This window comes from Ereboglobus sp. PH5-5 (assembly GCF_029504805.1).
Classification (GTDB): Bacteria; Verrucomicrobiota; Verrucomicrobiia; order Opitutales; family Opitutaceae; genus Ereboglobus.
The window spans coordinates 115,344-173,014 of record NZ_JAQFIT010000005.1 but is presented as its reverse complement, the minus strand read 5'-3'; the positions used below and the strand labels follow the sequence as shown (position 1 = coordinate 173,014).

At 62.1% G+C, this 57,671-nt stretch carries 29 protein-coding genes (2 of these 29 cut by a window edge); 3 read left to right on the top strand and 26 right to left on the bottom strand.

Going from position 1 to position 57,671, the window contains the following annotated elements; genetic code table 11:
* The 14 genes from tssF to M2103_RS04650 all read right to left on the bottom strand — a co-directional run.
* Positions 1-1,082, bottom strand: the 5' portion of a protein-coding gene (tssF, locus tag M2103_RS04715) for a type VI secretion system baseplate subunit TssF (protein WP_277509076.1). 799 nt of this gene lie to the left of the window's left edge; 1,082 of the gene's 1,881 nt are visible here — the first part of the coding sequence; the start codon lies at positions 1,080-1,082; its stop codon lies off the left edge, out of view.
* Between the two features lie 65 nt (positions 1,083-1,147).
* Positions 1,148-1,663 carry a GPW/gp25 family protein gene (locus M2103_RS04710; RefSeq protein ID WP_277509075.1) on the bottom strand — a complete coding sequence of 172 codons (516 nt, stop codon included), beginning with the start codon at positions 1,661-1,663 and terminating at the stop codon, positions 1,148-1,150.
* Positions 1,664-1,788: 125 nt separating this feature from the next.
* Positions 1,789-2,598: a type VI secretion system accessory protein TagJ gene (locus tag M2103_RS04705; protein ID WP_277509074.1), complete on the bottom strand. Its 810-nt coding sequence runs from the start codon at positions 2,596-2,598 to the stop codon at positions 1,789-1,791.
* A 128-nt stretch (positions 2,599-2,726) separates the two neighbouring features.
* The gene (locus tag M2103_RS04700) at positions 2,727-3,269 is read right to left on the bottom strand and encodes a type VI secretion system tube protein Hcp (protein ID WP_277509073.1); all 543 of its coding nucleotides are present in this window, start codon (positions 3,267-3,269) and stop codon (positions 2,727-2,729) included.
* A gap of 48 nt (positions 3,270-3,317) precedes the next feature.
* Positions 3,318-3,884, bottom strand: coding sequence for a type VI secretion system tube protein Hcp (locus M2103_RS04695; RefSeq protein ID WP_277509072.1), 567 nt, complete (start codon positions 3,882-3,884; stop codon positions 3,318-3,320).
* Between the two features lie 116 nt (positions 3,885-4,000).
* Positions 4,001-4,675: a type VI secretion system tube protein Hcp gene (locus M2103_RS04690; RefSeq protein WP_277509070.1), complete on the bottom strand. Its 675-nt coding sequence runs from the start codon at positions 4,673-4,675 to the stop codon at positions 4,001-4,003.
* A 41-nt stretch (positions 4,676-4,716) separates the two neighbouring features.
* Positions 4,717-5,283: a hypothetical protein gene (locus tag M2103_RS04685; RefSeq protein WP_277509068.1), complete on the bottom strand. Its 567-nt coding sequence runs from the start codon at positions 5,281-5,283 to the stop codon at positions 4,717-4,719.
* A 227-nt stretch (positions 5,284-5,510) separates the two neighbouring features.
* Positions 5,511-6,998 carry a type VI secretion system contractile sheath large subunit gene (gene tssC / locus M2103_RS04680; protein ID WP_277509065.1) on the bottom strand — a complete coding sequence of 496 codons (1,488 nt, stop codon included), beginning with the start codon at positions 6,996-6,998 and terminating at the stop codon, positions 5,511-5,513.
* Positions 6,999-7,038: 40 nt separating this feature from the next.
* A complete protein-coding gene (gene tssB / locus M2103_RS04675; protein ID WP_277509064.1) occupies positions 7,039-7,548 on the bottom strand; it encodes a type VI secretion system contractile sheath small subunit in 510 nt (169 codons plus the stop codon).
* 107 nt (positions 7,549-7,655) lie between these two features.
* A complete protein-coding gene (gene tssA, locus M2103_RS04670) occupies positions 7,656-8,699 on the bottom strand; it encodes a type VI secretion system protein TssA (protein WP_277509062.1) in 1,044 nt (347 codons plus the stop codon).
* Positions 8,700-8,933: 234 nt separating this feature from the next.
* The gene (locus tag M2103_RS04665) at positions 8,934-24,458 is read right to left on the bottom strand and encodes a filamentous hemagglutinin N-terminal domain-containing protein (protein ID WP_277509060.1); all 15,525 of its coding nucleotides are present in this window, start codon (positions 24,456-24,458) and stop codon (positions 8,934-8,936) included.
* Positions 24,459-24,664: 206 nt separating this feature from the next.
* A complete protein-coding gene (locus M2103_RS04660) occupies positions 24,665-31,099 on the bottom strand; it encodes a filamentous hemagglutinin N-terminal domain-containing protein (RefSeq protein ID WP_277509059.1) in 6,435 nt (2,144 codons plus the stop codon).
* Between the two features lie 35 nt (positions 31,100-31,134).
* Positions 31,135-33,096 carry a ShlB/FhaC/HecB family hemolysin secretion/activation protein gene (locus M2103_RS04655; RefSeq protein WP_277509057.1) on the bottom strand — a complete coding sequence of 654 codons (1,962 nt, stop codon included), beginning with the start codon at positions 33,094-33,096 and terminating at the stop codon, positions 31,135-31,137.
* A gap of 915 nt (positions 33,097-34,011) precedes the next feature.
* On the bottom strand, positions 34,012-34,794 hold the full coding sequence (locus tag M2103_RS04650; RefSeq protein ID WP_277509055.1) for a hypothetical protein: 783 nt from the start codon (positions 34,792-34,794) through the stop codon (positions 34,012-34,014).
* A gap of 341 nt (positions 34,795-35,135) precedes the next feature.
* On the opposite strand from M2103_RS04650, the gene M2103_RS04645 reads away from it, so the two are divergent.
* From M2103_RS04645 to M2103_RS04635, 3 genes are all read left to right on the top strand, one after another.
* Positions 35,136-36,887, top strand: a complete 1,752-nt coding sequence (locus M2103_RS04645) for a hypothetical protein (protein ID WP_277509053.1) — start codon at positions 35,136-35,138, stop codon at positions 36,885-36,887.
* Positions 36,888-37,010: 123 nt separating this feature from the next.
* A complete protein-coding gene (locus tag M2103_RS04640; RefSeq protein WP_277509052.1) occupies positions 37,011-38,159 on the top strand; it encodes a hypothetical protein in 1,149 nt (382 codons plus the stop codon).
* 99 nt (positions 38,160-38,258) lie between these two features.
* On the top strand, positions 38,259-39,101 hold the full coding sequence (locus M2103_RS04635) for a hypothetical protein (protein WP_277509051.1): 843 nt from the start codon (positions 38,259-38,261) through the stop codon (positions 39,099-39,101).
* 231 nt (positions 39,102-39,332) lie between these two features.
* Here M2103_RS04635 and M2103_RS04630 read toward each other — a convergent pair whose 3' ends face one another.
* The 12 genes from M2103_RS04630 to M2103_RS04575 all read right to left on the bottom strand — a co-directional run.
* Entirely contained in the window at positions 39,333-40,493 is a 1,161-nt protein-coding gene (locus M2103_RS04630) for a hypothetical protein (RefSeq protein ID WP_277509050.1), read from the bottom strand.
* Between the two features lie 77 nt (positions 40,494-40,570).
* A complete protein-coding gene (locus tag M2103_RS04625; protein ID WP_277509049.1) occupies positions 40,571-44,209 on the bottom strand; it encodes a type VI secretion protein IcmF/TssM N-terminal domain-containing protein in 3,639 nt (1,212 codons plus the stop codon).
* A gap of 245 nt (positions 44,210-44,454) precedes the next feature.
* Positions 44,455-45,225, bottom strand: a complete 771-nt coding sequence (locus tag M2103_RS04620) for a DotU family type IV/VI secretion system protein (protein ID WP_277509047.1) — start codon at positions 45,223-45,225, stop codon at positions 44,455-44,457.
* A gap of 148 nt (positions 45,226-45,373) precedes the next feature.
* Entirely contained in the window at positions 45,374-46,741 is a 1,368-nt protein-coding gene (gene tssK / locus M2103_RS04615; protein WP_277509046.1) for a type VI secretion system baseplate subunit TssK, read from the bottom strand.
* Positions 46,742-46,918: 177 nt separating this feature from the next.
* Positions 46,919-47,866: a hypothetical protein gene (locus tag M2103_RS04610; RefSeq protein ID WP_277509045.1), complete on the bottom strand. Its 948-nt coding sequence runs from the start codon at positions 47,864-47,866 to the stop codon at positions 46,919-46,921.
* Positions 47,867-47,924: 58 nt separating this feature from the next.
* Positions 47,925-52,256, bottom strand: a complete 4,332-nt coding sequence (locus M2103_RS04605; protein WP_277509042.1) for a hypothetical protein — start codon at positions 52,254-52,256, stop codon at positions 47,925-47,927.
* 114 nt (positions 52,257-52,370) lie between these two features.
* The gene (locus M2103_RS04600; RefSeq protein WP_277509040.1) at positions 52,371-52,910 is read right to left on the bottom strand and encodes a hypothetical protein; all 540 of its coding nucleotides are present in this window, start codon (positions 52,908-52,910) and stop codon (positions 52,371-52,373) included.
* Positions 52,911-52,967: 57 nt separating this feature from the next.
* Complete coding sequence (locus M2103_RS04595; RefSeq protein WP_277509039.1) at positions 52,968-54,935, bottom strand: hypothetical protein; 1,968 nt, start codon at positions 54,933-54,935, stop codon at positions 52,968-52,970.
* Between the two features lie 68 nt (positions 54,936-55,003).
* Positions 55,004-55,303 carry a PAAR domain-containing protein gene (locus M2103_RS04590; RefSeq protein WP_277509036.1) on the bottom strand — a complete coding sequence of 100 codons (300 nt, stop codon included), beginning with the start codon at positions 55,301-55,303 and terminating at the stop codon, positions 55,004-55,006.
* Between the two features lie 100 nt (positions 55,304-55,403).
* The gene (locus M2103_RS04585) at positions 55,404-56,237 is read right to left on the bottom strand and encodes an ion transporter (RefSeq protein WP_277509035.1); all 834 of its coding nucleotides are present in this window, start codon (positions 56,235-56,237) and stop codon (positions 55,404-55,406) included.
* A gap of 145 nt (positions 56,238-56,382) precedes the next feature.
* Entirely contained in the window at positions 56,383-57,528 is a 1,146-nt protein-coding gene (locus M2103_RS04580; RefSeq protein ID WP_277509034.1) for a hypothetical protein, read from the bottom strand.
* Between the two features lie 105 nt (positions 57,529-57,633).
* Positions 57,634-57,671, bottom strand: the 3' portion of a protein-coding gene (locus M2103_RS04575; protein ID WP_277509032.1) for a type VI secretion system contractile sheath large subunit. It continues 1,945 nt past the right edge of the window; only the last 38 of its 1,983 coding nucleotides appear in the window; its start codon lies off the right edge, out of view; the stop codon is at positions 57,634-57,636.

Below are 57,671 nucleotides of genomic sequence, written 5' to 3'. Positions count from 1 at the left end.
GAGTCGATTTGAAAGATTTCAAAATCGAGGGGGCGGTTGCGGTCGGGGACGACGTGGAACTCGGAGAGCCATTCGGAGAGTTGGATGCGGTCGAGCGACTTGGGGAAGAGGTTGATGACGGGGGCGCAGTGGAGGGCGAAGTTGGAGGCGTCGATGCGGTTTTCGAGGCGGGGTTCCTGTTGCGCGAGGGGGATGACGATGTCGAGTTGCGTGTCGATGGCGCACTCGGCGGCGAGGTTTTCGGAGAGGTTGCCAACTTTGAAAAAGAGGAAGCGCTGGGGGAACGCGAAGTATTCGCGGAGGAGGCGGTAGCCCTCGAAGGAGCGCGGGCTGGGGGGCAGGAGCGCCTCGTTTTCCTCGAGGCCGACGCGGGTGACGTGCTCGGGGCCGGAGATGGAGACGATTTTGCCGCGTCGGGCGGGGGACTGGACAACGACGCCGAGCTGGTGGGCGATGATTTGCTCGAAGATGGAGGCGGGGAGGTCGCTCGCGCCGGTGAGGTGGAGGACGAGTTCGTTGAGCGCGATTTTGTTAAAGGTGAGTCCGGCGGTGGCCTTGATGCGGATGCGGATGGCGGCCTTGGCGCCGAGGTTGCGGGGGAGGTTGAGGGCGGCGACGTCGCGGGTGTAGTAACGGACTTCCTCGATGCGGACGGGGAGGAGGTTGACGTCGTGCGCGGTGCGGAAGGTGCAGGGGGTGCGGTCGCCTTTGCCGAGGATGCTTTTCAGGATGGAGCCGCGTGGGATGACGGCGCCCTTGGCGAGGTTGGCCTCCTTTTCGTCGGCGGCGAAGCGGACGATGGCCATCGAGGGGATGGGGGTGAGGAAGTGCGGGTAGATTGTTTCGAGGAGCGACTGGGTGAAGCGGGGGAACTCGGCGTCGAGCTTGAGGTGGACGCGGGCGGCGAGGTAGGCGAAGCCTTCGAGGAGGCGTTCGACGTAGGGGTCGGGGCAGGTGTCGGCGCCGGCGGTGTCGAGCGCGAGGCGTCCGGCGATTTTGGGGAACTCCTGCGCAAACTCGGCCGCCGACACGCGGAGGTGGCGGAGTTCGTTGTTATAATAATCGAGGAAGCGTTTGTCCATGTGGCGACGTAAGTCGATTTAAGTCGACGCGAGTCGATATAAGTCGAGGTGGTGTTGAGTGTTGTTTATTTTGCGCTAAAGCTGCTGATGGCCTGGCCGGCGCCGGCTTCGATGTCGACCTGGGTTTTGATGAAGAGTTTTTCGGGGATGGGGTTGGCCCAGAGGTCGCCGCGGATTTCGAAGCTGACGAGCTGGTTCAGCATGGTGGCGCGGACGGAGAGGGTGCTTTTTATGATGCGCGGCTCGAAGACGCAGATGGCGTCGTAGAGGGAATCCTCAAGCGCGCCCATGTCGGGGGCGGTCAGGCCGAAGAGGTGGCGGATGCCGAAATTAAAAACGGAGCGCTCGACTTCGGGGAAATCGCCGATGCGAAACTCGGTTCCGGGGCGCGATCCCTCGACGGGGAGGTGCGCGCTGGTGCTGAAGAGCCAGGTGAGGTCGCGCAGGACGCCCTCGCGGTAGGCTTGCGAGGAAATGACACGCGCGTTGCGTCCCTCGACCTTGCTTGCGGAATTGTCGTCAAGCAGGCGGTCAAGGAGGCACGGGTGGATGCGTTTGAAGTGTTGGTCGTCGGGCGGCACGGAGGAAATTTAATTTTCGATTTTTGATTCTCGATTTTCGATTGGGAGCTTCCGCTCCATTTCCGACCTCGAGATCGCGCGGTAGCGCGCAATCGAAAATCGAGAATCGAAAATCGAAAATGTTTTTATGTTTCCAGGTCGATGATGCGGAGGTCGAGGATGGGGTGCTCGGTTTCGTCGGTGGCGAACATGCGCTGGCCGGAACCGACGGTGAAGTTGCCCGGGAGCTCGGTCCATTGTGTGAGACGGGAGAGCGCGCACTTGGAGTCGGGCGCGGAGTCGGGGGCGCCGACGGGAGCGTAGCGCACGGGGATGAAGCCGGCGCCTTCGCCGCCGTTGCTCCAGACGAATTGCGCGGGCGCGAAGACGAGGTCGATGAGGTTGCCCGGCGCTTCGAACGCGATGCGTTTGATGCGGCTCATGGGCACCCAGTAGTATTTGCCCTCCATGTGGAGCTCGATGACGGGGCCGAGGCGGGTGTCGGCGTCGGCGATCCACTCGAAGGGTTTGCCGTCGATTTTGCCCGAGGTGGCGGGTGCGGCGTCGAATGCCTGGTCGCGGAGCGCGGCGGCGGCCTCGGGCTTGCCTTGTGCGAGGAGCTGGTTGGCCTGCATGAGGGGCGCGAGCCATTGGTCGGGTTCGCCGAGGATGAGCGGGGTGCGTTTGCCGGCGAAAACTTCGGCGCGGAAAACCTCGCACTGGATTGCCATTTGGTGGAGGCGCGTGGTGACGCGCGCGTCGGGGTCGTCGGGGATGAGGCCGGCGTAGATGGCGAGCTGGTCGAGCGCCTTTTCCCAGCGGCCGAGCACGCAGTTGAGCTGGTAGAGGAATGCGCGGGCCTTCGGGTCGGCGGGGTTGGCGCGGACGGCGGCGTTGGCGGCCGCGAGCGTGGCGTCGAGGTCGGCTTGCTTGAGGTGGTCGGCGGGATCGGACATGATGGAAAAGCGGAGGGTGGAGGGAAATTACGGCAAACGGATATGAAACCCGCGTCGTGCAAAGCCCGCAAGGCAGCGCAGGGCGGGCTCCTGCGCTGCGCTGTGCGATATGCTGGCTATCACAACGATCAACCGGCTTTCGTGCCGGAGTTTTCGACACGATCCCAGAAGAAGTTGGCAAGCTGACCTGTGGCCGCGCCAGTTCTGGCGTCGGTCTTATAATAGGTATAGGCAACCTTGCCGTAGTTGAACTTCAACGTTTCCGAGGGCATTTCATCGCCGCTTCCGGTAATATTGACTTCGGTGATCACGATATTGCTGTATGTGATTTTCAGGTAACGCGTGGGTTTGCCTTGGTCGCCTTCGCCAGCGGCGCGATAAACCATGACAACCGCCCTGTTTATATGCTTTCCGGAGAGGCAATAAAAAAGAAGGGTGCCCGAGGAGATATCCAGCGACTTTCCAGTTTCGAAATCCTCGAAATTGGCGCGTCCCACTGTGACAGCCCCGGTTCCCGAGCGGTTTTCAACGAGGGGCATGTTGAGGTCGAGTGAAAACGAGTTTATTTCGATGGGGCCCGCGCCCGCCGGGATCTCCGAGGCGCTCTTGCCCACCTCGCTAGTGGAGTCGCCCTGAACGCCCTCAATGTATAGATATGCTTCTAATGCCATGATGTTATAGAGTTGGTTTTAATTGTATATTGGTTGATATTATTGATCTCAGGCCTTGCTTCCCGAGTTTTTGATGGTGCTCCAACTGAACACGCTTTTTTTGCCGCCCGGAGTGATGGCCCCGGTTTCCTCATCCACGCTAAAACCATTGTATTTGTATTCAATGGAACCGTAGGTGATCGATATCTCCTCCTCGGGAAGGTCATCGCCCGCCGAGCCGGAAAACTTGTAGGCGCTGATGACCGCGCCTTGCAAGACGACAGTGAGGAATTGGTGGGGCTTGTGCTTTGCGCCGCCCTCGTCGAGCGTGGCAAAAAGATTAACCACGATTCGCTTGAAGATGGTGCCCGCGGCGGCGTGAAACGCCAGGCTCATGCTGGTGGCGTCCGCTCTTTTCTTGCAGGTGAAAGGCTCGAGTTTGCCTTTTCCCGTGGTGGCGGCGCCTGTGCCGCCCGAGCGGGCCGGGGTCACCGCCATGGTGGCGGAAAAACCGTAGTCGGATATGTCTATCCACCCGGAATTGCCGTCGGCGCTGTCCGTTTGATAATTCGCACTAAGTTTGGCCTCTCCTTCCACTTTGGGTTCGAGAAACCGCATGTATGCATCGAATGCCATGATGTTTTATATATTTTCTAAGGTTGTGAGTTTGGTTGCCCTTACGCGCGTGAGGCGGTTTTTTGTGTCAGGAGACTGGCGGCGCGGCGCCAGAAAATCATGTGAAGACAGGGTTGTTACGGGGTTGAGAGTTTACTGGCGGAATCCGTGTCCTCGGAGAGAAAATTCCATTTCAAGTTTTGCCACAAGTTCTGCTTGGGCTGCCTTATGCAGGAGGTCACCATTTCAAATTTTATGGTGAACGTCTCCACCATGTTGGAACTTGTGGAGGCGGTGACGGAGAGACTGGATATTCGGCAGTTCTCCAATACATATCCCAAATAGGCTTCGCGGCTCGCCTTGTCTCCTTCTTCGGATTGGATTTGGCGGCAAATATGAACCTCCACCATGCCTTTAATATATTGGTCTGTGGCAAATTTTGAGCATTCTTGGCAAAGGTTGTGCAGTTTGGGGCTGGTGGCATCGAGCCACTTGTCGACAGTTATTTCTCCGTCCGCCTCGGCGGCACTCTCCCTCATCGCCGGTGATCTTTCCCCGCGAGCCCACCTTTCCAGGCGGTTTTTGATATGATTGAACCTCTTCTTTGAATCGCTGGTTTGGCGCGGCACGCCCGCGCCTGTCTCACTCGGGGCATCGTCTTCCCCGCTCTGCCTGTTCGTGGTTTCATCTTCGACACTGGCCTCGGTCTTGAATTTGAATGAGCGGATCGGTATCCATTCCTTCCCATATTTTTCGTCCGTGGACTCGGAGTTTTGGATTCCGGGAATTTTTATATAGGCGTAGATTGGCATGTCGGTTGCAGGTTGGGCGCGGGCGTGGTTGAATAGGGGTTTTATTGGATTTCCGCTTGCGTGCCGAAATCCCAGCCGAACTCCGTGGATTCCTCCGGGTGGAAATGTCTCATTTTCATTTTCTTGAATGTAATGGAGATTTTTTCCTCGGGAATATCGTCAGCCTCGAAGTCGATGTCGGTGTCGTAACTTGTGATGGAGCATTCGTAGAAAACGTATTCAAGAAACGTCTGGAATGTGTCGATAACACCATCTTCATCCGTGTCGACCCAGCGGCACATGTGCAGGGTTATTTCCTGAAATATGTGGGCGGACGCATTTTTCCCTCCTTGGTTTTGCAAGGAGTTCTTTTTCATGCAGCGGATGAACAATTCATTGGATGCCGCATCGATGGGTTTTGTGATTTCAATTTCGGGATGCTCTTTGGCCAGTGAATAGTTGAATCCATATACTTCCGACCAGCCCTCGTGCGGCTCTTTCTGTTTGGCAAAGCTGGTGATGAGATCGAGCAGGCCGCCATTTTCGTCGTGGGTTTTGTCGACACAGTAGCTGCCTTCGATATCGTCACACTTCATATAAGCGTCGATGAGGGTTTCTTTTGAGGACATGGGCAGGGAGCAGTGGTTTTAGTTTTAATATTAAATTGAAGGTGGGGGGCGGTGCGGGGGAATAAATGATTTTGTGATTACAATGAGACGGTTTGTTTGTAATGACCGCGGCGCGGGTTTGCAGTTTACTGTTTACAGTTAGGGCGCTGCCGTGCCGAAAAAAGGTGGAGAGTAGGCGGGCTGGCGCGCGGCGTGTATGGCCGCCGCGCGCCGAATCCGGTTGAGGGTTATTTCTTGGCGGAGGGGAGCTTGGAGACGAGGCGGAGGGAGACCGTCAGGCCTTCAAGTTGATAGTGCGGGCGCAGGTAGAACTTCGCCGAGTAGTAACCGGGGTTGCCGGCGACGTCGTCCACCACGACTTCGGCGGCCGCCAGGGGGAAACGGGCCTTGGCGTCCTCGGAGGCGGTCGGATCGGTGGTGACGTATTGGTTTACCCACTTGGAGAGCCAGTTTTTCATGTCCTCCCTTTCCTTGAAGGAGCCGATCTTGTCGCGGACGATGCACTTGAGGTAGTGCGCGAAGCGGCAGGTGGCGAAGAGGTAGGGGAAGCGCGCGGCGAGGTTGGCGTTCGCGGTGGCATCCGGGTCCTCGTATTGCTGCGGTTTGTTGAGCGATTGCGCGCCCACGAACACGGCGTAGTCGGTGTTTTTCCAGTGCGAGAGCGGGAGGAAGCCGTTGGCGCCGAGCTCGGCTTCGCGGCGGTCGGTGATGGCGATTTCCGTGGGGCATTTCATGTCCACGCCGCCGTCATCGGTCGGGAAGCTGTGCACGGGGAGGCCTTCGACCATGCCGCCGGACTCGGCGCCGCGGATGCGCGAGCACCAGCCGTAGGTCTTGAACGAGCGGGTGATGTTCGTGCCCATGGCGTAGGCGGCGTTGGACCAGACGTATTTGTTGTGGTCGTTGCCGGTGATGTCCTCCTCGAAGGCGAACTCCTCGACGGGGTTTGTCTTCGCGCCGTAGGGGATGCGGGCGAGGAAGCGCGGGAGGGTGAGGCCGAGATACATGGCGTCGTCGGATTCGCGGAGCGAGCGCCACGAGGCGTATTCCGGTGTCTGGAATATCTTCGTGAGGTCGCGCGGGTCGCTGAGTTCGCGCCAGGACTCCATGTTCAGGAGCGTGGGCGCGGCGGCGGCGAAGAAGGGCGCGTGCGCGGCGGCGGCGATCTGCGCCATGCCTTGGAGCATTTCGATGTCCGGGGGCGAGTGGTCGAAGTAGTAGTCGCCGATGAGCGCGCCGTAGGGCTGGCCGCCGGGCATGCCGAATTCCTCCTCGTAGATTTTCTTGAAGAGGGGGCTCTGGTCCCAGGCGGTGCCTTTGAACTTCTTGAGCGTCTTGGCGATGTCCTTTTTCGAGATGTTGAGGACGCGGATTTTCAGGGACTCGTCGGTTTCGGTGTTGTTGACGAGGTGCGAGAGGCCGCGCCAGGCGCCTTCGAGCTTGGTAAAGTCCTCATGGTGGAGGATGAGGTTGATTTGTTCGGTGAGCTTTTTGTCGATCTCGGCGATGATGGCCTCGATGGTGTTGATGGCGTTGTCCGAGATGAGGGTGGTGGCGGAGAGGGCCTGCTGCGCGAGGGTTTGCACGGCGGCCTCGACCGCGGTCTTGGCCTCGTCGGTCTTGGGTTTGAACTGCTTGTTGAGCAGTGATTGGAATTCGCTGTATTCGGCGGTCGCTCCGCCGCCAGCGGCTTGTTGTTGGGCTTCGTCGGCCATGGTTTTGTTTAGTTTAGAGTTTAGGGTTTAATGTTTGGAGTTATTTGGCTTCGTCGGCGGGTTTGGCGGCGGCGGAGACGGATTGGAGGAGGGCGGGGTCGTTGAGGAGCTTGGTGATGAGGTCCTCGGCGCCGGTCTTGCCGTCCATGTAGGTGAGGAGGTTCGAGAGTTGCTCGCGGGTGGTGAGGAGCTTGTTGAGGGCGTCCACTTTGCGGGCGATGGCGGCGGGCGAGAAGTCGTCCATCGACTCGAAGTTGAGCTCGACGTTGAGGTTGCCTTCGCCTGTGAGGGTGTTGGGCACCTGGAGCGTGACTCGGGGTTTGGCCGATTTCATGCGCTCGTCGAAATTATCGACGTCGATCTCGAGGAATTTGCGGTCCGCGACGGGGTCGAGGGGCTCGGCTGGATTGCCCGAGAGGTCGGCCATGACGCCCATGACGAACGGGAGCTGGACTTTTTTCTCGGAGCCGTAGAGTTCCACATCGTATTCGATCTGGACTCGGGGGGCGCGATTGCGCGCGATGAACTTCTGACTGCTTGCTTTTGCCATGTTGTTTTAGGGGGGTTGGTTGTTGTTGTGGTTGGTTAGTTGTTTGTTGGTTTCCTAACGAGTTGTTTTAAGGCGGTGTTTGTGCCCGCAATAAAAGGGATTTGGAGTCAGTATTCTTCCTCGGGTGGTTTGGCTCCTGTGATGAGGGTTACGCGGTCCATGGCGTCGGGGGTCATGTCCTTGATAATTTCCATAAAGCTCATGGGGACAAGCCGTTTTACGCGCTCGAGCATGAGGGGGATGGGGCTCGCGGGTTCGTTTTGCGCGTAGTAGCGGATGATGAGGTCGAGGGTGCGGACAACGTCCTCGCGCGAGGAGATGCCGCCGGGCGCCGAGGCGCGGGCGGGGGCCGCTCCTCCTGCGGAGGCCGGCGCGGCGGCGGAGTCGTCCGAGTCGGCGGACGCACCGGCGCCGCTTTGGTGCGCGTCGATGGTGTTTTTGATGCGCTGGAGGTCGGCGATGAGGATTTCGTAGTTGGGCCAGGCGGAGGCGGAGAGGGTGTCGGTGAAATAGTTGTTGATCGCCTGGGCGCAATCGAGCGCGGTGGTGATGTTTTCGAGGGTCGCCGAGACAAAGTCGGGCGGGCTCTCGCTAAACGCGCCGTCGATGATTGCGGTCGAGGGGGCGGGGTTGCCGTCGAGCATGGGGACGTTGTCGCGCGCGGCGAGGATGGCGTCGAGGCCCCAGTTGCCGGCTTGCACGGATTGGGTGATGGGGGTGGTGCGGAGGACGGCGATCGTTTTGTAGGGGTCGCCCGCGGTGCCGACGGGGGCACCGAGGACGTTGAGGGCGTTGACGCGTTCCTGCGGGTCGTTGTTGTCGTCGGGGTCGAGGCGCGGGTAGATGCCTTCCCATGCGGTTTCGAGGTAGTTGCGGATGAGCAGGAGGCCGGCGGCAAAGCCTTCCCAGCCTTTGAGGCGAAGAAGGACGTTGGCGTAGGCGGCGGCGACGCGGAGGTCTTTTGACTGAGCGAGGAGTTCCTCGCATTTTTCGCGGACGGCGCGCCAGTCGGCCTCCTCGGCGGGGGCGAATTGCGTTTCGGGTTTGCCGGCGATGAGGCGGTCGAGCTCGTAGATGGCGCCGCTGGCTGAGAGGTCGGCGCCGGCGGGATCATCGCCGGGGATGGGGGACAGGTATTTCTCGATGTTCATGGTGTTGGTATTTTGGATTTTCGATTCTCGATTTTCGATTGGGAGCTTCCGCTCCGACGGCAAAGGGTTGCGAGGTTTTTAGTGGTGAAAAATGCGGAGATCGGAATGCGGTTGAACTTTCAGATTTTGGATCCGGTTTTTTGCGATTGATTTGAAGGATTTTTGTTTCGTTTTGATTTCGCTGTCGCGTGGTAACGCGCAATCGAAAATCGAGAATCGAGAATCGAAAATTATTCAGAAGTTGGCGGTGATTTTGGGAGCCCCGGCTGGTGGCGCGCTGGCGAGGATGGTGTCGGGTTCGATGAGTCCGCGGAGGGTGGCGCCGGGGATCGCGGGGGAGCGGAGGGGGCGGAGGAGGACGGACTTGGCGACGGCGACTTCGGTGCGTGTGAGGCCGATGCGCTCGATCGCGGCGAAGAGCGTGCGGAGGCTGCGGACGAATTTTTGCGAGACGGCGGCGTCGGTGTTTGTGGCGGCGTTGTCGTCGATGTAGAGTCCGAAGCCGACGGGGCCGGGGGTGGCGGTGGTGGCGCGGTAGGCGTTGTAGGTGGCGGTGAGCGCGGCGAGGATTTCGGATGTGCGGGAAACGGGGCGTCCGTCGTCGTCGATGGTCATGAAGGTTTCCTGATAGAGGGCGACGGTTTCGCGGGCGCTGGTTTCGGAGATGCGTCCGTCAACGACCTTGCGGTGCTCGGGCGAGGGGATTTCGCTGGGAATGATTTGCTGGAAGAGGCCGCGGTAGTGGTGTTGAGAGAGACGCTCGGCGTCGGTGGCTCCGCGGGCGAAGATGCCGACGTTGTAGAGGTGCTCTTTGGTGGCGCCGGTGATGCGGTTGGCGGCGTCGTTGCTGGCGAGATAGCCGGCGGTGGCCTTGCGCATGTTTTCCTCGACGGCGGAGAGTTCGAGGGATTTGTCGAAGGTGTTGGCGGCGATGTTGACCTGGACGAGTTCGGTGTAGAGATACATCCAGCTGCGGAAGTCGCTTGAGTAGATTTCGTTGAAGATGCTGCCGGCGGGGGGCGGGGTGTCGGTGTTGAAGAAATCGGTGGTGACCCGGAGGGTGACTTCGTCGTAAAGGGAGGGGAGGTAGGCGTAGGAGTTGATTCCCACCAGGGGAGGGTAGAGGGAGCGGCTCTTGATGGCGACAATGTTGACGGAGGGTTCGTCGAGGGTGAGGAAGGCGGAGTTGATTGGGGCTCCGTCCATGCCGAGGATGCTGATGCCGCCGCTTTGGTAGAGGGTGCCGTTGAGGGTGATGGCGAGCGCGATGAGGTCAACTTGGTGCGAGGCGGAGATGTCGGGGACGGTGGCGAGGCCGTTCCAGGCACGGATGTAAATGTCGCCCGCGGTGGGGGAGGCGGCGCCGTTGTCGGGGTCGTAGGAGAGGAGGGTGTTGTATTTGGAGATGGTGATGTCGCCGTTGAGGGTCTCGATGTGGATGCCGTTGCCGCCGACGGCGAAGATGGTGGCCCATTCGGCGTGGTCGGTGCGGGTGTTTTCGATGGTGATGGAGCTGCCGTTGCCGGTGGCGAGGAGCGTGCCGGTGAGGCGCATGGCGGCGCCGTCGTCGAAGTGATAATACTGGTTGCCGGTGGTGGTGACTCCGGAGAGGTGGATGTCGCCGGCGTTGAGGATGTTGATTTGCGGGAGTTCGAGGTCGATGCCGAGGGAGGCGGCGCGTCCCTGTCCGTCGATGTAGAGGCTGCCGCCGCCGGCGTCGAAGGTGGTGTCGGCTGCGAGTGTGAGTCCGCCGGTGGAGGTGACGGTGGTGTTGTTGGTTTGGATGCCGCCGGTGTGGACGGTGGTCATGCCGGTGGTGCCGCTGGGGTTGTGGGTGTCGAAACTGATTGCGGCCCCGTTGTCGGTGGCGCGGAGGAGGGAGGTTATGTTGATGTCGCCGCCGTCGGTGTTGTAGGTTTGCGCGCCGGTGGTTTCGACGCCGCCGTTGATGTCGATGGCTCCGGCTCCGGCGATGTTGATGGTGGCGAGGGGATTGCCCGCGCCGCCGAGGGCCGCGTTGAAGGTGACGCCCGCGCCCGCGCCCTGGATGTCGATTCCGACGGGGGCGGAGATGCGTCCGTTTTCGTCGAGGAACATGCCGCCTTGGACAAGGAGCGTGGTGTTGGGAACGACTAGGGCCGCGTCCGCATCGATGACGGTGGTGCCGGTGTCCGTGGTGGAGGTGGTGGAGAAGCGCATCGTGGCCCCGGAGCCGATGGCGAGGGTGCCGGTGACGTTGATGTTGCCGCCCTCGGTGGCGTGGGTTTGGTTGCCGCTGCTGGTGGCGTTGTGGAGTGTGATCGCGCCCGTGCCGGTGGTGGTGAGTTTGATTTCGCCCGAGGGTGTGGAGAGGTGGTTGGTGAGGGTGATGCTGCCGCCGTCGATGGTGTTGACGAGGATGTTGCCGCTGGCGGAGGCGAGGTCGCCCGCGAGGGAGATGTCGTTTGCGGCGGTGAGGTTGATGTTTTTCGCGGCGGTGAGGGTGTTGGCCGCGCCGTCCGCTGTGATGGCGCCGACGGTGCCGGTGATGACGCCGGCGGAATTGATCGCGCCCTGGCCCGTGAGGAGCACGGTGTCGGTGACGTTGATGAGGATGTCGCCGGTGGAGGCGTTGGTGGTTTTGAGGAGGCCGGTGCCGGTGAGCAGGAGCGAGGTGTAGGTTTGGGCGGAGGTCGTGGTGACGTTGCCGATGGTGATGGCGCCGTTGTTGGCGGTGGCGGCGAGGCCGGCGTTGGCGGAGGTGATTTGCGCGGTGGAGAGGATGTCGCCCTCGGCGCTGGCGAGGGTGATGGCGTTGCCGGCGTTGACGGTGCCGTGCAGTTCCATTCCGGCTTCGGCTGCGATGGAGAGCGTGCTGGCGACGGCGAGGGTGTTGCTGACGGTGGTGGCTAAGAAATTGCCTTTCGCGGTTCCGGTGAACGTGTCGGCGGAGATGATCGAGCCGGCGTCGGTGAAGGTGATGTCCGCGCCGGTGGCGGTGAGGGCGATGGAGCCCCTGGCGGGATTGGTGGTGCGGAGGGTGCCGGTGACTAGGAGGCTGGAGCCGGTGAGGGCGAGGGTGCCGCCAGTGATGACGGAGTGGAGGGTGAGGAGGCCGCCGGCGTCGGCAAGGAGGGAGCCGGAGCCGGTGTTGATGAGGTCGGTGAGGGTGATGTCGAGGGCGGCGGTGTAGGCTTGGTCGCCGTTGGAGGTGGCGGTGATGTGGAGGAGGGCGATGTTGCCGGCGGTGGAGGTCATCGTAATCGCGCCGTGGCCGGCGTTGGCGGCGGCGGTGATGTCGCCTTGGATGGTGATGTCGTTGTTGGCGGCGAGGGTGATGTCGCGCCCGGCGGCGAGGGTGTTGGCGGCGGCGGCGGTGGTGAGGGTGTCGGCGGCCATGTTGATGTCGCGGGCGGAGTCCACGGCTCCGTCGTCGCCGGTGATGAGGGTGGCGCCGGTGGTGGCGATGACGATGTCGCCGGTGGCGGTGTTGGTTGTCTTGAGGAGGCCGGTGCCGGTGAAGGAGCCGCCGGCGTAGGATTGGGTGCCGCCGCTGAGGACGCCGGCGGTGGTGATGTCGCCCGCGCCGGCGTTCATGATGACGTTGCCCGTCGTGGCGGTGATTTGCGCGGTTGTCGCGATGGCTCCGCCGTCCGCAGTGAGGTGGATGTCCGTGTCGTTGAAGACCGCGCCGTTTAGGGCGATGCTTGTGGCGCTGATGGAGATGAGGCCGCCGGCGTTGATGGTGTTGGCGGCGCCTTCGGTGAGAAACATCCCGCCCGTGTGGGTGAACTTGCCCGCGGCGTTCACATTTCCCGACTCGGTGAAGGTGGTGTTTTCGGAGGGGGGGGTGATGATGGTGATGTCGCCGGTGGCGGCGTCGAGCGAGGTGAGCGTGCCGGTGGCGTTGAAATGCCGGCCCTCGCTGCCGTTAATGACGTAGGTTTGCGCGCCGCCGGTGAGGACGTTTTTGGTTTCGATGGAGGCGACGGAGGATTCGACGCGGATGCCGTCGGTGCCTGTGACGCCGGATTTGACATCGCCGCGCAGGAGGACGTCATTCTTGCTCCAGAGGTTGATGCCGCCGGAGGCGGATTCCATGTCGCCATTGAGGATGATATGCCCGAGGGGGTTGCTCATGACGATGGAGCCGGCGGCGATGATTGTGGCGAGGGAGCCGCTGGTGATGCCGGTTTGCGAAACGATCATGATCGCGCTGCCCGAGGTAAGCGCGCCGTTGAGGACGATGTCGTCGGTGGTTGCCTCGATTTTCACGGGGCCGCCGGCGTTGATGGTGTTGGCGGCGGAGTTGGAAGCGAAGACGGCGGAGGTGGAGGTGAAGGCGGCGGCGGCGTTGATGAGGCCGTTGGTGGTGCCGGTGTGCACCATGATGGTGCTGCCGGTGCCGACGAGGGTGATGTCGCCGCCGATGGCGTTGGTGGTTTCGAGGGTGCCGGTGATGGTGATGTTGGAGCCGGTGAAGCTGAGGGCGTTGTCGGCGATGATAGTGGCGAGGGTGAGGTCGCCGCCGGCGTTGGCGGTGATGGAGCCGGCTCCGGCGTCGAGGATGTCGGTGAGGAGGATGGAGCCGGCGGCGGTGTAGGTTTGGTCGCCGTTGGAGGTGGCGGTGACTTTGATGAGCGAGATGTCACCCGCGGCGGAGGTGAGCGTAATCGCGCCGGGGCCGCCCGTGGAGGCGGCGGTGAGGTTGCCGTTGATTGTGATGTCGTCGGTGGTGGTGATGGCGATGTCGCGGGCGGCGGCGAGGGTGTTGGCGACGGCGGCGGTGGTGAGGGTGTCGGCGGCCATGTTGATGTCGCGGGCGGAGTCCACGGCTCCGTCGTCACCGGTGAGGAGGGTGGCGCCGGTGGTGTTGATGATGATGTCGCCGGTGGCGGCGTCGGTGGTCTTGAGGAGGCCGGTGCCGGTGAGGGTGGTGGCGGCGTAGATTTGGGTGCCGGAGGTTTGCGCGTTGCCGAGGGTGATGTCGCCGTTGTTGGCGGTAGCGGCGAGGCCGGCGGCGGACGAGGTGAGCCGCGCGGTGGAGAGAATGTCGCCGGTTGTGCTGGTGAGCTTGATGTCGTTGACGGCGGTCGCGGCGCCGTGGAGTTGGATGTCGTTGGCGGTGGCGATGGTGATGGCGTTGCCGGCGGTGATGGTGTTGGCAGTGGAGGATGTGGTGAAGCCGCCGAGGGATGCGGTGGCGTTGAGCGAATTGGCGGCGGTGATTTGGCCGCCGGCTTCCGTGATGAGGATGCCGCGGGCGTCTATGTTGATGTTGCCGTGGGTGGCGTTGGTGGTCTGGAGGTGGCCGGTGCCGGTGAAGCCGGCGGAGAAATAGTTTTGCGCGCCGCCAGTGAGGACGCCGGCGAGGGTGATGTCGCCCCATCCCGCGTAGGCGGTGATGCCGCCGGCGCCGGTGGTGTCGGCGGTGATTTGCGCGGTGGCGGTGATGTTGCGTTCGTGGGCGTTGAGTGTGATGCCGCCGGCGGTGGATGTGAGCGCGCCGTTGAGCAGGATGTCGCCCTTGGCGCCTAGTCCGTCTTGCGCAATGGTGATGCCGATGTTGCCGGCGGCGGTGATGGTGTTGGCGGCGGCGGTGGAGAGGAAGGTGCCGTTGGCGGTGGCCGAGAGGGTGGCGGCGGAGTTGATCGCGCCGGAGTCGGCGAGGGTGATGCCCGCGTCGGTGGCGTTGAGGGTGATGGCTCCGTCGGCGGCGTTGGAGGTGGCGAGCAGTCCTGTGAGGGTGATTTGCGAACCGGTGAGGGCGATGGCGGAGCTACCTGTGGCGTTGACGACGGTGAGCGCGCCGCCGGCGTTGGCGGTGATGGAGCCGGAGCCGGCGTTGAGGGTGTTCGAGAGGAGGATGGAGCCGGCGGCGGTGTGAGTTTGGTCGCCGTTGGAGGTGGCGGTGATGTCGGTGAGGGCGATGTTGCCGGCGGTGGAGGTGAGGGTGAGCGCGGCGGAGGTGTCGAGGTTGCCGTTGAGCGCGATGTCGTTGAGGGTGGCGATGGTGATGTCGCCGACGGCGTTGAGGGTATTGGTTGTTGACGAGGTGGTGAATGAGCCGGCGGTCGCGGTGAGTTGCGCGGCGGACTCAACGCGGGCGTCGTCGCCGGTGATGAGGGCCGCGCCGGTGGTGTTGATGACGATGTCGCCGTCGTTGGCGTAGGCGGTTTTAAGCAGGCCGGTGCCGGTGAAGCTGCCGCCGGCGTAGGCTTGGGTGCCGCCGGTGAGGACATTGCCGACGGTGATGTTGCCATTCGAGCCGGCGTTGAGTTCGACGGCGGAGGTGTCGGCGGTGAGCGTGGCGTTGGCGGTGATGTTGCCGCCCGCGGTGACGATTTGGATGTTGTCGTTGATGGCGGTGAGCGCGCCGTTGAGGGTGACGGCGTCGCCGGTGGCGGCGGTGGCGTGGACGGATATCCATTTGCCTGCGGTGATGGTGTTGGCGGAGCCCGCCGTGACGAGGGTCAGCGCGTCAACGTAGACGGCGCCGTCGGCGTTGATGAGGGCGTCGCCGGAGAGCGTCGCGGTGTTGTGGGAGAGGAGGCGGATGTCGCCGTCGGAGGCGTTGGTGGTCGCGAGGGTGCCGGTGATTGTGATGCCGCCCGTGCCGCGCATGGTTTCGTAAACCTGGCTGCCGGAGGTGGTGACGCTGGCGTTGACGGTGGTGTTGCCGTAGGAGTCGGTGAGGAGGGAGCCGGCGGTGGAGAGGATGTCGCCGTAGATGGCGATGCCGGCGTTGCTTGTGGCTGTGATGGTGATGTCGCCGACGGTCGTGATGGTGTTGGCGGCGGTTTCGGAGAGGAAGGCGGCGGAGGTGGAGGTGAACTTGCCGGCGGCGTCGACGAGGCCGTTGGTGGTGGCGGTGTGGACGAGGGTGGTGGTGCCGGCGGCGGCGAGGGTGATGTCGGCGGCGGCGTTGGTGGTGGCGAGCGTGCCGACAACGTGGATGTTGTTGCCGGCGGTGAAGCGCAGGTCGTTGCCGGCGGTGATGGTGGGGAGGGTGAGGTCGCCGCCGGCGGTGGCGGTGATGGAGCCGGCGCCGGCGTCGAGGATGTCGGTGAGGAGGATGGAGCCGGCGGCGGTGTAGGTTTGGTCGCCGTTGGAGGTGGCGGTGACTTTGATGAGCGAGATGTCGCCCGCGCTGGAGGTGAGCGTGATCGCGCCGGCGTCGCCCGTGGAGGCGGCGGTGAGGTTGCCGTTGATGGTGATGTCGTCGGTGGTGGTGATGGTGATGTCGGCGGCGGCGGCGATGGTGTTGGCGGCGGAGGCGGTGGTGAGTTCGCGGGCGTTGGCGGTGAATGAGCGCGCGGCGTCGATTTGGTTGTCGCCGGTGAGCAGTGTCGCGCCGGTGGTGCTGATGACGATGTCACCGGTGGCGGCGCTGGTGGTGCGAAGCTGTCCGCTGACGGTGAGGCTGCCGGCGGTGTAGGATTGGGTGCCGCCGCTGAGGATGCCGGCGTTGGCGGTGATGGAGCCGGCGCCGGCGTTCATGATGACGTTGCCCGTCGTGGCGGTGATTTGCGCAGTTGTCGTGATGGAGCCGTTGTTCGCCGTGAGGAGGATGCCCGCGTCGTTGAAGACGGCGCCATTGAGGGCGATGCTTGTGGAGCTGATGGTAATGAGGCCGCCCGCAGTGATGGTGTTTGCCGCGCCGACGGTGGTGAACGCGCCGCCCATGGTGGAGGTGAACTTGCCGGCGGCGTTCACTTTGCTTGATCCGGAGAAGGTGACGCCTTCGGAGGGGCGGGCGATGATGGTGATGTCGCCGGTGGCGGCGTCGAGCGAGGTGAGCGCGCCGTTGGCCTTGAAATACCATCTGTCGCTGCCTTTAATGACGTAGGTTTGCGCGCCGCCGGTGAGGACGTTTTTGGTTTCGATGGAGGCGATGGAGGATTCGACGCGGATGCCGTCGGTGCCTGTGACCCCGGATTTGACATCGCCGCGCAGGAAGACTTGAGCGCGGCTTTGCAGGTTGATGCCGCCGGATGCGGATTCCATGTCGCCATAGAGGATGATGTGCGCGTTGGCGTTGCGCATGGTGATGGAGCCGTCGGCGGTGATGGTGGCGAGGGAGCCGCTGGTGATTCCGTTTTGCGCGGTGAGCGAGATTGTGCTGCCCGAGGTGAGGGCGCCGTTGAGGGCAATGCTGGAGGATGCCGCCTTAATCGACACGGGGCCGGCGGTCGTGATGGTGTTGGCGGCGTTTTCGGAGAGGAAGGAGGCGGAGGTGGAGGTAAACGCGCCGGCGGCGTCGATGAGGCCGTTGGTGGTGGAGGTGTGCACCATGATGGTGGTGCCGGTGCCGACGAGGGTGATGTCGCCGTCGGTGGCGTTGGTGGTTTCGAGGGTGCCGGTGATGTAGATGTTGGAGCCGGTGAAGCTGAGGGAGCTGTCGGCGGTGATGGTGGGGAGGGTGAGGTCACCGCCGGCGTTGGCGGTGATGGAGCCGGCGCCGGCGTCGAGGATGTCGGTGAGGAGGATGGAGCCGGCGGCGGTGTAGGTTTGGTCGCCGTTGGAGGTGGCGGTGACTTTGATGAGCGAGATGTCGCCCGCGTTGGAGGTGAGCGTGATCGCGCCGGCGTCGCCCGCGGAGGCGGCGGTGAGGTTGCCGTTGATGGTGATGCCGGTGCCGGCGGTGATGGCGATGTTAGTGCCCGAGGTGATGGTGTTGGCGGCGGCGGCGGTGGTGAAGGTGCTGGCGGCGGTGACGGTGATGTCGCCCCCCATGTCGATGAGGGCGTCGTCACCCGTGAGGGCGATGGAGCCGGTGGTGCTGGCGAGGGTGAGGTTGCCGGAGCCGCCGAGCGTGCCGGTGAGGGTGATGTTGCCGGCGGTGAAGGACTGGGTGCCGGTGGTGGCGGCGTTGGCGAGGATGAGCGTGCCGCTGGTATTAACTTTTATGCCGCCCGCGCCGGAATTAAGGTCGGCAAGGAGTGACACAAATGAGACCGCGGTGGTGTCGATGGTGATTGCGTTGGCGGCATTAAAAACGGCGCCGGCGGGGAGTGTGATCGTCCCCGAGTGCGCGCCGGCGTTTGGAGGATAGTGGAGTTTGATGTCGCGGGCGGCGTCCACAATCGTGGTTGTTTCAAAGCTTATGGCCGGCCCTCCCCAACTGCCGTTGTAATTGAAGGTGATGTCGCCAGTGTCGGTGTCGGAAGTGATGAATGTGCCGGGGGCGACGGTTCGCCACGATTCGTAATACTGCGCGCCGGAGGAGGTGATGGTGCCGCTGAGGTTGAGGCCGCCGCGTCCGCTTATGAGGCTGACCGAGCCGGCGGACGAGTCGATCGTGCCGTGCACATTGGTATACCATGCGGTGGCGTAGGTATAGCCGCCGGGCACCGGATTGGAGATGGAAACGTCGCCAGTGGCGGCGATGGTGCCGCCTTCGAGCAGGGTGAAGCGTCCGGAGGTGGCGGAGAAGGCGCCTGTGGCGTTCACGTCCTTGATGAGGATGTCTCCCGTGTATTCGTCGTTTTGGCCCGCGGCCTTGATCATCTGGCTGATGACGATGTCGCTGTCCGCGCCGGTGGCGCGGAGGGTGCCGCTGGTGGCAGTGAAGATGTTGTAGTAGGTGTAGGTTTGCGCGCCGCCGGTGGTGACGTCGCGCAGGGTCATGTCGGAGCCGGAGGTGGCGGTGAGCGCGCCCGCAGCGGCTGTGATGGCGGCGGTGGAAACGAGGCTGCCGCTTGAGACCAGCGTGATGTTGCCGGCGGTGGATTCGAGGTCGCCGTTGAGAACGAGGCCGGCGGCGCCGCCCGTGGTGATGTTGATGCCGGTGCCCGCCGTGATGGTGTTGGCGACGGTTTCTGTGGTGAAGCCGTCAACTCTGGAGGTGGCGGAGAAAACGGTGGCGGCGTCGATGCGTCCGTCGCCCGTGACGAGAATTTTTCCGTTTGTGGCGTCGAGGGTGATGCCGCCCGCGGAGGCGCTGGAGGTTTGGAGCAGGTCGTTGAGGGTGATGAAGCCCGCGGTGAGGGAGACGTTGGAGCCGGAGATGAGCCTGCCGAGGGTGAGGCCGCCGGGGGCGCGGAAGGTGGCTCCGACGGTGCTTATGGTGCCGGTGTGGGTGATGCTGCCGACGGTGGAGGTGTAGTCTTGGGAGTCGCCGCTGGTGGCGTTGACGAGGATGATGTTGCTGGAGGCGGTGGCGGAGATCGATCCGGCGGCGGTGATGCCGGCGGTGGAGACGATGCTGCCGCTGGAGGCGAGGGTGATGTCGCCGGCGTTGGAAAGGAGGTCTCCGGCGAACATGATGCCGCCGGTCGATGCCGTGGAGGTGATGGCGATGCCTTTGGCGGCGGTGATGGTGTTGGCGGCGTCTTGGGAGACGAAGGAGGCGGAGGTGGAGGTGAATTTGGCGGCGGCGTTGATGAGGCCGTCGGTTGTGACGAGGATATCGCCGTATTTTGCGTTGAGGGTGATGTCACCGGCGGTGGACGTGATGTCGCCGGCGATCCCAATGCTGCCGTTGTAGATGGTGATGGAGATGTCGTTGGCGGTGATGGTGTTGGCGGCACCGGAAGCGGTGAAGGCACTGGAGGCGGTGGCGGAGAAGGCGGCGGCGGAATTAACGGAGCCGAGACCTGTAAGTATGATCCTGCCGTCGGGGATAATAGTGGTTATTATTCCGATGTTGCCTTGAGATATGTCGGTGGACCTGAGCATGCCGGTGCCGGTGAAGATGCCAGCGCTATAATTTTGCGCGTTTGCCGTGGTGACATTTCCGAGGGTGATCGTGCCCATGCCCGTATTGGCAGTGAGGCCGCCCGTATCGGCAGTGATTTGCGCGTTGCTGGTGATGTCGCGTTCATGGGCGCGAAGATTGACGTTTCCGCCCGTGGATATGAGCGCACCGTTGAGAAGAATATCTCCCATGGCGGCGACGCCATCGATGTCTATGAGGATGCCGATGTTGCCGCCGGCGGTGATGGTGTTGGCGGCGGTTTCGGTGATGAAATTGCCGTTGGCGGTGGCGGAGAACGTGCCGGCTGAGTCGATGCTTCCGTCGCCAGAGCGCCCGATGTAAATATTGCCGCTTGTGCTGGCCAGCGAGATGTCGCCGGTGGTGGAGGTTATGTCTCCGGCGAGTTCGATGCCGTCGCCACCGGCGGTGATGGAGATGCTGGCGGCGGTGATGGTGTTGGCGGAGGTGCCGGTGGTGAAATTGGAGAGGGATGTTGAGCTGAAGACACCGGCGGCGTCGATGCGGCCGTCGTCGGTGACGAGGATTTCGGCGAAGCCTTGGTAATTCGATCCAAGGGCGATGTCGCCTGTGGCCGAGTTTGTGATGAGGGGGGCCTTGATGCGGAGGTTTGCGGTGTCGATGCTAATATTGCCGGCGTTTGATATCATGGTGCCGCCGATGGAGACGGTTAATTCGGATTGCGGAGTGTTGATGGAGATGTCGCCGCCCGCCGTGATTGTATTGTCGGCGGTTTCGGTGTGGAAGCCGGCATTGGTGGCCGAGAAGGCGGCGGCGGCGTTGACGCGGCCGCCGTCCTTTATAATGATGCTGCCGATGTCGGCGATTATGTTGATGTCGCCTGTGGTGGCGTTGGTGGTTTGGAGGAGTCCGGTGCCGGTGAAGCTGTTGGTGTAGTAATTTTGCGCGCCGTCGCTTGTCACGTTGCCAAGTGTGATGCCGCCATAGAGGGTGGAAATTGATACTGCTCCGGAGGTGACGGCGAGGTCGCCGACGAGCGAGATGCTTCCATCGGTGGCGCTGATGGAGATGCCGCCGCCGGCGGTGATGGTGTTGGCGGCGTCTTGGGAGACGAAGGAGGCGGAGGTGGAGGTGAACGTGGCGGCGGCGTTGATGAGGCCGTCGGTTGTGACGTCGTGGACGAGGGTGATGGTGCCGGTGGCGAGGAGTGTGATGTCGCCGTCGTCGGCGTTGGTGGTGGCGAGGGTGTTGGTGACGTAGATGTTGGAGCCGGAGAAGGAGAAGGATTTGCCGGAGGTGATGGATTCGAGGGTGAGGTCGCCCGTTGTGGCGGCGGAAACGCCGCCGGTGCCGGTGTTAATGACGGAGGGCAGGATGAGGGAGCCGCCGGCGGAGTAGGATTGGTCGCCGTTGGAGGTGGCGGTGATGCCGGAGAGGGAGAGGTCGCCGTTGGTGGAGGTTAGGGTGATGGCTCCGGAGCCCGCGGTTCCGGAGGTGAGGTTGCCGTTGACGGTGATGTCATATGTGGTGGCGATGGAGATGTCGTTGCCTGCGGTGATAGCGTTGCCAAGTGTGATGCTGCCGTTATATGTGGTGGCGATGGAGATGTCGGTGGCGGCGGTGATAGCGTTGCCAAGTGTGATGGCGCCTTCGATGTTGTTGATGGCGATGGCTCCGGTGGAGGAGGTGAGAGCACCGTTGAGCGTGATGCCGCTCCTGCCGTCAATGGTGATGTTGCCGCCGGCTGTGATGTCGGAGTCAGAGGAAAGGGAGGAATGTATGGAGAGCAGGGTGATACTGCCGGTAACAGCGGTGAGTCCGCCGCCGAGGGCAATGCTGGCGCCTGAAATGGCAATATCACCCATTGCAGAGATGGTGTTCGCGGCGGTTTGCGTGACAAACTCACCGTCTGCGCGGACTGTAATTTTGCCCGCAGAGGCGATCGAGCCGAGATTATTGAGGAGAATTTCGGAATTGTTTTCGATCGTAATGTCGCCGGTCCCGGCGTTATATGTTTTGAGCAAACCTTTAATGTCAATCGTGCCGCCGGCATTATAGGTTTGCGAACCGCCCGAGATGACATCGCCCAGTTCCAAATACCCCCAGCCGCCGAATCCCCCGTCGATGCTGACACCATGCGTGCCGCTAATATCGGAGAATATCGTTCCAGTGCTGCGAAATGAAGATCCTGCTTTTACTGTAATGCCTCCCGTGGCGGAGGAGACGTTGCCTTCGAGAGAAACGTTAGCGGATCTGATGCTGATGGCCCCGCCGGTGGTGATAGTGTTGGCGGCGTTTTCGGAGAGGAAGAAGGCGGAGGTGGCGGAGAACGCCCCGGCGGCGTTTATGAGGCCGTCGGTTGTCGGTCCGTCAACGAGCGTGATGGTGCCGGTGGCGTTGAGGGCGATGTCGCCATCGGCGGCGTTGGTGGTGGCGAGGGTGTTGGTGACGTAGATGTTGGAGCCGGAGAAGGAGAAGGATTTGCCGGAGATGATGGATTCGAGGGTGAGGTCGCCAGAGGTGTTTGCGAGGATGCCGCCGGTGCCGGTGTTGATCACGGAAGGGAGGATGAGGGAGCCGGCGGCGGTGTAGGCTTGGTCGCCGTTGGAGGTGGCGGTGATGCCGGCGAGCGAGAGGTCTCCGTTGGTGGAGGCGAGAGTGATGGCACCGGAGCCCGCAGTTCCGGCGGTGATGTTGCTGGCAAGCGTGATGTTACCGGCGGTGGCGGTGATGGAGATGTCGCCGCCGGCGGTGATGGTGTTGGCGGCGGCGGTGGAGAAATCCGCCGTGTCGACGGTGACCGTGAAGTTGCGGGCTGACTCGATGCGTCCACCGTCGGTCAGGAACGAACTGCCGGAGCCCGAGGATATCGTGATGTTGCCCGCGGCGGCACTGGTGGTCTTGAGGAGTCCGGTGCCGGTGATTGTGGCAGCGGCGATATAACGGCCCTGATCGCCGGAGATGGTGTAGGTTTGCGCGCCGCCGCTGGTGACGTCGCCGACTGTCAGGCTGCCACACGCAACGGCGACCGAGACACCGTTTGTGCCGCCAATGTCCGCGATGAGGGGGGCGCTGATGACAGTTTCGCTATAGGATTCGGTCGTGATGCCTCCGCCTGTCGATGTTACGGTGCCGCCGATGTGGATATATCCGGTCAAGACGTAGAATGCCCTAATGTAAATGTCGCCGCCGGCGGTTATGGTATTGGTGGCACTGCTTGTCGTGAAGGTGGAGCCGTTTGCGGTGAATTTGCCGCCGGAGTTGATGAGGCCGGCTTCGGAAATCGTGGTGCCGCCGTGGGCACCTGATCCAAGGGTGATGTCGCCGTCACCTGAGTTTGTGATGAGGGGCGCACAAATGGAAAGGCCGATGGTGCTGATGTTGATGTCGCCGGCATTCGATATCATGGTGCCGCCAATGCTGACGTTTCCAGTGGCTTGCGGAGTGGCGATGCTTATGTCACCGCCCGCAGTGATGGTGTTTTCAAGGGAGGCGGATTCGAAGAATCTCGAGGTGGCGGAGAAGATGCCGCCAACATTGACCGCGCCCGCCCCGGAGAGAATCGTGTCGCGCGCGGCAAGCAGAATGAGGTCGCCGGCATCGGCGGTAATCGGGGAGTTGATGAGGATGTCGCTGCCGGAGTTGAGAGTGAGGGAGTAGGGATTGGTCCATGCGATGGCATCAGCGACGGTGATGTTACCGGTAAGGGTTTGGACGGTGACGTTGGCGAGTTCGAGTTGGGTGACGAGGTCGCTGGTGTTGAGATTCCAGTCGGTATCGCTGACGGGGGCGGTGAACACACTGCCGGGGATGACACCGGGGGTGGAGGCAGCAGTGGAGATGGTGAGGTTGTCAGGGTCGAGGAGGAGGGTGCCGGCGGAGCCATCGGCGGAGCGCAGGTCGGCGAGGCCGGTGTAGAGGAGGTTTTGCTTGCCGGAAACCTCGGCGAAACCGCCGCTCGTGAATCCGGTCGCGGAGATGCTGCCGTGGAAGCGGGTGGTTTCGTCGGCCCAGACTATCACCTTGCCGCCGGAGCCGCTGGTCGTGGCGTCGGCGCGGATGGCCGCGCCCTCGGCGACGTAGGTGGCGGTGGCGTTGCGGATGCCGGCGTTCGCGCCTTGGTAGTCGCCGCCGATGAGGACTTCGCCGCCGCCGTGCGCGCCGCTCGCGTCGATGATGGCGTTTTCATCGATGCCGATGTATTGGCCGGTGATTTCGACGCGACCGCCTTCGGTGTCGGCGCTGGCGGCGTCGATGGCGCCGCGGTTCCAGACTTCGCCGGAGCCCTGGCCGGCGAGTTCGACGTTGCGCGCCTTGATGACGCCGGAGTTTTGCACGGCCAATGCGTAGAGGTCGCCGGCGGCGAGCAGGGCGCGTCCGCCCTCCGCGTTGATGTTGCCGGCGTTTTCAACGCCGGCGGTGGCGGAAGCGGCGTCGGGCGTGGTTTTGGTGGCGTTGACAAAGACGTGTTCGCCACGGCGGCCGATTAGCACGTCGTCTCCGGCGGCGAGCATGACCAGGCCGGCGGGGGAGTTGAGGTTGCCGGTGTTGCGCACGTTCTGGCCGATGAGGTGGATGGCGGAGGCGTTGATCACGCCCTCGTTGTGCACCTGGCCGGAGAGCCGCTCGAAGTTGTCGCGGCCGGCGAGGAAGTTGGCGTTGGAGAGGTTGCCCGCGGCGGCGTAGAACTGGCCGACGTCGATGGTGGCGTGCTGTCCGAAATAGATGCCGGCGGGGTTCACGAAATAAACGATGCCGTTGGCCTGGAGGCTGCCGAGGATCGAGGAGGGATCGCCGCCGGTGATGCGGTTCAATACGCGCGAGGTGTCCGTGGGCTGCACGAACTGCACGGTTTCGTTTCGGTCGATGTTAAACTTGGGATACTCGATGATGGCGTTGTTGCCCGCGGTGATCGTGGTTTTGTTGCCGTTGTAATCGAAGGAGGCCTCGCCGGAGACCACCGTGCCCACGGGCGCGTCGGCGCGGAGGCCGGTCGCGGGGAGGGCGAGGATGGATGCGGAGAGGATGGCGCGCAGGGTGAAATCGGCTTCGCGTTTCAGGCGGCGGAAGATGCGGGCGGTGGTTGTGTTGCGCGTGTTCATGGGCGGGGCGAAGTTTTCGGTTAAGTGAATTGGGGTGGGCAAACCGAGCGAGGGGAAAATCCCAAATTTTCAAATTTCAAAGGACAAAATTTCAAAATGCCAAAGGGCGAGGCCGAGCCTCGTCCGGCGGTTGAAAACCGCCGCTCCGGCGCAAGCATGCTTTGATGGTCTTTTTGAAATTTCGTCATTTGAGATTTTGGGATTTGTCAATAGGACGCGGTGACGAGGGGGGCGGTGTCGGGGGCGACCTGCATGAGGGGGGCGAGGAGGGCGGAGGGGGCGCCCTGGACTCGGAGGGGGCGCAGTATCACGTTTTTGGATACAAGCGCCTCGTTGTTGGTGAGGCCGAGTCGGTCGATGCGCAGGAAGAGGGCGCGGACGTCCTCGAAGAAGGCGTGGAGGGAGCGGGTTTCCTCGGTGCCGGGCGCGATGGTGTCGATGTAGCGGACGTATTGGGCGGCGGGGGCGCCGGGGTTGGCGGCGCGAAATTCGCGGTAGGTTTTTTGGATCGCGGCCTGGAGGTCGGGGATGCGGGATGCGCCGTCGGCGGTTTCGAAGGCGCGCTCATAGGCGGCGATGGCGGCGCGGGCGGATTGCTCGGAGAGGCGTCCGTCGGCGACCTGGTAGTTTTCGGGCGCGCGGATTTCGGAGGGGATGATCTGGCGGAGGGTGCCGAAGCGGGCGCCAAGTTCGTTGCGTTCTTGCGGGGTGAGGGGGCGGGGGAAGATGCCGAGTTTGCGGAGTTGCGAGCCGGTGGCGGCGCTGATGGCGGTTTCGGCGTCGATTTGCTGGAAGGCGGCCTCGGCGGCGGCGGCGCGGACTTCCTGAAGTTGCTGCGCCTCGGGTTCGGTGCGGTTGGCGGGGTTGGCCTCGTCGGCGACGATGCCTTGCTTGATTTCCTGGTCGGGGACGACTTGTTCGCTCCAGAACTCGGTGCGTTCGTAAACGCCGGCGTAGGGCGCGCCGGTGGAGGTGGCGATGAGCGGGAAGTAGGAGGCGTTCATCGCGTTGTCGCTCATGGCGTCGCCGTTGATGATGGCGGTCGTGTAGGAGCCCGTGGACGGGGGGGAGATGTCGTGCGCGCCGCCGGCGGTGGCGATGGTGACGGCGGAGCCGCTAATGTCGAGGGAGGTGACGGCGGAGAGCGCGATGGCGGGGGCCTGATAAACGGCTCCATCGAGCTGTATTTGATTGGCGGACACATTTATCCGGCGCGAGGCGGAGAGGTTGCCAACGGAGGCGATGCCGCCGGCCTCAATGGTGATGGTGCCGGCGTCGGGGGCGGCGCTGCCGTCGTGGTAGGCGAGGAGGGTGTCGTTGTGGCCGATGATGACGTTGCCGAGCGTGGCGGAGATGAGGATGCCGTTTGGCGAGGTGGAGAAGATGGTGGCGTGGGCGGCGGGGTAATCGCTGTTGCTTGTTATGGTGATGTCGCCTGTTTCGGAGACGAGCGCGCCGTTTATTTTCATGGCGCCGGCGCCGTTCGGGGCGAAATGGTATTCCTGGTCGCCGTATGTGGCGACGGCGGCGGTTTCGATGTAGCGGGCGGCGGCGATGGAGAGTTCGGGGAGGCTGAGGCCGGCGTTGATGACGACGTCCCGAGCCAGCGCGTCGATGACGAGGCCGAGGTCGGAGACGAGGTTCGCGCCGTTGTCGATGCGGACGCCGCCGTTGAGGTTGATCGTCTCGCCCGCGACCGAGGCGGCGCCGGCGATGGCGATGGTGCCGGTGGTGGCGTTGATGGTGTTGGTGCCGGTGAAATTGAGCGCGCCGGAGATCGAAACGCCGGTGGCGGAGGTGATGTGCGCAATGCTTCCGTCGTGCGTGCCGGTGATGGCGAGCGCGCCGGCGGTGGTGGCGACGGTGAGTGTCTCGTCAGTGTGGATGACGCCGCCGAGGGTGGCCGTCGTGGCGTTGAGCGTGATGTCGCCGCGCGAGTCGATGGCGGCGGCGGCGGTGGTGACGAGTGTGCCGGTTTGCGCGGTGAGCGCGACGCCCTCGCCGGTGTTGATTGTTTGGAGGGTGCCGGTGAGGGTGAGGTTGCGGGCGGCGGTGTGGGCCTGGGCGTTGTCGGTGATGACGGTGTCGAGGGCGAGGTCGCGGGCGTTGGTGATGGCGAGGCTGCCGGAGCCGAGGGTGAGGGCGGTGGCGATGGCGACATCGCGGTTGAGGGCGTCGATGGTGATGTTGCCGTTGCCGAAGGGCGAGGTGAGCGCCGCGCCGGAGGCGACGTTGAGGCCGCCGGTGATATTGATGTTGCTGCTGTTGATGGTTCCGGTGGAGGCGACGCTTACGGTGCCGGTGGTGGAGGCGAGGGAGATTGATCCGCCGCTGCCGGCGTCGATGACACCGCCAACGCTCATGGCTTGGTTTCCGGTAAAGACGAAGTTGCCGGACGCGCCGGTGACGGTGCCTGTGACGGCGATGTTAGCGGCATTGAAGAAGGTGCCGCCGGTGAATGTGCTTACGTTGCCGCCGAGGGTGATGTTGCCACCGTTGGCATCGACGACAATGTCGTTGAGGGACACGATGCTCGCGCCGGAGGCCATGTCGAGACCGGCGGTGATGGAGACGTTGCGGCCGCCGAGCGTGGAGCTGGAGGCGAGGGCGAGCGTGCCGGTGGACACTGTGATTGAGAGGTCGTTGTCAGAGTCGCCGTCGATGACGCCGCCGACGGTCATGGACTGGCTGGCGACGAAGACGCCGCCGCCGAGGATGGTGCCTGTGACGTTGATGGCGGCGGCGTTGACGTAGGTGCCGCTGGCCATGATTTCGCCGCCGAGGGTGATGTTGCCGCCGAGGGCGTTGACGATGGTGTCATGGGCGTGGATGGCCGAGCCCGCGACCATGTCGAGCGGGCCGGTGATGGTGACGGTGCCCGTCGTGTCGATTTCGGAGGTGGCGGAGAGGGAGACGGCGGAGCCGGTGAGCGAGATGTTTTGGTCGGCGTTGTTGGCTTGGAGCGTGCCGGTGAGTGTGATGCCGCCGGTTGCGGTGTAGGCCTGGGCGTCATCGGTGATGACGGTGTCGAGGGCGAGGTCACGGGCGTTTGAGATGGCGAGGCTGCCGGAGCCGAGAGTGAGGCCGGTGGCGATGGCGACGTCGCGGTTGAGGGCGTCGATGGTGATGTTGCCGTTGCCGAAGGGCGAGGTGAGCGCCGCGCCGGAGGCGACGTTGAGGCCGCCGCTGATGTTGATGTTGCTGCTGTTGATGGTTCCGGTGGAGGCGACGCTTACGGTGCCGGTGGTGGAGGCGAGGGAGATTGATCCGCCGCTGCCGGCGTCGATGACACCGCCAACGCTCATGGCTTGGTTTCCGGTGAAGACGAAGTTGCCGGACGCGCCGGTGACGGTGCCGGTGACGGCGATGTTGGCGGCGTTGAAGAAGGTGCCGCCGGTGAATGTGCTCACCTCGCCGCCGATGGCGATGTTGCCGCCGAGGGCATCGACGGTGACGAGATCCGCGTCGATGAGGGCGCCGGAGGCCATGTCGAGCGCGCCGGTGATGGCGGTCGTGCCCGTCGAATTAATTTCGGAGGTGGAGGCGAGGGAGACCGAGGTGCCGGAGAGCGAGATGTTTTGGTCGGCGTTGAGGGTTTGGAGGGTGCCGGTGACGGTGATGCCGCCGGTGGCGGTGTGGTTTTGGGCGTCGTTGGTGATGAGGGTGTCGAGCGCGAGGTTGCGGGCGTTTGAGAGTGTGAAGGTGCCGGAGCCCATGTCGATGGCGGTGGCGATGGCGACGTCGCGGTTGAGGCCGTCGATGGTGATGTTGCCGGAGCCGTAGGGAGTGGTGAGCGCCGCGCCGGAGGCGACGTTGAGGCCGCCGCTGATGTTGATGTTGCGGCCATTGACCGTGCCCGTGGAGGCGACGCTCAGGGTGCCGGCGGAGACGGTGATGTTGACGTTGCCTCCGCTGGTGGCGTTGATCATGCCTCCGACGGTCATGGCTTGGTTGCCGATGAAGGTGAAATCGCCGGAGCCCAGGTTGTTGATGCTGCCACTTGCGGCGATGGTGCCGGCGTTGGTGAATGTGCCGCCGTTGATCGTGAGCACTTCGCCGGCGATGGCAATGTTGCCGCCGAGGGCATCGACGGTCATGACCGAGGCGTCGATTTTCGCGCCGGAGGCCATGTCGAGCGCGCCGGTGATGGCGGTCGTGCCCGTCGAGTTGATTTCGGAGGTGGAGGCGAGGGAGACCGAGGTGGCGGAGAGCGAGATGTTTTGGCTGGCGTTGAGGGTTTGGAGCGTGCCGGTGACGGTGAGGTTGTTGGCGGCGGTGTGGGATTGGGCGTCGTTGGTGATGACGCTGGCGAGGGTGAGGTTGTTGGCGTTGGTAATGGACAGGGTGTTGCCACCGGCCATTGTGAGATCGACGGCGGCACCGAGGATCACATCGCGGCCGGCGCCGTTGATGTTGTATGCGAGGGTGCTGCTTGCACGGAATCCGAGATTGACGCCGGTGTTTACCGTAAATCCGCCGGTTATGGAGATTGTGGTGGGACTATAATAGCCGAGCGAAACAGCCGCGCCGGATGCAAAGATTGTCGTGCCGGTCGTGGTGTTGAATGTCATGCCCACGCCGGGACCTTCTTGAACAAAGGTGCCGCTGAAGAGGATGTCGTTGGCGGCTTGGTAGGATTGCACGCCCGAGTCGGAGCGCACCACGCCGGTTATGTTTATGTTTTGCGCGTTTTGCACCGTGATGGGGCCGCCGGAGATGTAGCTGCCGAGCGTCACATCGCGGCCTCCTCCGTCGATTTCCATGGTGGAGAACAAGAGCATGCCGGTGGTTGCCATGAAATTGACGCCGCCGTTGATGTCGTAGCGAATCCCGTTATTGAAATTGCTGTTAGCGCCAATGGTGATGGTGCCCGATGTGGAGTTGAGCGACAGTGAACCGGTAACATCAACCTCGCCGTCGAGCATGATGTTGCCGGTTGCCGTGTAAGCATGATTGGAGCCGGAAACGTAGCTGCCGTTTTCGAAGGTGATGCTGTTTGCGTTTGCGGTGAATTTTCCTTCGGGGCCGACTCCGTTGGCTTCAACGCTGCCGCTGATTGTCAGGCTTCCTATGGCTGTGGCGTTCACCTGGGAGGCCGAGATGAATGCGGTGCTGGCAATGTTGATATCGTTGTCCGCGTTCAGGTTGATGGTGATGGGGCCGGTGGCGAGGATGTCGGCGTTGATGATGAGATTGTTGCCCGCATCGAGGGTAAGCGAGGTCACGCTATTGTTATTCCATGTTATGGTGTCGGCCACGGTGATGTCGCCGGTGGCGGTCTGAACAGTGACGCTGGCGAGCGCGAGTTGGGTGGCGAGATCGCTGGTGTTGAGATTCCAGTCGGTATCGCTGACGGGGGCGGTGAACACACTGCCGGGGATGACACCGGGGGTGGAGGCAGCAGTGGAGATGGTGAGGTTGTCGGGGTCGAGGAGGAGGGTGCCGGCGAGGCCGTTGGCGGAGCGCAGGTCGGCGAGGCCGGTGTAGAGGAGGTTTTGCTTGCCGGAAACCTCGGCGAAGCCGCCGCTCGTAAATCCGGTCGCGGAGATGCTGCCGTGGAAGCGCGTGGTTTCGTCGGCCCAGACGATCACCTTGCCGCCGGAGCCGCTGGTCGTGGCGTCGGCGCGGATCGCCGCGCCCTCGGCGACGTAGGTGGCGGTGGCGTTGCGGATGTCGGCGTTCGCGCCTTGGTAGTCGCCGCCGATGAGAATTTCGCCGCCGCCGGTTGCGCCGCTTGCGTCGATGGTGGATTCGGACGAAAGGCCGACGTATTGGCCGGTGATTTCAACACGGCCGCCTTCGGTGTCGGCGCTATCGGCGTCGATTGTGCCGCGGTTCCAGACTTCGCCGGAGCCTTGTCCGGCGAGGGTAATTTCGTGGGCGCGGATGACTCCGGAGTTTTGCACGGCCAATGCGTAGAGGTCGCCGGCGGCGAGCAGGGCGCGTCCGCCCTCCGCGTTGATGTTGCCGGCGTTTTCAACGCCGGCGGTCGCGGATGCGTCGGGCGTGGTTTTGGTGGCGTTGACAAAGACGTGTTCGCCACGGCGGCCGATTAGCACGTCGTCTCCGGCGGCGAGCATCACCAGGCCGGCGGGGGAATTGAGGTTGCCGGTGTTGCGCACGTTTTGGCCTATGAGGTGGATGGCGGAGGCGTTGATCACGCCCTCGTTGTGCACCTGGCCGGAGAGCCGCTCGAAGTTGTCGCGGCCGGCGAGGAAGTTGGCGTTGGAGAGGTTGCCCGCGGCGGCGTAGAACTGGCCGACGTCGATGGTGGCGTGCTGTCCGAAATAGATGCCGGCGGGGTTCACGAAATAAACGATGCCGTTGGCCTGGAGGCTGCCGAGAATCGAGGAGGGATCGCCGCCGGTGATGCGGTTCAATACGCGCGAGGTGTCCGTGGGCTGCACGAACTGCACGGTTTCGTTTCGGTCGATGTTAAACTTGGGATACTCGATGATGGCGTTGTTGCTGGCGGTGATCGTGGTTTTGTTGCCGTTGTAATCGAAGGAGGCCTCGCCGGAGACCACCGTGCCCACGGGCGCGTCGGCGCGCATGGATGTGCCCGGAAGCGCGATGATGGCGGCGGAGAGGACCGTCCGGATAATGGCTGACGCGAAACTGATGCGCGAAATTGTGACCATGGTGAATGAGAGGGTTTTCGTGGTGTGGCGCCGTTTTACCAGAGCACCGAAATGGTGAAGTGCACCTGCGAGGAATTTCTGGAGACGTCGCGCGCGGTGGTGTGGACGGATTTTTGGGCGAAGCCCCAGTCGATGCGGGCGTTGAAGGTGCCCTTAAATTGCGCCTCGAAGCCGAAGCCGACGCTGGCGAGCGTGTGGGATTCCTCGATGACGTAGGCCTTGCTTGTGGGGATGACGTGGGAGCGTCCGACGTCGCCAAAGAGGCGCACGATGAAATCCCAGTCGGGCAGGGCGTGGAGGTTGGGGGAGCGCCAGTTCATGGGGATTCCGAAATAGGTGGGCGGGGTGTGGTCGCCGCGGTCGCGGGGCAGGGCGGCGTAGGGGCGGAAGAGGCGGGGGACGTGGAGGCGGTATTCGAGCGAGGCGGCGTAGACATTGTCGCCGGAGGTGGTGGACTCGGGGTATCCACGAACTGAATACATGCCGCCGAGGGTCATCATTTTTTGCGGTATCAGGCGGTCGTCGGTGATGGAATACTGGCCGCGGCTGCTGAAGGAAATTTCGTGGGCGCGGGCGGATTTGCGCCAGTTGTCGCCGGAGTAGAATTTTTCGCCGAAGAGGAGCGGCTCGATGAACATGGTGTGGCCGAGGTCGTAGCTGAGGACCTGGTAGTCGCGGGTGGTCTCGTAGCGGCCGAGGGCGATGAGCTGGTTGGCGGTGAGGCCGGTGTCGCCGTCGAAATTGGTTTCGTATTTGATGCGGAAATACGTGCGCATGGCGTCGGTGTTGCGCTCGAAGTGGAGACTGAGCGAGGCGGTGATGAAATCGGTGGTGGACTTGCCCCGCAGGGGGAGGACGTCCTTTTGGTTGCTGTCGTAGGTGTGGTATTTTTGCCAGGTGACGCCGGGGATGATGTCGAACGAGATGCCGCCGGGGATGCGGAAGGGGCTCCAGGGGAGTTCCGCTCCGGTGGCGATGGAGTAGCCGGTGAACTTGTCGAGGGCGATGCCGAGGTCGCGGGCGGTGAACTCGGAGTAGGCGCCGTAGACTTTTGCGCGGAGGGTGTTGGGGTAGAGGAGGGGGCGGTTGTAGCTGGCGGAGGCGGAGAATCCGCTTTCGATGTCGGTGGTGGAGGAGAGGTCGAGCAGGAGCGTGTCGTCGTGGTTGGTGAGCTGGTAGTAGGAGAAGCCGAGGTGGGCGCGGAGGTCGTCGGTTTCGTCGGTGCCGGAGTCGGAGAGCTGGGCGTAGGCGAACCAGGGGCGCGTTTCGGAGACGAGGTAGTCGAGCGTGACTTCGCCGGCGCTGGCTCCGGCGGAGATGGCGGCGTCAACGCGGCGGGCGGGGTGGCGGTTGAGGTCGAGGAGGTAGTTGTCGAGGCGTTTTTTCCAGAGCGCGGAATTGGGCTTGGTGGTGTTCGGGTCGGGCTGGAGGGGCGAGTGTTTCAGGATGAGTTTGTGCGCGGGGTTGTTGATTGCGCCGGTGGCGGGGATGCGCGAGCCCTTGGCGATGGTGCGCATTTCGCTCACGCGGCTGACCCAGATCGTGAGGCGCAGGTCCTTGCGGTTGGCGGGGCGGTAGTCCTCGCGGGTTTGCGGGTCGATGTCGTCGCGGTTCACCACGACAAACACGCCGTAGATGCCGCGGGTGTTGTAATATTTTGCGATGGATTGGAAGATTTCCAGGAGCGCGGCCTCGGAAAACTTGCCGTCGGGGAAGGTCTGGCCGACGGCGCAGGGCGCGGCGGCGACGGGGCCGGTTGACGGGTAATAAACGCCGTCGCGCAACTCGATGTTGACCTTGAGGGAGCGGAGCGCGTCGAGCGGAATGATGCTTTCCGTCTCGGCGCCGTAGCCCAGCGTGAATGACTCGGCGCGGTAGGTTTCACCCGCGGCGGGGGCGTCGGCTTGCGCGGGCAGGTTTGGGGTGAATACAAGCGCGCAGATGGCGAGAATGCATGCGGTGATAACGCGTGGCGAGCCGAATGGTTTCGGGTTCATATTTCAGAGGCTTTAGGTGTCTTCAGGGGGGTATTCACATACATGCTGTTTCGCCAAAAAACGCAAGCGGCGTTTAAAAGACAAAACGGATGTTTGCAAATACGATGGAGAGAATGGATGGCGGGTGGCTGTGGATTGCCTGCGAACGGGATAATCAAGTTGCGGGGATGCGCAAGGAGTCAACGGGCAGGTGATTACAATTCACGATTTTTTTTGTAATAGCATGGGTGATTAATGCAATTTGATGGAAAAATGCGCGTGTGCGAAATGCTCGCGGTTTGAGTTTGGGACACCGGACGGGTTACGGTGTGGCGGCGAGCGGCAGGGACGGTTTTGAGGGTCATTTTTTCTTTTCGATCTTGGCGATTTCAGCCCGGATTTGATCCATGAACTGCTTGTCCCTGGCGGCTTCGATGGCGATCATGTCATGGTGTTTGTTTGGATTTGAGGGTTGGCAATGGATGGTGAGTTACGCCGGGCATGGTGCCGCGTTCGCAAATCCATTGGGATTTTTCGGCGCGGGGTTGCGGGATTTTTCATGAAATCCCATCCGCCTTGGGTATTAACCACGGAGGACACCGAGGAGCACGGAGGAATACGTGAGGAATCGTATTTTTGCATGACTCGCCCACGTCTACGAGTCCGCGAGCGGTCTTATGCCAACGTCCTTAAGCTTTTGGTTTTTGGTAGGGCGAACCCTCCGGGGGAGCCGCTCACCACCCTCGGCTCACCCGGAGGGTTCGCCCTACCTCGAATAGTCTGAAATCATGAGGATGCCGGTTTTACATTGCGCGGATAAATACCGTGGGGGGCGTCGCTTGCGACGCCCGGTTTGTCATCCGTGCCAATTCGTGATCCGTGGTCAAAAAAGATTGGAAACTCTTAATTCGGGATAACCTCCAAGGCATGGGCGGCCTATTTTCCATAGGAGTCAATTATTTCACGGATATCCTCAATATCCTTTAATAGGGGGTCAATGGCTCTTATTGCCGCTTGGCACTCACTGATTTTGTCAAACAATGCGACATCGTATATCCACTTCGCCTCAACTGCTTCCACCGCTTGAAGATCAAAGCGGGCTTCCCTCAAAGCGCCTGCGGCGATCGATTTTTCAACCGCAGTGTTAAAGTCCACGAGTATCAGCAAGACATCTCTCCTTTGCAAAGGCCGGGCATGCCGAATCAATTGGTTTCCGACCTTGATGAGCCTTTCGAATTCTTTTTTCGCATCCGCGCTCCTCTTCATGGAAAAATTAAGCCGGATGATCAGATTCTTGCGTTCTTTCATCACCAGATCAATTTTCCCAAGAAATACTTTATTGTAGGCGTTAATAGCCGCGAGAAATGAGCCCGCCGCGCTTTGCAACTTACTATTGTATGTTTTTAAGTTGGCCAACTTGCCGTTCTGTTTTTGAGTATTTGCCATCAGTGTTTGCAGTTTGTTGACCGCAGCGGTGATGTCGGCTACAAAGGCTCGGATTGAAGTCGCAAACGGTATGAAACTGGAATCCTTTATCTTGTGTCCTTTCAGGTCGGCTTCGCTCTTTTCGATGGCTGCGCGCGATTGATTGTAGGTCCTTGCACAGGCATCCAGTTCGTCCTCTATTGATTTTGTGATTTTGCTGGCGAGCTGGATTTTTTTCTTTTTCCACTCATTCTTGGTGAGTGCCGCGGGATACTCGGGGATGTTGTCGCTCATGATGTTGTTTTGGTTGTTGGTTGATGTCGGACGGAGATGCGCCCCGCCGCAAAACGGAAAAATATTTCCGCTTACCCATGTATTGGGATTTTTTGAAAAAAGGTTCTGGGATTTTTTCGGGAGATTGCGCGGATTCCGGACGGGCGCATGAATGAATTTTTCTATATATTCATTTTTAATGAGTTGTGTGATTTTTTGCTCGGGCGAGAATTTTCTCCGAAGATTTTCCGAAACCTTTTCCGCATAAATCCCAAAGCATTGATGACCGGGGATGTTTTTTCCGGCAACCCATCGCAAAACACCAAACCCGCAGCAACACAGCCTTAACCACCACAAACATCATGTCTCTGCTCAAAGACAAAACGAACCTCAAAAAATTCATCGTGATTGGCTCTACGATGGCCGCCACCAAGGTCAAATCGTCCGTCTGGCTCACCAAAAAGGACATGGAAGGCTACTTTACTGTGTGGGCCATGCCAAATGGCGGCGGCTATAAAATAGTGGAAACACTCGTGGGCGAACTGGAGCGCAAGGGCGTCGACCTTGTCCAAAAGCCGGCGAAAGGAGCCAACATGCTCGCGGAACGCCTTGCGAAAGCATGTCCGTGGAAAGAATTGCACAATTGGTTCGAGTATTATTTTGCGATTGAGCTGGTTGACCTGCTGCATCCCAAAAAATTGGGCGGCAGAATGGCTTTGCCCAAGGCCGAGCTGGAAGATGCGGTCGAGGACGCCATGGTCAAGGAGTTCAAGGCTTTCACCATGATGACCCAAAACGCGATTCATGTTGCGATTGAAAAGAAGAAAAGCATCAAGGCGACAATACTCGAGCACGCCTCAAGGGACGGAAAAATTGTGAGCGCGATTACTCATGCCGTATTTGAGACGCAGCGCCGGGGCGGAGTAACAGCCCGCGAGCAGATGCGCTCAAATATGGAGAAGCAAATCGCGGAGGATAATGCGCGAAAGCAGGCCATTGAAATATCAAATGAGCTTCACGCAATTGAAAAACAACTGGAGCGAGATTTCAAACGCATCGCTGATGATTTGGAGAGGCGCGCCGGAATTCCCAGAATGCTGTGGAATGACGCCCACAAGAAGAATAATGAGCAGTATATCGTCGGATGGCTGTTGCACAACCTTCCGGGGACGCCCGATTTTCCGCCCGAAGGCCCGATCCGTAACGCCGAGGCTGCCGTCAAAAATTTGAGGGCTGCGATCAATGGCAGAAAATACGAGGTCTTGGAGTTTCGTTATAAAAAAGCGGCCGATGATATCAATTCCGCGCTCAAAATGATGCAGAATTACCGTGAGAAACTGATAGGCGGCGGCGAAAACATCATCAAGGGAATTGAGGTCACGCGCGACGTGAGCTTCGGAGCGCTCGAAATTCTGGTTAAAGCCAAAACCGGGGCAGTCGGAGGGAAGGGCGTGCTCGTTGACGGCGCCCTCAATGGCTTGAAAAGCTTCGCGAACGAAATCGGCAAACTCGCCGCCGGCACGAGCAAGGGCCTTGGCGACGCGGCCATGAACATCACAGCGGACGTCATCGTTTCCACCGCTGGCAGCGCGGCAACGGGACCTCTCCTGCAAAAAGTTGGAGGGAGGCTGGTGCCCATGCTTAAGGTGGAGTGGCTTAAGGGAATCAGCTCCAATAAAATCGGAGAATTCCTTGGCAAGTGGGCTAATAATATTGGCAAGGATATCATCAAGACGATCATCGCGGAGGTGAGCAGCGCGGCCAGAAGCGGCACCTCCACCGAGGACTTTGCTGGCGCTGTTGCACAGGCGGTTTGGAAAAAAATACCAATGGCCGCGCTCAGTGTCTGGATTGACGCCAAGTTTGCCAAAGGTCTCCACGATTCACTGAAAGCCGGCCTTCTCAAAGGAGTGACTTTCCCCGCCTTCGAAAAAATGCTCAAGTCCCTCGGCGGCGAATTCATTCAGAATACCGCTGAGAAATCGCTGGATGCTGTCGTCGCCAATGCTAAATCGGCGGAGCAAATTGGCATAAAAATGATCGCTCTTGCCAAAGCGGATGCGGACTTCAAGAGGGCGATGGAAAATCTGGCGAAGCTGCAGCAAAAGCGATAGACTCCGCAACACAAACATCTGCGTTTATCTGTGTCCATCCGCGGTAAAAAATCCGGCATTTTAGATTAATACAAACATATCAACCAACCCAACAACACCAACCCAACAACACCAATAAACACCATGAGTAAAAAAGCATACGCGGAATTCAAAAAAATATTTGATGCGTCAGTGAAATATAATAACGAATCGCACCGCCTCGCGGAGGCGGTAACGAAGGATTACGAGGCGATGATCGTCGCGTATCTCGCCTTTTTTAATACGACCGGTGACGTCGCCGATGAAATAAAAAAGGCATCCGACGCGCTCAAGGCAAAGGATCCCGCCGGATGGAAGACGGGCGAGAAGGTATTTACCGACTTGCAAAATAATTCGAATTTCAGGGACATCGCCCTGCTCTCGACGACGGGCGGCATGCTCACACCACGAGAGGTTGCGGAAGCCCGAGTCAGGAAACTCTACGCTTACGTTTTTGAGGTAAAGAAATGGTATGATAATAAGACAAGCGGGAAGGCTGACATGAAAGCTACGGATTTGAAAGAATTCAAGGCCGCCCACGCCCACTTCAAGCATTGCAAGCCCATAATTGGCAGCATTCTCGAAATAAAAAGCACCGACAAGAATGTCGTGGCATTTGTAAAGTCCACGGGGATCCTGTGGAAAAACGCGGAAAGCGGCTCCGGCCAGGCAAAGGCCGCCGAGGCACTTGTCGCATCGATCAAGAAGGAGATTGGGCGCGCGGGCAAACTTAAGCCAAACGCACTTCCCACGGGGTATCTGGCCACACTGAAGGCGCTGCTGCCGGAGTGTGTAAAACTGCCGGGACTTATCGCCGATGCGTATAAAGCGAAGGACGGGCTGGAGTCGACCGCAAAGGGCGCGCAGGCCGCTTATGATCAACTGGGCAAGGTGATTCTGGCCAGCATGGCGAAAATGTCCGCGTTGCTCAAGGCCATGGGAAAGCCAAAATGGAATATACAGGGCTTCGCGAGGAATTTTGACGACTTCAGAAAGTCGTCGTCCGCGGAGATGCTAAAGATGATGAGGGACCTGGAGTCCGATTGGGTGACTGACAAGAGGAGTTTTGAAACCTTGAGAAAACGTTTTTCTTCGGGAGGGGCCTTTAATCTAGCCCTGGAGTCCAAGCTTCATGAGAATCCTAAAGATTCGCCCTTGAGAGCGGCGATCTTTGAATACAACAAAAACTTTTCGGGTGGATCTCCCTGTGTGAACGGTTGGACGTTTAACGAAATGCGCGCGCATGAAAAGTAATGCCGGACAGGGGGCGACCGCGCCGCGCGTGGCGCGTGCCGCCCCTCAAATTTGCCGAACAATCAACCCTCAATATAAACCCTAAATATAATAAAAATCATGGCCCTCGATAGAAAAACAATCAAAGCCCTGAATGCTTGCATTGAATCCCATACCACGCACATGCACAAGAGCATGCACGCGGCTGCAAAGAAAGCATACAAGGAGGGTGAATTCACCCAGGACGACTACCAGCGATTTCTTGCTAAATACGGTAAGTTTGCCACAAAATTACCCGTCGCAGTGGAAAAATACTGCAAAGATCAAACGAATCCCGACATAGTGCTCATGATCTGCGATGGATACATAAAAGTGCTGAACGCCGAGAAAAAGCTCACCGAGAAACTTGAGCATTACGGGTGGTCGAAACATCTGAAGGCGTATTGCAACGGACTGGATCTCATGGCGGCCGAATGCGAAAAGATAAGGAAAATCGTTCGCGACGCGGAAAAAAACAAAAAATCCGCCCCCCCGGGAGGAAAAATTCTAATAGATGACAAAAAACTCAAAAAACTTGCGGAAACAGTGGAGAAAGAGCTGGCGAAAGAAATAAAGAGCTGTGTCGATGTTGCGGGAAAATCAAAGCTTGATAAAGTGGACGCGCTATTGCCGAGTGGATATGACTCCATAAGTAATTTCATCCTCCACCATAGGAAAAGGCATATATCCGGTTATGCGGGCAAGCGCAAGGTGGGTGAGCTTAAAGGGCTGCCCGAGGGACTTCGGAAATTTGCGGTGGAATTGGGCAAGTGGAGAAAGGGAACCCTCTTAAAATCAAAAGAGCACTTAATCAAAGCCAAGCCCCTGTCGCATGAGGTAGCCTACGTGGAAGAACTGGCCGTGACGCTGGCCAAGGATATTGATTCGCAAATTGGCGCGCTCACCGTTCCGCTCCCCGATTAAAATTTGGCCGCAGGCGCGTTTCAGCGTTTTTGAATCGCGTGAAGCGGGCATTGAGCAGGGGATGGCCGCGCCCGACCAGCCATGCGGGCGCGGTCTATTTTTGCGGGGGCGCACCTTGCGTGCGCCCTCGTATGCGGGCGATTTTATGCAAACGCATGCTCAAGGCGGGTGAACACGAGGGCGCGCGCAAGGCGCGCCCCTACATTTTTGTTTTACGCTCCTTGGAAACGCTCAGCCGAAGAGTTTTTTGAGAAGGCCGGGGGGGCGGGTGGCCTTGGCGAGTCCGTCGCGGGTGCAGATGATGGCGAGCGCGGTGTCGCGCGTGGGCGGCTTGAGGTGAAAAAGGCTGCGCGCGGGCAGGGCGGACTCGTCGGCGTTGAGCAGCAGTTCGTTTGTGACTTGCTCGATGTGCGACGGCACGGAATAGGGCGTGTCCGTGACCGTGGGGAGCGCTCCGGAATCGACAAGGAGGCAGCGGAAATGCTGGCTGGCGGGTTCGCCGACGATCAGGTCGAGCCAGGCGGCGGTTTCGGGGGCGATGAGGAGCAGGGGGATTTGCGTGTCGAGCTGCGTGAGCCAGTAGGCCGCCCACCAGAGGAGGTTTTGCGGGGCGGCGTCGGGGACGACGCCGTCTGCACGCGGGACGCGTGCGGTCCCCGAGGCGGAGGGGAGGCGCAGGTGGCGGCAGGAGGGATGCTCGGGACGCGCGCCGGGGCCGTATTGGTGAAGCTGGTTTTCTATGACGTGGTAGAGGCGCGTCCAGCCGGACGGATCAATGGCGGGACGAAGGCCGGGGGGAATCGGGCTTGGCGAATCCGCGGTCGCTTCGACGGCGGCGGCAAGGCGGCTGCGCGTTTGGACAATGATCTGGCGCACGGCATCCGGTGTGGTCGCCTCGCGTGCCTGGCGCGCGGCTTCGTCGATGAGCGGGGCGCAGGTTTCGAGGGCGGACGCGAGCGGCAGGTTTATGATGTGCGCGAGGACAACAAAGGGATAACGGGTGCGGCCTTTGCCGTCGGTCGATGCGAGGAGGCGACCGAGGAGGATTTCACCGGGGCGGTGCCAGAGGAGCCAGTGGTTGAAGGAGAGGGCTGGTGAAGAAAGGGCTGAAGGACTGAAGGGCTGAAGGGCTGAATCGGAGGGCGTCGCTTGCGACGCCCCCACGGGGGCGGCGGGCGGGTTCCATGCGCCGCTGTCGATGTTGCCGGAGATGCCCTGGAGGTAAATGTAGCGTTTGGCCTCAAGGAGGGTGAGCGTGTTGAGGTTGATGTCCTCCATGTGGTCGTTCCACGCGGGGTGCTTGCCAAACGCCGCGAGATGCACGGTCGGAGGGGCGTTGCGACCGTGTTCGACGAGTTCTTGGTGCAGGAAGTCTTTGAAGAAGTCGGGCATGGCGGGGGATTGGGATGGCGACGCAAATCGACTTAAATCGATTTGGATCGATTTAAGTCGGGGCGGTCGGGAGTGTTTTAATTTAGGCCGAGGTTCGTGCGCGTCGGCCAGTCGGCGAGTTCGGGGAGTTGGTTGTCGTATTGGAATTGGAGGATCAGGAAGAGGTCCGATTGCGGGGCGCCTTCGCCAACGGTGTTGTCGCGGATGCTCACGGGGGCCTGCCAGGTCTTGCCGTCGGACTTGCGGAAGCCGGATTTCGAGATGAGGCGCAGCGTCGTCCAGGTGTCGGTGAACGCGGCTTGCGTGTCGGGGGTCGGTTTCACGTCGGCGGCGAGGAAGAGTTCGAGCGGGGGCATCGTCTCGGTGACGCGGATGGTGGCGAGCTCGGCGTCGGAGGGCGACTGGGTGCGCGCGGCGCGGCCGCTCATGCGCGCGGTGCGCCAGAGGTTGCCCGCAAAGACCGCTCCGAAATCGCTGGAGATGCCGCGCTCGGTGATGAACTTTTTCTGGTCCTCGTATTTTGCGATCTGGATTTTGACGCTGGCGGGCGCGCCGTCGGGGGCGGCCAGGGCGTTGAGGATGCCGATGATTTTATTGATGCGCTCGGTGCTGCGGTTGACCGTGGCGCGCGCGGCGCTGGGGCCTCGGGAGTCGGCCAGGTCGGCGCGGGCGGCCTTGATGAAGTCCACGTTTTTCTTGAGGGTGTCGGTCGTGGTGATGATGTCGGTGGCGTCGAGGAGGATCGGGAAGCCGACATTTTTGCGGAGGTAGCCGGCGATGGTGTCGTGGTGGAGTTTGAAGAGGTCGAGTTCGCGGGCCTGATTGCCGGCGCGCGCGACCTGGCGGACGGTGTTGCGGAAATCGGACATGAGCGCCTGGTTGTATTTCGAGCCTTCGGCGTCAATGGCGGCGGCGATGGCGGCGGCTTGTTCGATGTGCCTGCCGAGTTCGCCGACGAGGGTGTCGGCGGTCGAGGGCGCGAGCGTGAAGAGGTCCATGCCGCGGTTGTAAGCGGCGAACCGGATTTCGTAGAGGGGGCGCTTTTCGTTGATATCGAGGTAGTTTTTATCGAGCAGGGCGAGGTCCTCGGGTTTGGTGTCGCCGAAGACGGCGCGGGTTTCGGCGAGTGTGACTTGCTCCATCTGGTCGAGGCGCGCGGTGATTTCCTGCAACATGGGGAACTCGGGCGTGAAGCTGGTCTTCATTTTTTTGGCGAGATCCTCGGCGGTGGGGCCGGCTTTTTCAGTGACGGAGCCGACGAGCTCGCCGATCGCGCCGGTGGCGTTGGCCTTGGTGGCGAGGGTGCCGAGGTCGGGCTTGGTGAACTTGTTGACGACTTCGCGGATGGCCTTGCTGCCGGCCTCGTTTTGCGCGCGGGCTTTTTGGACGATTTCTCCATAGGCGGTGGCTAGGGCGGGTGAGGCGTCCTTGGCGAAGATGCCGTTGGAGCGGCCTTGTTCGATGGCGCCGTCGAGCGCGGTTTTGGCGGCTTCGAGAGCGGTGAAGGTGCGTCGAGCCTCCGCGAGCCAGCCGGCGATGTTGCTGTCGCGCGAGGCGTAGAGCTGGTAATCTTTTTCACCGGAAGCGAACGCGTTCACTGCGTCGCGGATTTTGGCGAGGTTGGTGATGTCGGTTTTTTGGGTTGCCGCGCCCGCGCCCTGGGCCTTGGCAAAGGCGAGCCAGGCCTTGGCGATGGGGGTGTTTTCGCGGAAGGAGATGCCGGCGGAGTAGGTGACGTTGGGCCATTTGTTGTAGCCGGAGCCGCCGCGTTCGTAGTAGGTGGCGTCGAAGGCGCCGTTGAGGTCGGCGGGGATTTTGCCGTCGGGTGTCCAGAGGCCGATGAGGGGTGTGAGGAATGCGCCGGGAGCGAACTCGACGGTCTGGCCGGGGAGCATGGGGTAGTGGATGATGCCTTCCATTTGGATGAGTGTGGCGAGGGCGGAGGTGTCGCGGGCGGTCCAGGTGGCGACGGCGTCCTCGCTGGCGATGCGGGTGCGCGCGGCGGCGATGGCGGGGCGCATGACGCTGCTTTCAAAGAGGACGCGCTGGGCCTCGCGGCGTCCGGCGTTGGTGGTGGTGCCGAAGATGTCGAGGGGCTTGAAGACGAGCGGCACGGAGAGGTCGCGGGTGACGAGGAATTGCAGGCGGGCGTGGAATTCGTGGAGCGGGATTTGCTCGGAGCCCACGCGCACGGGGTTGTCGCCGTTGTATTTGTATTTTTCGGCGCCGCGGAATTCGGGGGTGACGATGGGGTTCCAAGTGTGGTCCTTGGTCCAGTCGGCGGCGGCGGCTTTCCAGTAGGCGGATTCGGCGCCGACGCTGTCGCGCACGGAGAAGTAACCCCAGATGGAGAGGGTGAGCGTGAGAGCGAGGCCGGCGACGGCGGTGCCGCCGAGGATGAGCTGGCGGCGCTTGAGTTGCTTGCGCGTGTTGGAGGCGCGGGTGACGAGGCCTTTTTCCTTGAAGATTTTTTGGATGAAGAGGTCGCGGAGGAAGAAGGAGCGTTCGCGCTCGAAGAGTTTGCCCTCGGGGAGCGAGTCGGGGGTGACGCCGAGGGTTTGGGCGAGTTCGAGGTCGAGCGCCTTGCCTTCGGTGAGCGCGGAGGTGAAGTAGATGCCGCGCAGGAAGAGCGGCTTGGCGGACCATTCGCCGGTGACGAAAACGGTCTCGAGGTAGCGGCGGAGGCGCGGCGCGAGCGACTGGATGGAGTTGGGCAGGGCGAAGAGCGAATCGACTTCGTCGGCGCGGCGTTCGCTGGGATCGGTGGCGACGGGGTCGGCTAGGAGGCCGAGGCGGCGGCGGGCGATTTTTTGCGCGATGGTGTTGAGGTATTCGTCAACGTGCTCGGGCTTGAAGGGGGTGTCGAGCGGGTCGGGGTTGGACCAGCCGGTCATTTGGTGCTGGAGGTGCGGGTCCTTCATGTCGGAGAAGAACTCGCGGAAGCCGTTCAGGAGGTCGCACTTTGTCACGAGGATGAAGACGGGGAAGCGGACGTCGAGGGTGCGTTGGATGCGGTCGAGTTGCTCGCAGATTTTGCCTGCTTTTTTGGCGATGTCGTCGGCGTTGTCCTTGAGGAGCGAGTCGGCGGGGATGACGAGGACGAGGCCGTTGATGGGGCAGTTGGGGCGGGACTTGGTGAGGAGGTTGAGGAACTCGGTCCACTCGGTGGTGGTGCCCGGGGGCGCTTCCTGGAAGAGGAGCTTGCCGGCGGTGTCGAGGAGGATGGCGTGGTTGGTGAACCACCAGTGCATGTTGATGGTGCCGCCGGCGCCTTGCATTTCGTCCTGGAGGCCGGGGGGGAAGCCGACGTTGGAGCGGCGCACGGCCTCGGTTTTGCCGGAGCCGGGTTCGCCGACGACCATATACCAGGGGAGGGTGTAGATGTCTTTTCCGGCGGCGCGGAATTTGGCGATGCCCTTCTGGAAGTTTTCGCGAAGGGCGTCGAGCTGGGCGCGGCGGGCGGCCTCGGAGATGCCGGCGTTGCCGGAGGAGTTGTCGGCGAGTTGCGCGGCGAGGCGTTTTTCGGCCTTCGATTTTTTCGCGCGGCGCACGGCGTCGAAGACAAAGAGCAAGCTGCCGACAACGAGCAGGCCGATGGCGAAGACGGTGTAGATGGCGCGGTCGGCAAAGAGGACCGAGCCGGCGATGCCGGTGCCCGCGAGGAGCATGGCGACGTAGCGCAGGTTGTCAGAAATGCTGTTAAAGAGGTCTTTCATGGCGTGGTGAGGGTGGTGCTGGTGTTTGTTTGTGAAAGGGAACGGTTAAAGGCGGGGAGAGCGGGAAAATTCCAAATTCCGAAATCCCAAATCCCAAAAAAATCTCAAATTCCAAATTCCAAAGAGCGAGGCTGTGCCTCGTCACACGGGCTGGCAGCCCGTGGCACAGAGGCAGACTTGGCAGTCTGCGCTACGAATGGCGGGCGGATGCTTTTTTGAGATTTGGTCATTTGAGATTTTGGAATTTATTTGGAATTTGGGTTTTGAGTATTGGAATTTGCCGCGCCTTGCGCGGCCGAGGCATTTTCGTGGGCGCGGATTTCGTCAACGGATTGGGTGAGTTCGCTGGAGGCGGTTTTGAAGAGGACGATGTTGGCGGCGATGACCACGACGATGAGCGTGACGAGGCAGATGAGCATCGGGATGAGCGTGGAGCCCATCGGGAGCGGGAGGTTGACGGTGTTGGTGCTCTTGTAGGCGTCGGGCGAGATGAGGCCGGATTCGTCGGTGTCGAGGTAGGGGCGGATGCGGGGGAGGATTTCCTTTTGCTTTTTGCGCAGGTATTCGTCCTGGCCCATATACCAGCCGCTGAATCCGAGGCCGAGGCAGATGTAATAAATGACAAGCCGCTCGACCGCGCCTTCCTTGGTGTCGGCGAGGGTTTCGTCGAGCATGTCGAAGAACTTTTCGTCGCCGGCGAGTTCGTTGCGCTCGTAGGCGAGGCGTTTTTTGTTCCACTCGGCGGAGTAGGGGAGCTTCGCCTCGGCGATCATGAAGTCCACGAAGAAGACGAGCGCGAGCTCGACTTTCTCGTAGTTGAGGTTGAGGCGGACGTCCTTGCGCGCGCGCTCGGCCATGTTGGCGAAGATGCCCTTGATTTCGGAATATGTGATGGCGTATTCACCCGCGGGCGCCTTGCGTCCGATGCGGTTGAGCCGGCAGATTTCCTGAAAGAGCGGATCGCAGAGTTCGTGAAGCGTGGGAACGGGTGCGGGTTTGGTGTCGAGTGGATTCATGGTAGGCGGTGAGTGTGAGAGAAGACGGGAGATTTTATTTTCGATTTTCGATTTTCGATTTTTGATTGGGAGCTGCCGCTCCGTTTTGATTTCGCTGCCACGCGGTAGCGCGCAATCGAAAATCGAGAATCGAAAATCGAAAATTTCTTCAATCGGCGAGTGTCATGTAGAGTGCCACTTGGAAGTCGGATTTTTCCTGGTCGGGCCAGCGCAGGACGGCGACTTTTTCGGTTTGGAGTTGCTGCCAGATGCGCGCGCTTTCGGCGCGGTTGAGGCGGTAGAAACTCAGGCCGCCAATCGCGGGGAGCTGCATCGGGGGGAAGCGCTCCTCCTTGAGCTCGACGCCGCGCACGGCGCGGTTGGCCATGCTCTTGGGCATGAGTTTGAAGCGGTTGCCGTCCTCGATCATCGGGGCGATCTGGCGCGGGTCCTCGCCCGACTTGATGGCGAGGTAGTATTCGACGGGGCGCGTGAAATGCTCCTCGGTGAGCGTGGCTTCGAGGCCGTCGGGCGTGGTGGTGAAGTCAACCTTGAGGAAGGAGGCCGCAACCGCGCCGCGCAGGAGGGCGCGGATTTTGGTGCTGAGCTGGTCGAAGCCGTTGAAGAGGTTTTCGTGGTTGTAGGGCGGGATTTCGTAATCGTCCTTGTCGGGGTGCAGGCCGCAGAGCTCGGCGTGGAGCGAGCGGAGTTCGAGATACCAGTCGAAGGGCGTGATGCTGGCGGCGGTGAGCAGCGTGGTGAGGCGCGCGCTGTAATGGTTGAGCGTGCGCAGGCGGAGGACTTGCTCGATTTGCGCGCCGCGGAGGGTGTCCATCGCGAAGCCGCCGCGGTTGATCTGGATGACGAGTTCGGTGCGCGAGGCCTCGACCTGGTTGACGAGGTCGCGCACGATGTTGTGAAGCGTGGCGGAGCCGGTGAGGAAGAGGCAGGGCGAGGCGTATTCGGGGTCGAGCTTGGGCTGGCCGAGTTGCTCGCCGACGCCGCGCACGAGGCGGAGCACGGGGATGAGCTCGAGGTCGGACTTGTCCTCGTCGTCGGTGACGAAGCGGGCGTTGAGGCGGCGGATGAGGAGGGGCTTGGAGTTGTCGCCGGTGTTTTCGTCGGCGAGTGTTTTTTCCTCGACGCGGTAGATGATCTTGGCGGTGGCGTCGGGTTGCTCGGAGGGCGACTCGCCGCCGGAGTTGGCGCGGCCTTCCTTCCAGAGCGGCACGCCGAGGTAGATGTTAAAGACGGCGCCGCTGCCGGCGAAGAGGGGTTTCAGGTCGATGGAGGGCAGCTCGGCGTTTTCGGGGTAGTTGACTTCGAGGCCGCTGGGCATGACGGCGTGGAGTTTGTCGAAGCGGACGCGGAAGTTGGCGAGGTCGTCGAGCGAGAGTTTCGATTCGATGATGCCGTAGGGATGCGACCACGAGAGGCGCCGGTCGGATTGGTTCTGCGCGAGCACGCCGTGCTGGAGGCGCTGGAGGTGGTGCGGTTGAAGAAAAAGGCCTTCGTGCCAATGGATGTTGAGAGACATGGTGGTGGGATGGGGAGTGTGGTTGTTGGTGGTTGTTTGGTTGCTGGTTAAAGTGCGGGACTTAATTTTGGATTTTCGATTCTCGATTTTCGATTGGGAGCTACCGCTCCGTTTTCAATTTCGGTGCCGCGCGGTAGCGCGCAATCGAAAATCGAGAATCGAAAATCGAAAATTCTACTACCGGTTTTGTCCTTTCATAAGTTCCTCGGCGTATTTGGCGACGGCGTCCATCATGTCGGTTTGGATGGTGTCCTCGCTGATTTCCTGGGCGAGTTCGGTGTATTTTTTCCAGTTGCGGGCGTCGGCGTTGCCGAAGACGGAGGCGCCTTCGAGCTTGACCATGTCGCGGATGGCCTCGGGCGAGTAGCGCGACTGGAAGCGGCGCGTGAAGTTCTTGCCCGCGGGGCCGATGGCGGCGATGAGGCCGGCGATGAGCTGGCGGTTTTTTTCAAGCTGGCCGGCGATTTGCGCGGCGGAAACCTCGGGGTCGCCGGTCGTGGAGCGGCGGAGCGCGGTGCGCAGATCGCCGGCGGAGCCGTCGCGGCGGATGGTGGATTTCGGCGAGAGGCCTTTCCAGACGTTCCACGCGAGCTGGTCGGTCATGATGGCGAACTCGGCGAGCGCGGCGTAGAGTTTGCCGAGGCGCGAGCCGTCGATTTTGTCGGAGGGCGGGATTTTCAGCTTGTCCACGATGTCGGCGGTGGAGCTGCCGTCGATCGAGTCGCCGGAGACGCGCACGAAGCCGGCGTCGGCGAGGCGGGCCTTGATCGTTTCGCGTTGCTCAAGGGAAAACTTCGGCAGCGTTTTGAGGAAGAGCGCCCAGACTTCGTCGGGGGTGCGTTCCTCGCTGGCGGCCTTGGTGGCGACGGCGGGCGCGGAGGAGAGCGATTCCCATGTGGGGAACTTTTCCGCGAGCGTGTCGAGGTAGAGCTGGCGTTTGCCGAGCGGAACGGGGTCGAGGAGTTTTTTGAGTTCGTCCTCGAGGAACGCCTCGCGGCTCTCGGCGGGATCGTCGGCGAAGTTGGCTTGCAGGTAGCGCAGGCGCGTGGCGGCGGCGGCGGCCCAGGCGGGCGCGTCGGTGAGGGGCTGCGAGTTTGAGGGGGCGGTGGAGGTGGGTGTTGTCATAAAAAATGGCGGGAGGTTGGCGGCGACGTAATTCGATTTAAGTCGATTTAAGTCGGTTCTATTGTTGTTGGCGAACGTAGGGTTGTTTGCGGAGGAGCATCATGAGCTGGCCGCGGATGATCATGGATTTGGAGGCGTCGAAGGCGGGGCGGATGCCGACGTCGGCGTAGCCTTCGCTTTCGGCGGGGAGCGGGTAGGTTTTTTTCGGGTCGATGGTGGCGGGCGAAATGGCGGAGCCGCCGGCCACGGAATAAGCGCCGCCCGCGGCGGCGAGGGGATCGTGAAGCAGGATCGCCACGTTGCCGAAGAGGTGCGCGAAGCCGGTTTCGTTTTGCGCGGAGGCGGCGTTGACGTCGGAGAACCAGAGCGCGCCGTCGTTTTGCTCCGGGGCGTAGGCCGGGGCCGTGGAATGGGTTTGCACGGTCGGGGAGGGCGCGCCGGGCGGCGCGTAGGCGCCGGAGTCGGGCCAGGGGAACTCGAAGAGCGCGCCGTTTTTCACGAGGTGGTCGCGCTGGGCGAGCCAGGTGGCGTCGGTGAAGTTTGCGCCGGGGGCGTCGGGGCGCGCGAGTTTTTTGGCGAAGAGCTCGACGATGCCGGACCATTCCTCGGTGGTGGGGAGGCGCGCACCGAGTATCCGTTCCGTGAATACACGGGCGGCGGCGGGCGGGAGGTTTTGCATCGGTGCGTTGGGGGTCGGCGGCGAGGGAGGCGTGATGCCGGGCGCGTAGTAGGGTTCGGGCCAGCGCGGGTCGAGGAACGCCTGCCAGCGGGTGTTGAGCGACATGCGCGAGTCGTTGAGGCGCGTGGCGGTGGTGCGGCGCTGGGCGAGCACGCGCCAGGGTTGCGGGCCGGGGCGGAAGTCGGTGTCGATGCCGCCGGAGACGTCGCCGATCCACGCGGGCATGGCGTCGATCACGGCGCGGCCCTCGGGGCGGCCTTCGATGAGCGCGATGAACTCGCCAACGGATACCGACGTCGTGGACAGGAAGAATGGAACGCCGGCCTCGGGTTCGACGAGGAGGTATTTCTGGATGTGCGCGTTGCCGCGCAGGTCGGTCCAGCGGTAGGTGGCGGCGCGCATGTCGTCGGAAAACTCGCCCGCCCAGCCGATGCGTCCGGGGCCGATGTCGGCGGGCGTTGTTTTTTCGCCGGTGGGTTCGAGATTGATGTTTTGCGCCTCGCCAACAAAGGCGGAGAGTTCGGCGCGCGCGGTGACTTCGGGAATGGCGCGGGCGTTGGTGACAAATGTGTTTCGCTGGTCGCGGGCGTCGGTTTCGGTGAGGCGCGCCCAGCGGGTTTGCTTGGCTTGCGCGAGGAGGTAGTCGAAGCGGTCGAGGCCGGTGAGGTCATCGGGTTTGACGCCAAAGGCGTCCATGCGCGCGATGACGTCGGGCGTGTGCTCGACGGGGATTTGCGCGTAGCCGCGACGCCAGCGTTTGGGCGCGGCGGCGGTGATGAGCGCGAGGCGTTTGGCTTTTAGTTCGGCCAGGAGCGCTTCCGCCTTTTGTTTTTCATCCGTTGCGGAATCGCCGGGCGGTGTCGAGAAGGCCGGTGATTTTTCGATGTGCTCAACCAGGCCTTTTTCCAAGGTTATTTCAGTGTCGAGTTCCTCAACGCTCACCGGCCAGTCGGGAAGCGCGTCAAGGCGCCGCCATGCCGAGAGGGGGACGCTGAGCGAGGCGGGCGATGCCGCGGTTTGCGCAAGCGTGGCGCGGTCGGTTTCGGTTTGGAGGGATTGAATCAGCCTGCACTCCGCGAATATTTTCGAGGGGCTGCCCTCGGCGGTTACCGCGGTGGCCGCGACATTTGCCGAGGCGCGCGCAAAGTTGTCGCCGAGGGTTTGGTCGGTCGCGCCGATTTTTTCATTCCATGCGTAACCTTGGTTTAGCGCGGATTGGAGGTCCTGGAGTTCGTGGGCGAGTTTGGTCGCCGCCTCGCGCCATGCAGCGAGGGTTTCCGTGTTGCCGCGAACGGCGGTTGTGGCGGCAAATTCGGCAAGCGTTTGGGCGGGTGTGCCGTTTGCCGTCCATTGTGTTTCGGCGAGCAGCTTTGTGAACAGCTCTTCTTTTTGCGCCGCATCGGCCGCGTTTGTTTGGGCGGTGATCGCAGAATCCGTTTTAACCAGATCGGGCGGTTTCACGCCGCCGGCGACTTGGGGGCCGTCGAGGCCGGAGAGGAATTCGCGGGTTTGGCGAACGCGGGTGCGGAGGTCGCGGAAGGCGTTTTCGTTGGCGGCGAGGCGGTCGGCGGTGATGTCGGTGAGGAGCGCGTCGCGACGGCGCGCCCACTCGGCGTTGAGGACGGCGCTGGGGCCGACGTTGGCGGCACGCACGCGGGCGAGCCATTCGACGGGGTTGGGGTGGAGTTCGTCGAGCGCGATGGCGATTTGCGCGGCGAGCGCGGTGTAGCGGTTTTGCAGGGTCGCGGTTTTTTCGCGCGCGACGGGGATGTCTTTTTTGAGGACTTGCTCGGCGCGCAAGGCGTTGAGGTCGGCGGTGAGCGCGGTTTGCTCGCGGGTGAGCGGCGCGGAAACTTCGGTGCCGCCGCCGAGGCTGGCTTCCTCGTTGGTCAGGTTGCGAAGGGCGGTGGCCGCGGCGGTGACGGCGGTGTCGAGCGCGGGCGCGCGGCGCGGGTCCTCGTCGGGCGTGACGATGTAGTAGTCGCGGATTTCGGCGTCCCAGCGGGCGAGGGTTTCGTCGGTTGCGGGGCCGGTGTGGTTGCGCACAAAGCTTTCGGCAAGCCAGCGTTTTTGGCCGATGCCGCCGGCCCAATCGCCGCGGACGAAGGCGACGCGGGTGTCGAGCGCGGGGGCGGTTTCGGCGAGTTTGGCGGGGAGTTCGGCGAGCGGCGCGGCGGCTGCGGCGGTGATTTCGCGCGGGCGCAGGCCTTTGAGGACGGGGTCGTTGGTTGCGTCGAGGGTGTCGAGTTTTTGGGCGGTGGCGGCCCAGGCGCGCTCGGCGGCGGCGGCGGTTTCGAGGGTGTTGAGGCGGCGGGTGATGTTGGCGGGGAGGCGTCCGGAGTTGATGGAGGGGAGGTTGGTGAACTCGGGCGCGCGGAGCTCTTCGGCGGCGGCGGCGAGGCCGAGTTTTTCAAAGCGTTCCGCGGTTTGCGCGAGGGTGTTCGCGCCGGGCCACTCGACGAAGCTGGCGGCGAGTTTTTCGAGCGTGGCGTGGGCTTGCTTGACGCGGCGGACGACGAGGCCTCGCTTGGCGGATTCGGGCGGGTTGGCGCGGAGGTTTTCGAGGTTGCGGTTGTCCTCGGTGAGGACGCGCGGGTCGAGCGCGGCGCGGGCTTCGGGGGTGATGTGGACGAGGACGTTTTCGCGGAGCCAGGTGTCGGCGCCCCATCGGGGGGCGTTTCTGGCGTTGCCGGCTTCGGCGCAGAGGGAGCCGAACCAGTCATACCAGATGTCGCAGAGTTGGGCGAACTCGGGCGGGACTTCCTCGACGTCGGGCGGGAGGTTGCCGAGTTTGATTGCGAATTCTTGCAGGGACTCGGGAATTTTTTCGAAGGGGGCGAAGCGCAGCGCGGCGAAGGGGGACGAGAGGACGAGGAGCGCGGCGACGGGGATGAGGATTTTGGTGCGGGTGCGCATGCCGCGTCCGCCGAGCTTGGCGAAGCGGCGTTGCAGTTCGTCGAGCGTGGCGGTGTCGGGCGCGGGGTGCGGGTCGAGGAGGTAGTTGCAGAAGTCGAGCCAGGCGCGTTTGTGTTTGCCGAGGGAGGTCCACTCGGGGCCGTCCTCGATGGGCCAGCCGGTGTGCTGGCGGCGGCGGATGAGCGTGGCGATGAGCGTGCCGAGCGCGCGGTTGTCGGCGACGCGGGCTTGCTGCGTGGTGACGCCGGAGAGGGGCGCGGGTTCGGTGAGGAGGACGGGGGATTTGCGAAGCGGGCCGTTGCCGCCGATGAAAATGTTTCCGGCGGTGAGCGCGCCGTGGGGGCGGCCCGCGGCGGCGTCGAGCGCGACGAGGGCGTCGATCACGCCGCGTGTGAAGGCGTGGATGGCGCGCAGGTCGAGTTCGAGGCGCGCGTCGATGATGCGGGCGAGCGTGCGCGGATAATAATCGGTGACGAGGTAGGCGGCGGTGACGGCGGGGTTGTCGATGCCGCGGATTTTCGGGGGCGCCTTGACGAGGCCGGTGGCGCGGACGGCGACCCAGCGTCCGGGGGCCTTGGCGTGCGCGGCTTGTTGCGCCTCGATTGCGGACTGGAAGGCGGTGAAGAGCGCGGCGCGGCGGGGGCCGGGCGGCTGGTCGGTGGCGTAGGTTTTGAAGGCGAGCCCCTGGGGTTTGTCAGGGACTCCGGAGGAGGCGGCAAAATGCACGGTGGCGCTCGCGGTGCTGGAGATTTCAGCACCAAGCGTGTAGCCGTTGATGGTTTTGCCGGGGGGCATCAGAGAATAGGACGGATAAGACCGATAGGGCGGATTGGGGAGCTACCGCTCCGAGACGCGAAGATGGAGCGGTAGCTCCCAATCCAAAATCGAGAATCGAAAATCGAAAATTTATTAGAAGAGCTTGAAGCCTTTCTTTTCCGTGGCCGGCGGGGTGAGGACGCGGAGGCCGCTTTCCTGAACGAGGATTTCGAGGGGGGCTTTTTTGTCCTTCTTCCACGCCTTGGCGTCGAGGGAGAGGATGAGGCGGCGCGGGTCGGCGGCTCCGCCACGGTCGGCGGCGATGCCGGGGAGGTCGGCGATGATGACGACGTTGCTCGCGCCCTGGTCGAGCCAGCGTTTCCATTTGGCGTCGGTCGAGGGGACGGTTTGCGCGGCGGGTTTGCCGCGGCCGTAGTCGAGCGTGATGCGGTCGGTGTCACGACGGGTGGCGTTGCCGGGCTGCCAGTAGTCGGTGACCGAATACGACTGCCACTTGGGAAGGTCGGAGACGGCGTTTGCGCCGATGATGTCGATTTGCATCGAGGTGTTTTCGAGCGATTTGTCCACGGTGATTTTTATCTCGTGGGCAACGGGTTTCGGCGTGCTGCCGCAACCGGCGATGAAGAGCGCGGTGAGCGCCGCGATGATGGATAGGATGCTTTTGGTATTCATTGATGGATGTGGTGGAAATGCGGAATGGTTGTTCGACTTAAATCGATTCAAGTCGACTTAAGTCGTGGGGATTTTTCTGATGACGCGGGCGACTTCGCGGTTGCTGGTCCAGTCGCTGATGATGAGGCCGCGGGTGCGGAGGAGGAGGTTGCCGAGGTCGCGCAGGGGGGCGTCGAGGGCTTTTTCCAGGTTGAAGGGCGAGGCGTCGCCGTAGTCTTTGCAATAGCTGTCGGGGCCGGCGCCGGGGATGAGGCGGGCGAGTGTGCCGATGATGTGCCACCAGAGGTCGGGCGGCACCCAGTCGGCGGCGTCCTCGGCGGTGACGCCGTCGTAGGCGAGGCGGTGCGGGCCGAGCGCGGCGCGGATGCGCGGGTCGGCCTCGGCGACTTGGACGGCGCGCGCGGCGAAGGGTTCGAGCACGGTGTCGGGCGCGGCGGGTTTGGTGGCTTCCTGGCCGAGCTTGCGGGCGTAGCCGATGAGGTCGTCGGTGGCGACGCCGAGCGTGTTGCCGGAGTTGACGAGGAGGAGGAGCGCGCCGAGCACGGCGAGCGAGTAGAGGTCGGCGGGCGCGCTGAGGAGGGGAATCGTCTCGAAGGGCGTGTCGGGAAACACGGCGCCTTCGGTGTTGCGGAGCATTTCGTTGATTTCGGGCGGGAGGTCCTGGGGGATGGTGCGGAAACGGGCTTCGCCGGCGGCGAGTCCCTCGGCGGTGTCGAGGCGGGCGAAGAGGTCGGGCGCGATGTTGGGGAGCGGGAGGCGGAGCCAGAGGATGTCGGACGCGGAGTGGCCGACGCGGTCGGGCGTGACGAGCGTGCCTTCGACGCAGATGCGGTCGCCGGTGTCGGTGTAAACGCGGCGGATGCGCACGTCGCCAAAGCCGCGAATGGACTGCGTCATGTGCGCGGGGCGATAGACGGAGGCGGAGGGTTGTTCGAGGGCGATGAAGTAGCGGACATCGGCCGTCTTGATGGGGAGCGCCATGGACTGGCCGGCGCGGACGGGGACGAGGCGCGCGGTCCAGAGCGCGGGGAGCGTGGTGTCGGGCGCGTCGAGCGCGACGCGGAAGGAGTCGGCGGAGAGGTTGAGGTAGGGGAGCTGGCGTTGCTTGATGGCGGCGCGGGCGTGGTGAAGCGCCTGGTGAAGGAGCGAGAGTTTGAGGTGGAGCGATTCGATGAAGCGCCCGCAGCGGCCACCGGCGGTGGAGAAGAGGTGGAGGCCGTGTTGCTGGGCGGCGTCCCAATCGGAGAGGGCGCGGAGCGGGGCGTCGAGCGGATAGGTTTCGCGCGCGCTGGCGTTGCCTTTCCAGGGGCGTCCGCCGAGGAAGGCGGCGTAGTCGTCGAGCGCGATCGGGGCGAGGCGTCGGAGAAATGTTAAACCGCTTTCGGGGTTTAGGGGATGTAGTTTTTGGGGGAGTGCGTGGAGTTTGGCGCTGTGGGTGTTCAGTTGCTCGGATGTGAGGGGCGCGGGGATGAATTGCGGTTTGCCGTCGGGGGCGGTGGCGCGCCAGTGGCGGGCGGTGGTGCTGGAAAAGGCGGGGAGCCCGGCGGCGAGGAGTTCGGCGTCGTCGGTGGCGAGAGTGTAGGGTTGGTTCTCGGGCGTGGCGGGATGCCAGGGGGCGAGGGCGTCGAGGTCGATGCAGGCGGGGCGGGGGTGTTGTTGCTCGAAGCCGGTTTGGATGCACGCGGCGGGGTCGGCCTCGATGAAGGTGCGCGTCATCACATCCCAGCGGGCGTCGAGCATGGCGTTGGTGAGGGGATCGTTGCCGGCGATGGTTTTGTATTCGGCGGCGGCGAGGGGCGCGACGGTTTGTATCCAGATTTCAAGCCATTCGCGGTGCCGGCCGGTGGCGTCGAGGACGGCGCCGAGGTAGACGCGGGCGTCGAGCGTGGAGCGCAGGAGCACGAAGGGGCAGGAGGGCGTGGTCGTGCTTGGGGGTGGGTTTTGGTTGACGACGATGCAGACGCGCAACGGCTGCCCGGCGCTCGCGGCGTCGATGGGAACAAAAACGTGGTTGGGAGGGAGCATGAGGGAAAGGGCTGAAGGACTGAAAGGCTGAATGGCTGAGGTTCAGGGTTTGGTGCGTGGCGCGGCTGTCAGCCGCCGATGTTCACGGTGGGACAGCCAAGCGTGATGACTCCGCCGTGGGCGGTGTTGTCGCCCATGCGCGCGGCGGGCATTTTGCCGATCATGACTGTTGCGGAGCCTTTGATGATGCTGTCCGGGGGGCCGGTGCAGGTGCACATGTTGCCCACGGTGGCGGCGGGCATTTTGCCGATCATGACCGTGGGGCATCCGGGGCCGGTGATGGGGCCGCCGACGTGCGGGACGGGCGGCACGCCGGGTGTCACCATCGGGCAGGTGTGCATGTCTGTGAGTCGTGCGGCGAATGGCATGGTTGGAAAAAAGGCTGAAGGTCTGAAGGACTGAGGGGCTGAAGGTCGCGTTGGTGAGAGGTGAGTGTGCGGTCGTGTTTTAAAATGTGAATTAAGAAAATCAGCGCGCGGTGGTTTCTTTTTTCTTCTGTTTGGTTTGCTCCAGGATGGTTTGGTAGTTGGTGAGGACGGCGCCGACGAAGAGGTTGAGCAGAAGGAATGCAGCGAGGACATACCAGAGGACGTGGAAGCCGGTCACGACGGGGGGGCTGACATGGATGATGCCGTATTCGGAGGCCTTGACGAGGTTGTAGCGGATGTCGGTCCAGTCTTCGCCGGTGAGGAGGCGGAAGAGGGTGAACATGGATTCGCCGAGCGTGCCGTAGGGGTCGGGCGAACAGGATGGCGTGGGCGGCGCGACTTCGACGAGTTGCGCGTAGGCGGCGGCTTTTTCCGGGGGCAGGGTCGCGGGTTCGGGCAGGCGGAACATGGAGATGCCCAGGATGGCGAACAGATACATGAACGCAAAAAACACGACGGCGTTGCAGAGCAGCGAGCGGAGCGAACGCAGGAGCACGCTGACGATGAGGCGGATTTCGGCGGAAAGGCGAAGCAGGCGGAGCACCCGGAAAACACGCAGCACGCGCAACGCGAGCAACGTGAGGCCGTTGTCGAACGCCGTCTCGGGGATGTAGTTGATGACGAGCAGCGAGAAGTCGAAAATGTTCCAGCCGGAGGTGACGAATTCCTTGAGGCTCGTGCGCGCGAAAAAGCGGATGACAAACTCGATGGTGAACAAAACGAGTATGATGTTTTGAATCCTGTGAATGGTGTCGTTTGCCTGCAATTGATAGGTGTTCAGGCCTATGAAAAAGCAGTTCGCCAAAATGATGATGGCGACGGCGACCTCGAATGTGGTTCGGGCGATCAGGTTGCGGCAGAATTGTGAGATCATGTTCATTGAAAAGGACTGAAGTCCTGAAAGCCTGAAGGCTGAAGATTGGTTGGTGGTTGGGTGGTGATTTTAAAAGTGGTTGTTTTTTTTCGGCCTTCAGATTTGGCGGATTGTCGATATCGCTCGGAACAGGCTTTCAGGTTTTTCACCCGAGCGGGCATTGCGGACATTTTTTGGAGCCGGCTTTTTTGCCGGCGGATTTCGCGACCTCGCCAAGCGCGAAGGCGGAGGCAATCGGGCCGAAATTGGGCAGCGGCGGCACGTCGCCGAGTGGCGTGAGATCGAGGTTCCCGAGATCGACTGTTTCCATTAACCTGAGCGCGGGGAAAAATTGCGAGGCGGCCGCCCAGCTTTGGGCGTTGGCGGTCTGCTCGGGGGTGAGTGAGTCGGCGATTTGTTCACCAAACTCGACAAGGGGCTGCAGTGGCACGCCGACTTTGGCGATGAAGTTGGGCGGTGTGAGTTTCGCGAGGTCGAGTTTGAAATAGCTGGCGACGTTAGTGTTGGTTTGCGCGATGCTGAGCACCTGCATCATTGCGGGAAGCGCGGCCATGGCGGGCGCGGGCGGCTCGGGCGGGAGCTTGGCGAGGATTTTGAGCTTGTTGGCGATTTTGAGGACGGCGCCAGGTTTTTTCAGGTCAACATTCATCGCCTTGGCCAGGCGCGCGACAGTGGCGAGCGGCGCGAGTGGTTTGAGTTGCTCGAGGGGCAGGGGCGGGATGGTTGCGACAGTCTTCGTAATGACCTGGATCTTGGCGAGCGCGGCGGGGTCGAGCGGAGTGAGTTTGAGCGAAAGCATCGCCTTTGCCATGCGCATTTGCGTGACGACGGCGGAGACTTTTTGCATGATCGGCTGCGGAGGAGGCGGCATCGTGGCCAGCGTGGGAACGGCGAGCGGTATTTTCGCAAGGCCGAGGAGCGAGCCCTGCATTCTTGCTTCGAGCGCGGGGTCTTCAATGTTTGCACCGGTGGCCTGCTTAATGACGCGGATGACTGGCGTTACGCTTTCCATCCGGCCGATCTTCATGTGGTCGAACGGCAGGCGCGCGATCGCCTGGGGCACGCGCATTTTGTTTATGATGTTGAGTTTCGAGCGGATGAAGTTGTTTGCCGCCGAGGGGCCGGCCATGGTGAGGGGCGTGAGCGGGTCGAGTTTTGGGATGGGGATTTCGGGGAGCTCGGGCAGGAGAGGGATGAGTTTTTTCAACTGGTCGAGCATCTTCACGGGGCACACGCACGGGATGGTGGCGGCCCCGAGAAGATTGTCGGCGAGTGATGAGAAAAAGCCCATGTGGCGATTTTGGATTTTGGAATGCGGATTTTGGATTGGGCGCTGTCGCGCCATGTGCCGACTTAAAACGACTCAAGTCGGCACAAGTCGATGCAGGTCGGTGGTTCAGTTTTTCGGCACGCGGAGCGCCAGGGGCGCGTTGT

Excerpts from the sequence above, each read along its gene's own strand:
- M2103_RS04625 (WP_277509049.1), bottom strand. The coding sequence starts at position 44,209 with ATGAAAGACCTCTTTAACAGCATTTCTGACAACCTGCGCTACGTCGCC.
- M2103_RS04690 (WP_277509070.1), bottom strand. The coding sequence starts at position 4,675 with ATGCCAATCTACGCCTATATAAAAATTCCCGGAATCCAAAACTCCGAG.
- M2103_RS04585 (WP_277509035.1), bottom strand. The coding sequence starts at position 56,237 with ATGATCTCACAATTCTGCCGCAACCTGATCGCCCGAACCACATTCGAG.
- M2103_RS04685 (WP_277509068.1), bottom strand. The coding sequence starts at position 5,283 with ATGTCCTCAAAAGAAACCCTCATCGACGCTTATATGAAGTGTGACGAT.
- M2103_RS04640 (WP_277509052.1), top strand. The coding sequence starts at position 37,011 with ATGAGTAAAAAAGCATACGCGGAATTCAAAAAAATATTTGATGCGTCA.
- M2103_RS04600 (WP_277509040.1), bottom strand. The coding sequence starts at position 52,910 with ATGAATACCAAAAGCATCCTATCCATCATCGCGGCGCTCACCGCGCTC.
- tssK (WP_277509046.1), bottom strand. The coding sequence starts at position 46,741 with ATGTCTCTCAACATCCATTGGCACGAAGGCCTTTTTCTTCAACCGCAC.
- M2103_RS04590 (WP_277509036.1), bottom strand. The coding sequence starts at position 55,303 with ATGCCATTCGCCGCACGACTCACAGACATGCACACCTGCCCGATGGTG.
- M2103_RS04650 (WP_277509055.1), bottom strand. The coding sequence starts at position 34,794 with ATGAGCGACAACATCCCCGAGTATCCCGCGGCACTCACCAAGAATGAG.
- M2103_RS04660 (WP_277509059.1), bottom strand. The coding sequence starts at position 31,099 with ATGGTCACAATTTCGCGCATCAGTTTCGCGTCAGCCATTATCCGGACG.
- M2103_RS04630 (WP_277509050.1), bottom strand. The coding sequence starts at position 40,493 with ATGCCCGACTTCTTCAAAGACTTCCTGCACCAAGAACTCGTCGAACAC.
- M2103_RS04635 (WP_277509051.1), top strand. The coding sequence starts at position 38,259 with ATGGCCCTCGATAGAAAAACAATCAAAGCCCTGAATGCTTGCATTGAA.
- M2103_RS04645 (WP_277509053.1), top strand. The coding sequence starts at position 35,136 with ATGTCTCTGCTCAAAGACAAAACGAACCTCAAAAAATTCATCGTGATT.
- M2103_RS04605 (WP_277509042.1), bottom strand. The coding sequence starts at position 52,256 with ATGCCCCCCGGCAAAACCATCAACGGCTACACGCTTGGTGCTGAAATC.
- M2103_RS04665 (WP_277509060.1), bottom strand. The coding sequence starts at position 24,458 with ATGAACACGCGCAACACAACCACCGCCCGCATCTTCCGCCGCCTGAAA.
- M2103_RS04695 (WP_277509072.1), bottom strand. The coding sequence starts at position 3,884 with ATGGCATTCGATGCATACATGCGGTTTCTCGAACCCAAAGTGGAAGGA.
- M2103_RS04610 (WP_277509045.1), bottom strand. The coding sequence starts at position 47,866 with ATGACAACACCCACCTCCACCGCCCCCTCAAACTCGCAGCCCCTCACC.
- tssA (WP_277509062.1), bottom strand. The coding sequence starts at position 8,699 with ATGAACATCGAGAAATACCTGTCCCCCATCCCCGGCGATGATCCCGCC.
- M2103_RS04595 (WP_277509039.1), bottom strand. The coding sequence starts at position 54,935 with ATGCTCCCTCCCAACCACGTTTTTGTTCCCATCGACGCCGCGAGCGCC.
- M2103_RS04580 (WP_277509034.1), bottom strand. The coding sequence starts at position 57,528 with ATGGGCTTTTTCTCATCACTCGCCGACAATCTTCTCGGGGCCGCCACC.
- M2103_RS04705 (WP_277509074.1), bottom strand. The coding sequence starts at position 2,598 with ATGTCCGATCCCGCCGACCACCTCAAGCAAGCCGACCTCGACGCCACG.
- M2103_RS04700 (WP_277509073.1), bottom strand. The coding sequence starts at position 3,269 with ATGGCATTAGAAGCATATCTATACATTGAGGGCGTTCAGGGCGACTCC.
- tssB (WP_277509064.1), bottom strand. The coding sequence starts at position 7,548 with ATGGCAAAAGCAAGCAGTCAGAAGTTCATCGCGCGCAATCGCGCCCCC.
- tssC (WP_277509065.1), bottom strand. The coding sequence starts at position 6,998 with ATGGCCGACGAAGCCCAACAACAAGCCGCTGGCGGCGGAGCGACCGCC.
- M2103_RS04620 (WP_277509047.1), bottom strand. The coding sequence starts at position 45,225 with ATGAATCCACTCGACACCAAACCCGCACCCGTTCCCACGCTTCACGAA.
- M2103_RS04655 (WP_277509057.1), bottom strand. The coding sequence starts at position 33,096 with ATGAACCCGAAACCATTCGGCTCGCCACGCGTTATCACCGCATGCATT.